Origin of the sequence: Xanthomonas sp. D-109, from assembly GCF_017746095.1 — a bacterium.
Lineage (GTDB): Bacteria > Pseudomonadota > Gammaproteobacteria > Xanthomonadales > Xanthomonadaceae > Xanthomonas_A > Xanthomonas_A sacchari.
The window spans coordinates 1-57,208 of the sequence record NZ_JAGHWV010000007.1; the positions used below are offsets into that span (position 1 = coordinate 1).

At 68.1% G+C, this 57,208-nt stretch carries 47 protein-coding genes and 5 tRNA genes (1 of these 52 cut by a window edge); 17 read left to right on the plus strand and 35 right to left on the minus strand.

The genetic code is table 11. The features are described from left to right. From J7357_RS07660 to J7357_RS07710, 11 genes are all read right to left on the minus strand, one after another. Positions 1-1,526, minus strand: a 1,526-nt coding sequence (locus J7357_RS07660) for a condensation domain-containing protein (protein WP_244667362.1), incomplete at its 3' end; no start/stop codon positions are given. A 59-nt stretch (positions 1,527-1,585) separates the two neighbouring features. After that, positions 1,586-2,434, minus strand: a complete 849-nt coding sequence (locus tag J7357_RS07665; RefSeq protein WP_209245673.1) for a cupin-like domain-containing protein — start codon at positions 2,432-2,434, stop codon at positions 1,586-1,588. 29 nt (positions 2,435-2,463) lie between these two features. Beyond that, a complete protein-coding gene (locus J7357_RS07670; RefSeq protein WP_209245674.1) occupies positions 2,464-3,723 on the minus strand; it encodes an aminotransferase class I/II-fold pyridoxal phosphate-dependent enzyme in 1,260 nt (419 codons plus the stop codon). A 582-nt stretch (positions 3,724-4,305) separates the two neighbouring features. Then, the gene (locus J7357_RS07675; protein WP_209245675.1) at positions 4,306-5,487 is read right to left on the minus strand and encodes a VWA domain-containing protein; all 1,182 of its coding nucleotides are present in this window, start codon (positions 5,485-5,487) and stop codon (positions 4,306-4,308) included. Continuing rightward, complete coding sequence (locus J7357_RS07680; RefSeq protein ID WP_209245676.1) at positions 5,484-7,799, minus strand: DUF5682 family protein; 2,316 nt, start codon at positions 7,797-7,799, stop codon at positions 5,484-5,486. The genes J7357_RS07675 and J7357_RS07680 overlap by 4 nt, the downstream gene beginning before the upstream one ends. 14 nt (positions 7,800-7,813) lie before the next feature. After that, positions 7,814-8,896 (minus strand): AAA family ATPase, encoded by a 1,083-nt coding sequence (locus J7357_RS07685; protein WP_209245677.1) that lies wholly within the window; start codon positions 8,894-8,896, stop codon positions 7,814-7,816. Positions 8,897-8,922: 26 nt separating this feature from the next. Beyond that, a complete protein-coding gene (locus J7357_RS07690) occupies positions 8,923-10,449 on the minus strand; it encodes a DUF5691 domain-containing protein (RefSeq protein WP_209245678.1) in 1,527 nt (508 codons plus the stop codon). Beyond that, on the minus strand, positions 10,446-11,774 hold the full coding sequence (locus J7357_RS07695) for an SWIM zinc finger family protein (RefSeq protein ID WP_209245679.1): 1,329 nt from the start codon (positions 11,772-11,774) through the stop codon (positions 10,446-10,448). The genes J7357_RS07690 and J7357_RS07695 overlap by 4 nt, the downstream gene beginning before the upstream one ends. A 136-nt stretch (positions 11,775-11,910) precedes the next feature. Beyond that, positions 11,911-12,111 (minus strand): hypothetical protein, encoded by a 201-nt coding sequence (locus J7357_RS07700; protein ID WP_209245680.1) that lies wholly within the window; start codon positions 12,109-12,111, stop codon positions 11,911-11,913. Positions 12,112-12,254: 143 nt separating this feature from the next. Further along, complete coding sequence (locus tag J7357_RS07705) at positions 12,255-13,505, minus strand: ATP-binding protein (RefSeq protein WP_209245681.1); 1,251 nt, start codon at positions 13,503-13,505, stop codon at positions 12,255-12,257. Then, a complete protein-coding gene (locus J7357_RS07710) occupies positions 13,502-14,191 on the minus strand; it encodes a response regulator (RefSeq protein WP_209245682.1) in 690 nt (229 codons plus the stop codon). Before J7357_RS07710 ends, J7357_RS07705 begins: the two co-directional genes overlap by 4 nt. 108 nt (positions 14,192-14,299) lie before the next feature. On the opposite strand from J7357_RS07710, the gene J7357_RS07715 reads away from it, so the two are divergent. Genes J7357_RS07715 through J7357_RS07735 form a run of 5 tightly spaced genes read left to right on the plus strand, consistent with a single transcriptional unit; the run spans position 14,300 to position 22,687 of the window. Then, complete coding sequence (locus J7357_RS07715) at positions 14,300-15,760, plus strand: efflux transporter outer membrane subunit (protein ID WP_244667363.1); 1,461 nt, start codon at positions 14,300-14,302, stop codon at positions 15,758-15,760. Between the two features lie 28 nt (positions 15,761-15,788). Further along, entirely contained in the window at positions 15,789-16,607 is an 819-nt protein-coding gene (locus J7357_RS07720; protein ID WP_209245684.1) for a MipA/OmpV family protein, read from the plus strand. Positions 16,608-16,629: 22 nt separating this feature from the next. Next, positions 16,630-17,748 carry an efflux RND transporter periplasmic adaptor subunit gene (locus J7357_RS07725; protein ID WP_209245685.1) on the plus strand — a complete coding sequence of 373 codons (1,119 nt, stop codon included), beginning with the start codon at positions 16,630-16,632 and terminating at the stop codon, positions 17,746-17,748. After that, entirely contained in the window at positions 17,745-20,819 is a 3,075-nt protein-coding gene (locus J7357_RS07730) for an efflux RND transporter permease subunit (protein ID WP_209245686.1), read from the plus strand. Before J7357_RS07725 ends, J7357_RS07730 begins: the two co-directional genes overlap by 4 nt. Continuing rightward, positions 20,816-22,687: an alpha/beta hydrolase gene (locus J7357_RS07735; protein ID WP_209245687.1), complete on the plus strand. Its 1,872-nt coding sequence runs from the start codon at positions 20,816-20,818 to the stop codon at positions 22,685-22,687. The genes J7357_RS07730 and J7357_RS07735 overlap by 4 nt, the downstream gene beginning before the upstream one ends. Positions 22,688-23,139: 452 nt before the next feature. Here the strand turns inward: J7357_RS07735 and J7357_RS07740 are convergent. From J7357_RS07740 to J7357_RS07755, 4 genes are all read right to left on the minus strand, one after another. Continuing rightward, positions 23,140-23,215 (minus strand) — tRNA-Glu (locus J7357_RS07740). A 44-nt stretch (positions 23,216-23,259) separates the two neighbouring features. Beyond that, a tRNA-Ala gene (locus J7357_RS07745) sits at positions 23,260-23,335 on the minus strand. A 115-nt stretch (positions 23,336-23,450) separates the two neighbouring features. After that, a tRNA-Glu gene (locus J7357_RS07750) sits at positions 23,451-23,526 on the minus strand. A 45-nt stretch (positions 23,527-23,571) separates the two neighbouring features. Further along, a tRNA-Ala gene (locus J7357_RS07755) sits at positions 23,572-23,647 on the minus strand. 418 nt (positions 23,648-24,065) lie between these two features. Between J7357_RS07755 and J7357_RS07760 the strand changes: the two genes are divergently transcribed. The 3 genes from J7357_RS07760 (at position 24,066) to J7357_RS07770 (ending at position 28,652) form a co-directional block, all read left to right on the plus strand. Then, a tRNA-Leu gene (locus J7357_RS07760) sits at positions 24,066-24,152 on the plus strand. A gap of 156 nt (positions 24,153-24,308) precedes the next feature. Then, on the plus strand, positions 24,309-24,689 hold the full coding sequence (locus J7357_RS07765) for a response regulator (protein ID WP_209245688.1): 381 nt from the start codon (positions 24,309-24,311) through the stop codon (positions 24,687-24,689). A gap of 159 nt (positions 24,690-24,848) precedes the next feature. Beyond that, entirely contained in the window at positions 24,849-28,652 is a 3,804-nt protein-coding gene (locus tag J7357_RS07770; protein WP_244667364.1) for a PAS domain-containing protein, read from the plus strand. Between the two features lie 83 nt (positions 28,653-28,735). On the opposite strand, the gene J7357_RS07775 is transcribed toward J7357_RS07770, so the two are convergent. The 3 genes from J7357_RS07775 to J7357_RS07785 all read right to left on the minus strand — a co-directional run bounded on the left by J7357_RS07775 (position 28,736) and on the right by J7357_RS07785 (position 33,126). Further along, positions 28,736-31,105 carry a Tex family protein gene (locus J7357_RS07775; RefSeq protein ID WP_209245690.1) on the minus strand — a complete coding sequence of 790 codons (2,370 nt, stop codon included), beginning with the start codon at positions 31,103-31,105 and terminating at the stop codon, positions 28,736-28,738. Between the two features lie 95 nt (positions 31,106-31,200). After that, positions 31,201-32,766, minus strand: a complete 1,566-nt coding sequence (locus J7357_RS07780; RefSeq protein WP_244667371.1) for a hybrid sensor histidine kinase/response regulator — start codon at positions 32,764-32,766, stop codon at positions 31,201-31,203. A gap of 144 nt (positions 32,767-32,910) precedes the next feature. Then, the gene (locus J7357_RS07785; RefSeq protein WP_017907884.1) at positions 32,911-33,126 is read right to left on the minus strand and encodes a hypothetical protein; all 216 of its coding nucleotides are present in this window, start codon (positions 33,124-33,126) and stop codon (positions 32,911-32,913) included. Positions 33,127-33,303: 177 nt separating this feature from the next. Between J7357_RS07785 and J7357_RS07790 the strand changes: the two genes are divergently transcribed. Beyond that, positions 33,304-34,515, plus strand: coding sequence for an FAD-dependent oxidoreductase (locus J7357_RS07790; protein WP_209245692.1), 1,212 nt, complete (start codon positions 33,304-33,306; stop codon positions 34,513-34,515). A gap of 127 nt (positions 34,516-34,642) precedes the next feature. On the opposite strand, the gene J7357_RS07795 is transcribed toward J7357_RS07790, so the two are convergent. The 5 genes from J7357_RS07795 to J7357_RS07815 form a co-directional block, all read right to left on the minus strand. Beyond that, positions 34,643-35,098 (minus strand): hypothetical protein, encoded by a 456-nt coding sequence (locus tag J7357_RS07795; protein WP_209245742.1) that lies wholly within the window; start codon positions 35,096-35,098, stop codon positions 34,643-34,645. Next, positions 35,095-35,295: a PspC domain-containing protein gene (locus J7357_RS07800; protein WP_010342965.1), complete on the minus strand. Its 201-nt coding sequence runs from the start codon at positions 35,293-35,295 to the stop codon at positions 35,095-35,097. Before J7357_RS07800 ends, J7357_RS07795 begins: the two co-directional genes overlap by 4 nt. Before the next feature lie 82 nt (positions 35,296-35,377). Next, a complete protein-coding gene (locus J7357_RS07805; RefSeq protein WP_209245693.1) occupies positions 35,378-36,454 on the minus strand; it encodes a class III poly(R)-hydroxyalkanoic acid synthase subunit PhaC in 1,077 nt (358 codons plus the stop codon). Then, complete coding sequence (gene phaE, locus J7357_RS07810; protein WP_209245694.1) at positions 36,451-37,557, minus strand: class III poly(R)-hydroxyalkanoic acid synthase subunit PhaE; 1,107 nt, start codon at positions 37,555-37,557, stop codon at positions 36,451-36,453. The genes J7357_RS07805 and phaE overlap by 4 nt, the downstream gene beginning before the upstream one ends. A gap of 45 nt (positions 37,558-37,602) precedes the next feature. Next, positions 37,603-38,217 carry a CDP-alcohol phosphatidyltransferase family protein gene (locus J7357_RS07815; RefSeq protein ID WP_010342962.1) on the minus strand — a complete coding sequence of 205 codons (615 nt, stop codon included), beginning with the start codon at positions 38,215-38,217 and terminating at the stop codon, positions 37,603-37,605. Positions 38,218-38,360: 143 nt separating this feature from the next. Between J7357_RS07815 and J7357_RS07820 the strand changes: the two genes are divergently transcribed. Next, positions 38,361-39,119, plus strand: a complete 759-nt coding sequence (locus J7357_RS07820) for a 3-hydroxybutyrate dehydrogenase (RefSeq protein WP_209245695.1) — start codon at positions 38,361-38,363, stop codon at positions 39,117-39,119. A gap of 476 nt (positions 39,120-39,595) precedes the next feature. Here J7357_RS07820 and J7357_RS07825 read toward each other — a convergent pair whose 3' ends face one another. The 3 genes from J7357_RS07825 to J7357_RS07835 all read right to left on the minus strand — a co-directional run bounded on the left by J7357_RS07825 (position 39,596) and on the right by J7357_RS07835 (position 41,638). After that, complete coding sequence (locus tag J7357_RS07825) at positions 39,596-40,084, minus strand: 8-oxo-dGTP diphosphatase (RefSeq protein WP_209245696.1); 489 nt, start codon at positions 40,082-40,084, stop codon at positions 39,596-39,598. Between the two features lie 69 nt (positions 40,085-40,153). Continuing rightward, the gene (locus J7357_RS07830) at positions 40,154-40,660 is read right to left on the minus strand and encodes a DUF1249 domain-containing protein (RefSeq protein ID WP_209245697.1); all 507 of its coding nucleotides are present in this window, start codon (positions 40,658-40,660) and stop codon (positions 40,154-40,156) included. A gap of 156 nt (positions 40,661-40,816) precedes the next feature. After that, on the minus strand, positions 40,817-41,638 hold the full coding sequence (locus J7357_RS07835) for a pyruvate, water dikinase regulatory protein (protein ID WP_160947275.1): 822 nt from the start codon (positions 41,636-41,638) through the stop codon (positions 40,817-40,819). Between the two features lie 145 nt (positions 41,639-41,783). Between J7357_RS07835 and ppsA the strand changes: the two genes are divergently transcribed. Then, positions 41,784-44,159 carry a phosphoenolpyruvate synthase gene (gene ppsA / locus J7357_RS07840; protein WP_209245698.1) on the plus strand — a complete coding sequence of 792 codons (2,376 nt, stop codon included), beginning with the start codon at positions 41,784-41,786 and terminating at the stop codon, positions 44,157-44,159. Between the two features lie 5 nt (positions 44,160-44,164). Further along, the gene (locus J7357_RS07845) at positions 44,165-45,115 is read left to right on the plus strand and encodes a mechanosensitive ion channel family protein (RefSeq protein WP_209031472.1); all 951 of its coding nucleotides are present in this window, start codon (positions 44,165-44,167) and stop codon (positions 45,113-45,115) included. A gap of 94 nt (positions 45,116-45,209) precedes the next feature. On the opposite strand, the gene orn is transcribed toward J7357_RS07845, so the two are convergent. The 3 genes from orn to mntR form a co-directional block, all read right to left on the minus strand. Beyond that, positions 45,210-45,782, minus strand: a complete 573-nt coding sequence (orn, locus tag J7357_RS07850; RefSeq protein WP_209245699.1) for an oligoribonuclease — start codon at positions 45,780-45,782, stop codon at positions 45,210-45,212. Between the two features lie 100 nt (positions 45,783-45,882). Then, a complete protein-coding gene (gene tadA, locus J7357_RS07855) occupies positions 45,883-46,383 on the minus strand; it encodes a tRNA adenosine(34) deaminase TadA (protein ID WP_209245700.1) in 501 nt (166 codons plus the stop codon). Beyond that, positions 46,380-46,841 (minus strand): manganese-binding transcriptional regulator MntR, encoded by a 462-nt coding sequence (gene mntR / locus J7357_RS07860; protein WP_209245701.1) that lies wholly within the window; start codon positions 46,839-46,841, stop codon positions 46,380-46,382. The genes tadA and mntR overlap by 4 nt, the downstream gene beginning before the upstream one ends. Before the next feature lie 148 nt (positions 46,842-46,989). On the opposite strand from mntR, the gene J7357_RS07865 reads away from it, so the two are divergent. Further along, the gene (locus tag J7357_RS07865; protein ID WP_209245702.1) at positions 46,990-48,339 is read left to right on the plus strand and encodes an Nramp family divalent metal transporter; all 1,350 of its coding nucleotides are present in this window, start codon (positions 46,990-46,992) and stop codon (positions 48,337-48,339) included. A 26-nt stretch (positions 48,340-48,365) separates the two neighbouring features. On the opposite strand, the gene J7357_RS07870 is transcribed toward J7357_RS07865, so the two are convergent. The 3 genes from J7357_RS07870 to J7357_RS07880 form a co-directional block, all read right to left on the minus strand. Then, a complete protein-coding gene (locus J7357_RS07870) occupies positions 48,366-48,509 on the minus strand; it encodes a hypothetical protein (RefSeq protein ID WP_244667365.1) in 144 nt (47 codons plus the stop codon). An 81-nt stretch (positions 48,510-48,590) separates the two neighbouring features. Further along, on the minus strand, positions 48,591-49,043 hold the full coding sequence (locus J7357_RS07875) for a VOC family protein (protein ID WP_209245703.1): 453 nt from the start codon (positions 49,041-49,043) through the stop codon (positions 48,591-48,593). 82 nt (positions 49,044-49,125) lie between these two features. Next, on the minus strand, positions 49,126-49,956 hold the full coding sequence (locus J7357_RS07880; protein ID WP_343237400.1) for an AraC family transcriptional regulator: 831 nt from the start codon (positions 49,954-49,956) through the stop codon (positions 49,126-49,128). A 390-nt stretch (positions 49,957-50,346) separates the two neighbouring features. On the opposite strand from J7357_RS07880, the gene J7357_RS07885 reads away from it, so the two are divergent. Next, the gene (locus J7357_RS07885; RefSeq protein ID WP_209245705.1) at positions 50,347-51,861 is read left to right on the plus strand and encodes an MASE1 domain-containing protein; all 1,515 of its coding nucleotides are present in this window, start codon (positions 50,347-50,349) and stop codon (positions 51,859-51,861) included. Here J7357_RS07885 and J7357_RS07890 read toward each other — a convergent pair. Next, the gene (locus J7357_RS07890; RefSeq protein ID WP_209245706.1) at positions 51,845-52,264 is read right to left on the minus strand and encodes a hypothetical protein; all 420 of its coding nucleotides are present in this window, start codon (positions 52,262-52,264) and stop codon (positions 51,845-51,847) included. The two genes, J7357_RS07885 and J7357_RS07890, sit on opposite strands and share 17 nt — an antisense overlap. Continuing rightward, positions 52,261-52,542 carry a hypothetical protein gene (locus J7357_RS07895; RefSeq protein WP_209245707.1) on the minus strand — a complete coding sequence of 94 codons (282 nt, stop codon included), beginning with the start codon at positions 52,540-52,542 and terminating at the stop codon, positions 52,261-52,263. Before J7357_RS07895 ends, J7357_RS07890 begins: the two co-directional genes overlap by 4 nt. Before the next feature lie 180 nt (positions 52,543-52,722). Between J7357_RS07895 and J7357_RS07900 the strand changes: the two genes are divergently transcribed. Continuing rightward, positions 52,723-53,574: a helix-turn-helix transcriptional regulator gene (locus tag J7357_RS07900; RefSeq protein WP_209245708.1), complete on the plus strand. Its 852-nt coding sequence runs from the start codon at positions 52,723-52,725 to the stop codon at positions 53,572-53,574. Positions 53,575-53,579: 5 nt separating this feature from the next. Here J7357_RS07900 and J7357_RS07905 read toward each other — a convergent pair whose 3' ends face one another. Beyond that, positions 53,580-54,203, minus strand: coding sequence for a transcriptional repressor (locus J7357_RS07905; protein ID WP_209245709.1), 624 nt, complete (start codon positions 54,201-54,203; stop codon positions 53,580-53,582). Positions 54,204-54,509: 306 nt separating this feature from the next. On the opposite strand from J7357_RS07905, the gene J7357_RS07910 reads away from it, so the two are divergent. Continuing rightward, entirely contained in the window at positions 54,510-56,801 is a 2,292-nt protein-coding gene (locus tag J7357_RS07910) for a TonB-dependent siderophore receptor (protein WP_244667366.1), read from the plus strand. A gap of 119 nt (positions 56,802-56,920) precedes the next feature. Beyond that, on the plus strand, positions 56,921-57,208 hold the 5' portion of the coding sequence (locus J7357_RS07915) for a hypothetical protein (protein ID WP_209245710.1). The gene runs 126 nt beyond the window's last position; the window shows 288 of its 414 coding nt (coding positions 1-288); its start codon is at positions 56,921-56,923; its stop codon lies beyond the right edge, outside the window.

Consider the following 57,208-nt stretch of genomic DNA (forward strand, 5'->3'; position numbering starts at 1 on the left):
TCGAACGGCTCGTGCAGGCACAGATGCTCGGAGTAGGGGGCCGCCGTGTCGTTCCAGTCCACCACCATCCGCCGGCGCTCGTCGGGCGGCAGCATCGGCAAAAGCTCGACGTTCGTATCCCGAGCTGCCGCCATTTCGGTCAGCACGCAGTGTAGATAGCTCGCCCAGCGCTCGACGCTATCGCGCTTGAAAAGCGCTGTCGCATAATTGATGCCGCCGATGAGGCGACCTTCCGATTCGCTGAGATCGAGCGCGGCATCGAATTTTGCGAAGGCTTGGGTGTCCCGCATCGGCGCGATGGTGATGTCTTCGAGTGCGAGCGATGACGATTCCTCGCTTTGCAACAGGAACATCACCTGGAAGATCGGCGCGTAGGCCAAGCTGCGTTCCGGATTAACGATCTCGACGATCTGCTCGAATGGAAGGTCGTGATGTTTCTGAGCATCCAGTACGATCTTGCGGATATGAGCGAGCAGAGTTTCAACCGTCGGGTTTCCGGACAGGTCGATGCGCAAGGCTAGCGTGTTGACGAAGAAGCCGATCAAGCCCTCGAGTTCCAGGCGCGACCTATTTGCCTCTGGCGTGCCGATCACCAAGTCTTGCTGGCCCGACAATCGCGCCAGCACGATGGCCCAGGCCGCCAGCACGGTCATGTACAGCGTAGTGCCGCAGCGCCGGCTCAGCGACTTCAGTTCGGCCGTGGTCTGCGCATCGATCTCAAGGGCCACCGTATCGCCCGCGAATGCCTGCACTGCCGGACGCTGGCGATCCGTGGGAAGCTCCAGCAATGCCGGCGCGCCTGCCAGTTGCTCCCGCCAGTAAGCGGCCTGTTCGGAAAGCGCCTCGTTCGATAGCCAACGCCGCTGCCAAACGGCGTAGTCCACATAGCGGATCGGCAGGGCGGGCAATGAGGCAGGCGTCCCCCGTGCGAATCCTGCATAGAGCGCGCTCAGTTCTCGGATCAGGATCGTATTGGACCAGCCGTCGGAGACGATATGGTGGACCACGATCGACAACACCCAACGCTCGTCGCCGCAGCGAATCAGGCGGCCACGCACCAGCGGGGCACGGCTCAGGTTGAACGGGGCGCTCGCTTCGCCATCGAGCAACGCAGCGATGGCGTCCGCCTGATCGTGCACTTCACGCAAGTCATCGAATGCGAGCGGGAAGGGCGTATCGGGTGATGCGATCCGCTGGATGGGATCGCCATCGATAGTCATGAAGCAGGTGCGCAGTGACTCGTGGCGCACGACCAGTGCATCCAGCGCACGTTGCAACGCCAGGGGGTCGAGGCGGCCGCGCAGTTCCATCGCTGCAGGAATGTTGTAGGCCGCGCTGAGCCCCTCCATCTGCGCCAAAAACCACAGGCGCTGCTGCGCAAACGAGAGCGGAAAATCCCGCTCCGCCTCCAGCCGTACGATCGGTTGCGAGGTGACTTTCTTCTCCGATCGTTCTGATGCCAGTGCGCGTAAAGCAGCCAGTTCGGGCAATGAAAGCTTTCTCAACTTTTCGGTGATCGACGACATCCTGATATCCGATTCCTTGATATGAGTGAGCGGCCGCGTCGGCCTGGTCGAAGCAAGCTTCAGGCAATGCCGCCGAGATAAGCGAGCACGTCTCGATCGAAATCATTTCTCGGATCCTGAACCGCGTTCCGGAAGCGCTCCGCGCTGACCTCATGAACGAAGTTCCAAGTGATCGAGATTGAATCCGAAAGCGTGCGCACGTCATGGAACCATCCGCTCGGAATGAACAGGATCTCACCGGGGCGGAGTATGTCGTCGTACGCGGGTCTAGCTTCGTCGAACCGTGGGAACAATGTGCGATCCACCGCGTCCGGGTCGACGAAGGTGCCGTCGCGCATCAATACACCTGCATGCTGGGGAGCATAGAAAACGACGTGTTTCTCACCATGAAACTGGCAAAGCATCGCTTCGGTGAGAAAGGGGTCGCGATGGAGACGGGTGCGTGCTCCACGGCCACTGATGAACAAACCCTTGTACGGAAATAGATCGGTCACTGGCGAGATCGGGGCGGTTTCCGATTTCGGCAAGACAAATCCCGAGCGGGGGAAGAAGTACGGATGGCCCCATTCCGCAGCCAACGCATCGAACAGACGGTCCGCCCAAGTGAAATCGACATCCTTGAACCGTACGTAGGCGCGGACGTACTCGGTGGCTACAGCATCATCCGGCTGGTCGAAATTACGATCGAGATAGTCGGTCAGATCCTCCAGATCGACGAGAGTGAACAAATCGTCATATACCTGTACCTCCATGCCACCGACCTTGCGACGCAGATGATCAGGCGTCCACCTGCCGGGCTGTCGCCAATCGTCCATCGCATCGGTGACGATCACTGGCACGTTTGCACGGACGTACTCGGAGAGGAAGGTCGCTTCCGTGACTCCTGAGATCCTTGGGATCAACTGCATTGGTGGCCTCGGGAGGTGATGGTCGCAAATCAGTAAGTCACAATCCGACGAGCCTTAGAGCCAAGCGGAGTGTGGATTGAGGGCACGCGCGCATCGGCGACCGCCTGCCCGAGATCTTCGAAGTAGGCGTCGACCGACGTCTCGTGGACCAGGTTGACGGTCCTCTGAATGGCTGCCGGGCGGGCAACCAGGCTCATGTACCAGCCCCGGTCTCGCATACGGTCGGCGATGGAGAAGATGTCCAGATCCAGAGATTCGACCGAAATGACAGTCAGATCGGGCTGTCCCACCACGCTAAGACCGCACTGGGCGCGATAGCCATCGAGATGGCGGTCGCGCAATCGCATCAGCGCACGGGTGACATCGAGATAGCCATTACGGCCGAGATAATGCATGACCGCCCACGCCGCAGCGATGGGTCCGCCGGACCGCGTTCCCGAGAGTGTAGGGGTGAAGTAATCACCCTTGGGCCAATTCGAAAAGCGACTGAACTGGAACTGGTGATCGCTGGCACTTCGATACAGGATCAGTGACGCTCCTTTCGCCGCATAGCCAAACTTATGCAAATCAGCGGAGATCGAGCGGACCCCAGGCACGGCGAAGTCGAAGAGGGGAATCGGATGTCCCAAGGCGCGAACGAAGGGCGCCAGCAGCCCACCGATGCAGCCATCGACGTGCAGCCAGACCCCATGACGCTGCGCCAGAGTGCCCAGGTCGGCAATCGGATCGATCAACCCGAACGGCAATGACGGCGCAGACCCGACGATGAGAATGGTATTGACGTCCATCGCCGCTTCCATGGCCTCGACATCGCAACGTAGGTCAGAACCCGTTGCAACACGGGTCACATCCAACCCAAGAAGATGTGCACCCTTGTCAAAAGCCGGATGCGCCGAATCAGGGATGACGATGTTGTGGCGAGAACTCGCGTTGGCCGTGGACGCAGCGGCGTCCCGCGCTGCCTTCAATGCCAGAAGGATGCTTTCCGTTCCACCTGAGGTGACGCTTCCGGCCGCGGAAGCTCCACCATTAAGAAGCTCCAGCGCCATCGACACCAGTTCGGCTTCCATCTGCAGGCAGCTGGGAAAGGCTTCCGGTGCCAGCGCATTGGCTCTTGAGAACCGCTGATGCGCCTCGTCGCTGACCCTGTCGACTTCGTCATTGGCGTAATAGCAATGAAGTGGAAGACGACCGCTGCGAACGTTCCAATCGTCTTTTTCAAGAACATCGAATCGTTCGCGAAGCGCATGCAGATCAAGCCCACAATCGGGTAAACGGTAGCGCTCCATTCCCTTTGGATCCTGTAGACATTCCAGCTGATGACGCGTGTCACAACTCAGGATAGCGCACCTTGTTGCGGCTAATAGTGTCGACGATCTCTCAGACCAAGGCCGCTGTGCACTTGTCTACAGAACGAGGCAGCGAGATCGACTGTACCTGTTTTCCCGCTATCCAATCGCGCTCATTGCGTGGCGCTAGATGCGTCATCTTTCGCAGTTCGAATGCGGGAGAATGCTGAGTAGGCGGCTTGAGATCGTAACGGGATTTCGCCGATGTAGCTCCATTCCTTGCGCGCTCCACTTCGCCACATGTGCTGCCATCCGCCGCTGCTCCTTTTTGATGTTGCAGGTCAGCGACCATGCGTCATGTCTGCGGGGTAGAGGCTGTAACGCTCTTGGTTCACGTGGCCGAGCTGGAAACCAAAAACCGGCCAAGGGCCGGTCAGTTCGATGCGTTCGAAGGGATCAACTGGTATCATGCAGCGTTCTGGTTCTCCGACAGCCACGCAGTCAATTTCGCATAATGTATCTTATGTAAAATCAACCGGCCGAGGCGGCCCGCAACCCAAGACACTATCAGGCCCACCAACCTCACCGCACCGTCACCAACCCCTGCGCCCCGGCCCACTGCTGGATGTCGTCCCGGCGGATCGCTGCGGCCATCAGGCCCGGGAAGGCATCCGGCGTGCAGGCGAACGACGGTACGCCCAGCGCCGCCAGCTTGGCGGCCAGGGCGCGGTCGTAGGACGGCGTGCCTTCGTCGCTGAGGGCGAGCAGCACGATGAACTGCACGCCGGATTCGATCAGTTCGCGGGCGCGCGCCAGCAGCCGGTCCTCGACGCCGCCTTCGTACAGGTCCGAGATCAGCACCAGGATGGCGTTGTGTGGTTCGCGGATGATCCCCTGGCAGTAGCTCACCGCGCGGTGGATGTCGGTGCCGCCGCCCAGTTGCACGCCGAACAGCAGGTCCACCGGATCGTCCAGTTGCTCGCTCATGTCGACCACTTCGGTGTCGAACACGACCAAACGCGTGGACACTGCCGGCAGCGAGGCCATCACCGCGCCGAAAATGCTGGAATACACCACCGAGGCGGCCATCGAGCCGCTCTGGTCGATGCACAGCAACACTTCGCGTTGCGGCTTCCTGGCCTTGCGGCCGTAACCGACCAGGTCCTGCGGCACCACGGTACGCAACTCCGGCTGCCAGTGCCGCAGGTTGCTGCGGATGGTGCGATGCCAGTCGATCTCGGCCAGGCGTGGGCGGCGGTTGCGGCTGGCCCGATCCAGGGCGCCGGTCACCGCCGAGCGCATCGGTTCCTCCAACTGGCGCAGCAGGCGCTCCACCACCTGGCGCACCACCATGCGCGCGGTGTCCTTGGTCTGCGCCGGAATCACCCGGCTCAGGCCGATCAGGTTGGCGACCAGGTGCACGTCGGGCTGCACCTGCTCGAGCATTTCCTTTTCCAGCAGCATCTGGGTGAGGTCCAGGCGCTGCAGGGCGTCGCGCTGCATCACCTGCACCACCGACGACGGAAAGTAGCGGCGGATGTCGCCCAGCCAGCGGGCCACGTTGGGCGAGGAGGCCCCTCGCCCGCCGCGGCGCCCCAGGCCGCCTGGGCCATCGGGTTCGTACAGCGCGGCCAGCGCCTGGTCGATGCCCTGCAGCGGCTTGGGCAAGGCGCCGCAACTGGATTCGGCCTCCTGCCCCAGGATCAGGCGCCAACGCTGCGCGCGCGAGGTGGCCGTGTCGGGTGTGGGTGTCATGTCGGTCATGCGGTCAATCCCAGCAGTTCGCGCAGCGTCGGCAGGGCCCGCTCAACGCGGGCCAGATTCCAGTCCGGGGCGACAGCGGCCACGGTGGTTTCCACCGGCGCCTGGCGCACGCGCGTTCCCAGGTCGCGGCGGTCGGCCGGCTGGAAGGCGGCGAAGGTGCGTCGCACCAACGGCAGCACGCGCACCAGTTGCGCCTCATCCAGCGCCACGACCCAGGCGTCGATCATCTGCCACACGGCGTCGTCGTGCAGCAGCACGGTGGCGTTGCGGTTGAGGAATCCGTCCAGCCACTGCGCGGCCTGCAGCGGTTCGGCACCGGGCGACAGTTGCTGCTGCAGTTGCAGGTGCACGGTGTCGGCCTGCACCGCCTGCGTGTCGAACAGCAGCCGCAGCGCCACGCCCCGCAGCAGCGCGTTGCATGCCGGCGACAGCGCGACGCGTCGCAAGGCCTGCTGCCAGTCGGCGCTGCCGTCCGCGTCGCCACGCAGGCCGATGGCGCGGTCGGCGTCCAGGACGATGCTGCGTGCCTGCTCGGAGCGGGCCTCGTCGAGGCTGGACAGCGCCAGGGTCAGGCCGACGACTGCACGCGCCAGCATGCTGTCGAACAGGTGCGCGACCTGATGGCCCTCTGTCTGGCGGACATTGCCGTAGCGGTACACGTTGGCCAGCGGCGGTAGTGCGCCGAGCAGCGCCAGCGGGTCGGCATCGGTGGCGGCACGAGCCTCGAGTTCGGCCGCGATCGCGCTGACCGCCTGCGGCAGGTCGGCCAGCAGCACCTGGTCCACCAGCGCGGACAGCGCAGGCAACGCCTCGGCCTTGCGTGCCTGCGCGATGGCCATGCTGGACGCGGCATCGGCCAGGGTCTGCCCGTGGCGGCTGGCTTGCACCAGGTCCACCAGGAACTGCGGCTGCCAGGCCAGTTGCCAGATTTCGTGGAAGGTGCCGCGTGCGGACTGCCCGGTGCGCGCCAGCCGGCCCCACTCGATGCCGATCAGGCGCAGCCGATGCAGCAGATGGCTGCGTGCCAGATCGGTGTCCTTGCGCAGGTCCAGATCCAGGGTCTTTTCCAGCGCTTCGGGTTTCAGGCGCAGGCGCTTCTGCTGCGCCTCCAGGTCGCGCTGCAGCGGCACCGCCGGCACGCTGTCGGGCACCTGTCCCAGGGCATCGCCGATCATCAGGCGCTCGCGGATGAGCCGCATCGGCGCATCGTCGCCGCTGCAGATGACCGCGCGGCTGGCTTCGGCGATGTCGTCGAGGCCCGGGGCCGGATGACCACGCAAGGCAGCCAGGGTGTCGGCCAGGCGCGTGGCCTCGATCAGGTGCGCCGACGAGCAATCGAGTCCGTGCTCGCGCAACAGGCGCCCCACCCGCGCATACCAGCCGACGGCGCGCTGGTCGTGGACGCCGCTGCTGCGCCACAGGTGGTCGTACCAGCCCGGCGCGTCCACGCCGGCGCCGTAGCCGCTGTCCATGCTCAGGTGACGATAGGTCCACGGCACCCAGGTGCTCTGCGTCTTGCGCTTGGGCATGGCCTTGAGCAGGCGGCTGTCCGCGGTGGCGCTGTTGGCGCGCAACGCGTCCGGCTTCAGCGCCGGCACATGCCAGGCGCCGCAGACCACCGCGACGCGCGCGAAGGCCTTGCCAGCACTGCGCAGCGCGCTGCGCATGTGGGCCTCGCGCACGGCCTCGTGTTCGCCGCGCGGGCCGGGATGATCCGGCGTGTGTGCGCGCACGGCGGTCATGGCCTCGGCGATGGCATCGAACAGGCCTTGCCCATCGCCACGCTCTTCCACCATGTGGTTCCACCAGGTCTCGCCGTCGGCATGGCCGGCGGCGCGCGCCAGCCAGTCCAGCGGATCGGGCGGACGCACCTCGGCGCTCCCCTCGCCGGCTGGGTCGGCAGCGTCCGGCGCCGGTAGCGGCGTGTCCGCCTGCTCCGGCATGTCGTGGATCTGCGCGGGCGCACGCTCGGCACGTGCCTGCGCCTGCCATTCCAGGGTCAAGGCCGGCGGCACATCCATGAAGCGCACCGGCACGCCGTTGCGCAGCGCCCAGTAAATGGCCTGCCACTCCGGGGAGTACGCCGCATACGGATGGAACACCGCCAGTTGCGGGTCGTCGACGCAGTAGGACAGCAGGGCCACCGGCGGCTGCATGCCCTCCTCCAGCACGTGCGGCAGCAACGCCTCGGTGCCGGCCGGCCCTTCGATCAGCACGCAGTCCGGCTGCAGCGCCGTCAATGCGGCGACCAGGCTGCGCGCGCAGCCGGGGCCGTGGTGGCGAATGCCGAACAGGGAGATCGCGTCGCTCATCGGCGCCGGCCCGCTCAGACCTGCTCGCGGAAGGCGCGGTACAGGTCCTTCCAGTCCTCGCGCTCCTTCACCACGGTTTCCAGGTATTCCTTCCACACCAGCGCGTCTTGCACCGGATCCTTGACGATCGCGCCGATCATGCCGGCCGCCATGTCCCCCGGGCGCAGCACGCCGTCGCCAAAATGGCCGGCCAGGGCCATGCCGTTGTTGATCACCGAAATGGCCTCGGCCGTGGACAGCGTGGCGGTCGGGCTCTTCAGCTTGGCCTTGCCGTCCTCGGTGACGCCATTGCGCAGCTCGCGGAAGATGCGCACCACGCGCGCCACTTCCTGCAGCGCCGGCGGTTCGGCCGGCAGGTCCAGCGCCGCGCCCATTTCGGCCACGCGCTTGCGCACGATCGCCACTTCGTCCTCCTCGCTGGACGGCACCGGCAGGATCACGGTGTTGAAGCGGCGCTTCAGCGCGCTGGACAGTTCGTTGACGCCCTTGTCGCGGTTGTTGGCCGTGGCGATCACGCTGAAGCCGCGCACCGCCTGCACTTCGCTGCCCAGTTCCGGAATCGGCAGGGTCTTTTCCGACAACACGGTGATCAGCGCGTCCTGCACGTCGGCCGGAATGCGGGTGAGTTCCTCGATGCGGGCGATCTTGCCCAGGCGCATGGCCTGCATCAGCGGGCTCGGCACCAGCGCCTTCTCGCTGGGGCCGTTGGCCAGCAGCTGCGCGTAGTTCCAGCCGTAGCGGATCTGCTCTTCGCTGGTGCCGGCGGTGCCCTGCACCAGCAGCGTGGAATCGCCGCTGATCGCCGCGGTCATGTGCTCGGAGACCCACGACTTGGCGGTGCCCGGCACGCCGAACAGCAGCAGGGCGCGATCGGTGGCGATGGTGGCCACGGCCACTTCCATCAGGCGGCGGTCGCCGATGTACTTGGGGCTGACCACGAAGCCGTTCTCCAGCGTGCCGCCAAGCAGATAGGTGACCACGGCCCAGGGCGAAAGCAGCCAGTTGGCGGGCCGTTGGCGGCTGTCTTGGCGGCGCAGTTCCTCCAGTTCCTCGGCGTATTGGTGTTCGGCGTGCTGGCGCAGGACGGCAGTGCTCATGAGGTCTCCAATGAAAGGCGTGAGGATCAGGATGCGGCGTGCAGGGTCTGGCGCAGGGCCAGCAGCTGGCGTGCCTGCTGCACGCAATCGAGCATGGCGGCGGTGGCGTCCGCGGGCGGGTCGGTCACCTGCAGCTGCGACAGCGCGGACGAATGCAGGACGGCGAGCAGTTCCAGCAGCGCATCGCGCAGGGTGTAGTCGTGGCGCAGCGTGGCCTCGCCGAACAGGGCCCCCAGCCCTGACGCCAACCGCTGCGAATACGCGGCGCTCAGGGTCTGGCCATGCGCGGTGCTGGCCAGCACGTCGCCGAGCAGGCGTTGTTGCTGCAGGTCGGCGGCACTGGCCGGCCAGTGCCGTTCGCGCTGCGCCGGCGGCAACAGGGCGAGCAGGTCGCCCAAACTCAGCAACCGCTGCTCCACGCCGATCAGCGCTTCCACCCAGGCCGGTTCGCTGGCATCCACGCGTTCCAGCCAGGCCCGCAGCAAGGCGTCGTACCACTCGGTGTCGCGCGCCCAGGCCAACACCTCTTCCGGAGTCTTCTCCAGGGTGTCGCACCACCAGGTAAGCGGTAGCTGTCGCGCCAGTTGGTACAGCCACCAGGCGCGTTCACCGAGGGCGTCGTGATCCGGCCGCTTGCCGTCGATGGCCGCGTCGGTCCAACCGGGATCGGCGGCGGACGGCGCATCCAGCGTCCAGCTCACCCGGCGCAGCAAGCCGCTGCGCTGTTGCCGCAGCATGCCAAGCATCTGCGTTTGCAGGTATTGCGCATGCGTCGTGTTCGCCAGCCGCGCCAGCATCGGCCCGGCGAGCAGCCGCACTTCGCGGCTGCGATCCTTCAACAGCTGCTGCAGCAGGGGCGCGTCGGCATCGCCCAGTTGCGCCTGCAAGGCCTCGACGCAGGCCGCGCGTTCGCGCGCAGACAGATCCTTGAGTGCGGCTTCCAGGCGCGAGCGTGCGCCAGAGGCGTCCTGCGTGCGCAACTGCCGCAAGGCCAGCAACCGGGTGTCGAACGCGCCGTCGTTCCACATGCGCTCCAGGTCTGCAGGCGTCTGCGCCGCCTCAACCGCATCGGCGGCGTAGGCCCACTCCGCACTGCGCGCCGCCAGCCATCGCCCACGCGCACCGAGTACCGGGCGCAATGCGGACCGCAGCGCGCTCAGCCGCGCGCCTGCATCCAAGGCCTGCGGCAGTACCGCGACCGGCAGATGCTGACCGCGCGCGGCCAACTGCAGGCAGGCCTCATGGCGCAGGCGCTTCAGCCACGCGGGCGGCTGCTGGCCGGCGAACAGCTCCCGCAACACCGGCAACCAGGGATGATCGGCGGGCAGCACCTGCGGATCCGGCGGTGCAGGCGGCACCAACGGCATTGGCGCGCCCAGACGCAGCGCCGCACGCCGGCAGGCCGCCAACGCGCCCACCTGCAGGCTGTAGCCTAGTGCCGCGTCCTCCTGCGTGGCGATGGCAGCGAGCACCTCGCCGAGCGCGCCGTCGAGCGGGATCCGTTGCGGGCGATCGATGCCCAACAGGACCGGCTTCAACCAGGCCTCGTTCATGCCGCGCTCCTTTCCCAACGCTCGCCTTGCGCATTCCAGGCGCTGAGCGGCAACAGCGTATCGCCATCCCACTCGCCCATCAGACACAGCGGATGGCCGCCCGCGAACGCGAGCAGCGCCCAGCCCTGCAACGCGGACACCTGCAGGGGCAGGCTGCCGTCGGCGTGCTGCGACCAGGCGCCGCGGCCATCGTGCGCGATGTGTACGTCCTGCAGATACATGGGTACCTGCGGCAGCCAGGGATTGAGTGCCTGCGCGCGGGCGGCGGCGTCGAGGGTGTCGGTGCATGGCGGCGCGGCGGCTGCCTGCACCCCGGCATCCACCTCGCCCGGGACGGCACGCAACGGCACCGTACCCGGATGAAAATGCAGGCGGCCGACATGCACGTCGCCGTTGCGCCAGTGCTGCTCCCAGCCGCGCCCACCGTGGCTGTAGTCCTGCAGCAACGCCGAACGACCGCTATCCATGCCGTGCAGCCACACGCGGCGCTCCAGCAGATTGCCCGGCTGCTCGATCAGGAGCTGGCCCAGGACATGCCAGCGATCGTGCACCGCCTCGCCGTCGCGCAGCACCGTCTCGCGCTCCAGCGGCCAGCCCAGCACCGCGCGCAGATCGGCCTGCCGCGTGGCGCTGAAATCCTCCGCGCGCAGCACCGCCTGGGCCAACAACTGCAGCAGGCCGAGGCGCTCGCCGAGATCGGCCAGTTGCGCGAGATCGCGACCGCCCTCGCCCACGGCGCGCTCCAACTGCGTGGCCAGCCCCGGTGCCTGTGCATCCACCATGCGCGCCATCATGCGCCGCGCGTCGTGGGCGAATTCCGCGCCCAGGTTGGCCAGGCCCTGGCGGAACTGGTCGGCGATCCAGCGTTGCAGTTCCATCGCGCCAGCCTGGATGCGCGCCCAGCGCGCCTGTTCGCGTTTGGCCGCCGCCGCGGCCTGGGCCTGCGGATCGGGCGGCGGCGTACTGGCGGCGACCTCCTTGCGCGCCGCGCGCTCGCGTCGTCCCTGCATCCATTCGTCGACCCAGGCCGGGCGGGTGCCCGGCACGCAGCGCGGATTGCCGGCGGCATACAACAACAGCATGGCCAGGCCATGCTTGCACGGGAACTTGCGGCTGGGACACGAGCAACGGCTGACCATCGCCGCCAGATCCACCTGGGTCTGGTAGGGCTTGGCGCCACTGCCCTGGCATTCTCCCCACAGCACCTCGGCATCGGCCCCGAGCAGGCCCCATTTCGCGTCCGTGGCCAGGCCTGCGGCCGCCTTGGCCGATGCCGCATCGGGCGCAAGCGCGAGGACCTGCTCGCGTGTGAGTCGCACTTCCATATCCGTACTCATCTCAGCGTCGCGCCGATGATAGCCGAGCTTGTGTGGCAATCAGCGACACCGTCGGGGCCGAACACGTGGCTCAGGACTATCGGTCCGCGGCCGTTGCACGACCGCCGCACCATGCGGCCGTGGCTCAGCCGCCCCGCCCCAACCGCCGCAGGATCTGGGCACGCTGTTTCGCGCTGAACGCGGTGGCGTGCGCCTGCAGCAGCGCGATCACCGCGGTATGCGCCCCGTGGGTGCGACGTTGCAGTTCCCGGGCGGCGGCCTGTTCGATGGCGCGCCATTCGGCGACGGTGGTTCCGGTCGGGATGGGGGGGCTGGCTGCACGCATTGCGAGGTCCGGTTGCGACACTGGGAGCAGGCCGATGCTCGCTCGGCCTTGCCCTACTCTATCGCCAAGTGGTCGGCCTTGGCGCGTGTCGCATGGACGGCCGGATGCAGAACAGCATCTACGCTCCGCAGCCGTTGCGGATCTCAGGCGTGGCGCTTGCGCGGCGTCGCCGCCGACGCACTGGTCGCCGGCGTATCGGCATCGCCCGCAGGCGCATGCGGCAAGCGCACCCGCGCGCACAGGCCACCGCCCTCGCGGTTGGCGAATTCCAGCGCGCCGCCGTGCGCCTGGCAGATCGCAGCGGCGATCGACAGGCCCAGGCCGCTGCCGCCGGAATGGCGTGCACGCGAGTCGTCGGCACGCCAGAAGCGGTCGCCCATCCGCGCCAGCGCCTCCTCGTCGACGCCCGGACCGCGATCGGCGACGTGGATCAGCACACCCTCGGCATCGGCCTGCGCCTCCAGGGTCAGTTCGCCACCGGCCGCGGCATAGCGCAGCGCATTGTCGATCAGCACCGACAACACCTGGCCCAGGCGGTCGCGGTCGGCGCTGATGTGCAGGTGGTCGGGAATGCGGACCTGCACCTGCATGCTGGCCTCCTGCAGCGGCTGCGCGGCCCAGGTCAGGCGTTCGCGGACCAGCGCGCCCAACGCGAACCGTTGCGGTTCCAGCATCAGCTGGTTGGCACGGGCCATCGACAGCAGGTGCAGGTCACCGACCAGGCGATTGATCTGCTCCAGCTGGCGCTGGACCATGCGCAACTGCTCCTCGCTGCTCGGGAACACCTGGTCGAGCATACCCTGGACCCGTCCCATCGCCGCGTTGAGCGGCGTGCGCAACTCGTGCGCCAGCATCGCGCTGGACTCGCGCACCTCGCGTTCGTACTGCTGCAACTGCGCACTCATGCCATTGAAGTCGATCGCTAGCCCTGCCAACTCGTCCGGCGCACCGGGCACCACCCGCGCGCGCGCGGCGAAATCGCCATCGCTGATCCGCCGCGCCGCCGCGGCCACGTTGGAGAACTGCCGCGACAGCGGCCGCGAGGCGAGCAGGCCGCAGACCACGATGACCGGGATCGACGCCAGCACCATGCCCGCCAGCAGCCACCAGTCGCGGCTGGCCAGCCCGGGCAGGAAGTCGGCCACGTCGTAATAGGTCTCGAACAGCTCCCACAGGCGCCGCGCATTGCTGTGCGGATCCTCGCGCAGCTGCAGCATCTCCTGCCGCGCCTGCGGCGGCAGGCGGCTCAGGGTGGACACGTCCCAGATCGCGAAGCGCAGCACCATGCCCAGTGCGATCGCGATGATGGTCAGCACCGCCAGCGCGCTCATGCGCAGGCCCACCCACTGCCACAGCGGCGCGTGGCGCTTGCGGCGGAACCAGGACCAGTTCATCGGAAGCGGTAACCGATCGCGCGCACCGTCACCAGCAGCCCGGTGACCTGCTCGTGTTCCAGCTTCTTGCGCAGGTTGTGCACGTGCGCATCCACCACCCGCTCCAGCGCATCGCTGTCGGGCAGGCAGATCTCCAGCAGTTCGCTGCGGGTGAAGGCCTTGAACGGCGTCTTCATCAGCGTCGCCAGGATGTTGAATTCGGTCGGGGTCAGTTCCAGCGCCACCTCCTGCCCGTTGGCATCGCGCACGCTGGCACGCACCGCGGCGGTGTCCACGGTGAGGCGCTCGTGGCGCAGCGGCTCCTCGCTGGCGCGTGCTGGCCCGGCGCGGCGCAGCACCGCAAACACCCGCGCCACCACTTCCTTGGGGCTGTACGGCTTGACCACGTAATCGTCGGCGCCGTAACGCAGCGCGCCGAGCTTCTCTGGTTCGTCGCCCATCGCGGTGACCATGATCACCGGCGTGTCGCTGCTGCGGCGGATCGTGGACAGCACCTCGGTGCCACTGAGCCGCGGCAGCATCACGTCCAGCAGCACCAGGTCCGGCTTCCACTGCGCATGCACCGCCACCGCCTTCTGTCCATCCTCGGCGATGGTGACCTCGAAGCCGTCGCGGCGCAGGTAGGCCTCGAGGATGCTGGCGCTGTCGGCATCGTCTTCGACCAGCAGGATCTTCTTCGCGTGCATGCCCGGTGCCCGTGTTTGGCGTCTTGATGGAATCTTGAAGATTCCTAGAAGGCGGCTTGAACATGCCCGCCGATGCTGGCAGTCGAGTTCGATCACCCGACCGCCGTCATGATTCTACCGTCCCCGCTGCTCCGCCTGCGTCGCACCCACGCCCTGTTCGGGCTTCTCGCACTTGCCCTGGGTGGCTGCTCTCTGGCGCCGGTCTACCAGCGCCCGCAAACCGCACTGCCATCCACCCTGGGCGCGACCACCGCAACCGTGGCCGCGGCCCCTGGCCGAAGCGACAGTGCACTCACCGAGCAGGAGCAGCAATTCGTGCGCGCGTTCTCGCCGCAGCACGACCTGACCCCACTCGTCACCCTGGCGCTGGCCCACGACCCGGACTTCCGCAATGCCGTGCTGACCGTGCAACAGGCCCGCGCCCAGTACCGCATCGAACGCGCGCAGCAGTTGCCGCAGCTCGGCCTCGATGCCCAGGGCACGCGCCGCGACTACGGCGACGCGGCCACGCAGGCACGCTATGGCCAGAAGCTGAGTACCGTCGCAGTGGGCGTGGACGGCTTCGAACTGGACCTGTTCGGCAAGCTGGCCTCGCTGTCGGCGGCGGCGCAGCAGCGCTACCTGGCCTCCGAAGAAGGCCACCAGGCGGCGCGCGGCGCGCTGATCGCCGAAGTCCTGCGAGCCTACACACTGGAACGCGCCGCCCTGCAGAGCCAGCAGCAGGCGCAGACCATCGCCGAGCGCAGTGCCGCGCTGCTGGCGATCGCCGCGCGCCAGCAGGCGGTCGGACTGATCGCCCGCGATGCGCTGGACCGCCAGCGCCACGACGACGACCAGGCGCAGGCGCGCGCGCAACAGGCCGCCAGCGACCGCGCCGCCTCCCGCCGCGCCGTGCAATTGCTCGCCGGCTACGCCGCGCCCGATGGCGCCGGCACCCTGCAGGAGCTATTGCCCGGCGCCGAGCAGGACGACGGCCGCGCCTGGCGCGATCTCGACTCGCAGCTGCTGCTGCAACGCCCGGACGTCCGCCAGGCCGAAGCAGAGCTGCGCGCGCGCAATGCCGACATCGGCGCCGCGCGCGCCGCATTCTTCCCGTCGATCCGGCTGAGCACCTCGCTGGGCACCGCCAGCGAGGCATTGAACGGCCTGTTCATGCCCGGCAGCCGCACCTGGAGCTTCATGCCGCAACTGGTGCTGCCGCTGTTCGACGGCGGCCGCAACCGCGCCAACCTGGACATCGCACAGCTGCGCAAGGACGGCGCGGTGGCCGACTACGAGAAGACCGTGGAAGCGGCGTTCCGCGAGGTCGCCGATGCGCTGGATGCGTTGCCGGCGCTGCAGCAGCGCGAACGCGGCGAACGCACCAATCTCGAACGCGAACGCCAGCGCGTGGCGCGCCTGCAGCAGCGCGTCGCGCAAGGCCTGCAGGACCGCCCCGAGCTGCTGGCCGGCGACATCCAGGCCGCGCAGGCCGAACTGGCGCATGTGCAGGCGCGTCAGGACCTGCTGCTCGATCGCATCGCGCTGTTCCGCGCGTTCTACGGCGTGCCGCTGCCGCACGCGCCCTGAAAACTTCCCCCCGCACGAGGTTGCCCCGATGAAGCACGTTCTCTCCCTTCTGTCGCCGACACTGACCGCCGCCGTGCTGGCGCTGCCATCGGCGGCGCACGCCGCAGACCCCGACCCGGCATCCAACGCCGGCCTGCTCGGCGATCGCACCCAAGTGAGCGTGGGCGCCGGCGCCATGCTGACCCCGCGCTATCCCGGCTCCGCCGACGACCGCGTGCAGGCGGTGCCGGTGTTTTCGATACAGCGCGGCATCCTGTTCGCGGACACGCTGCGCGGTGCCGGCGTGCAGTTCCAGAACGCGCACGGCTTCTCCGCCAGCCAGTCGTTCGGCTACGACCTGGGCCGCCTGCAACGCAACAGCAGTTGGCGCCCAGGCTCCAAACGCCTGGCGGGCATGGGCGACGTACCCGGCGCGATCACCGCACGCAGCCTGGTCATGCAGCAACTCACTCCATACCTGGCACTGGACGCCGAAGCCGAGTTCGCACTGAAGGACGGCGCGCGCCGCAACCGCTACCGCGCCGGCGCGCGCTTCACCCTGCTGCAGGCCGCGGCCGACAACGTGACCCTGGACCTGGACGCGCACATCGGCGACCGCCGCTTCAACCAGGCGTACTTCGGCGTCACCGATGCGCAGAGCGCGACCAGCGGCTTGCAACCGCACCGCGCCGATGCGGGCGTGTACGCCTATTCGGTCGGCGCCGAATGGGATCACACCCTGTCGCCGCACTGGACCGCCTCGCTGCTGCTCGATGCCACCCGCTACGTCGGCCCCGCCGACGGCAGCCCGGTGGTGCGTCGCCGCGCCGCTGCCGGCGGCGGCGCCACCGTCACCTACACCTTCTGATCGCTTTCGGACATCGCCGACCATGACGCTGCGCCCCACCCTGCTTCTCTCGCTGTGCCTGCCGCTGGCCGCGCTGGTGCTGTCCGGCTGCGGCCGCGAGGCCGCACCGCCCCCCGACGCGCCACGCGCGGTCAAGCTGGAAACCGTCGGCAACGACGCCGCGCACGACAGCACGCGCTACCTGGCCCAGGCGCGCCAGCAACAACGCGCCGATCTCGGCTTCGAAGGCAGCGGCCGCATCGCCGCCATCGCCGTGGATGTCGGCGACCGCGTGCACGCCGGCCAGGTGCTCGCGCACCTGGACCCGGAACCGAACGGCCTGCGCCTGCAGCAGGCCGAGGCCGGCGTCGGCATCGCCGCGGCCGAGCTGCAGCAGCAACAGACCCAGCTCGCCCAGCAGCAGGCCATGTTCGACGACGGCGCCGCGTCTGCGGCCACCCTGACCGCAGCCAAGAGCGCCTTCGCCGCGGCACAGGCGCGGGTGCGCAGCGCGCAGTCGGACCTGGCGCTGGCGCGCCGCGCGGTGCGCCAGTCGGAACTGCGTGCGCCGTTCGACGGCAGCGTGGTGGCGCGGCTGCAGCAGCCCGACACCCTGGTGAGCGCCGGCCAGCCGGTGCTGCAGCTGGACGGTGCGGATCGCGCGCAGGTGCTGGCGACCTTGCCGGCCGATCGTGCGGCGGCGCTGCAACCCGGCCAGCGCGTCCTCGCCTACCGCAGCAACGCGCCGCAGCAGAGCTTGCCGTTGCGCCTGCGCAGCGTCTCCGATCGCGTGGACGGCGGTGCCACCGTACAGGCGCTGTTCGACAGCGACAGTGCCGATGCCGCGCAGCCGCGCAGCGGCGAATCGCTGCTGCTGGCCCTGCCCGACAGCGCCGCCGATCAGGCGCCGAGCGTACCGCTGAGCGCGCTGCTCCCGAGCATGGCCGATGGCCACACCATGGTGTTCGTGTACCGCCAGGACAGCGGCAGTGTGCGTCGTCGCCGGGTCGTCACCGGGCACAGCGACGGCGACCGTGTGCAGATCCTGCGCGGCCTGGCGCCGGGCGAGCGCGTCGTCGCCGCCGGTGCCGCCTTCCTCCACGACGGTCAGCACGTCGTGCCGTTCCGTCCTACCACCCGCCTCGGCACCGTCTCGCCATGAACCTGACCCGCGCCACCTTGCAATCCAGCCGCCTGGCGCTGTTCAGCGCCGCCCTGATCCTGATCGGCGGCATCGTCACCTTCCTCGGCTTCCCGTCGCAGGAGGAACCGAGCGTGACCGTGCGCGACGCGATCGTGCAGGTCGGTTTCCCCGGCATGCCCAGCGAGCGCGTGGAGAACCTGCTCGCGCGCCCGCTGGAGGAACGTCTGCGCGAAGTCAGCGGGCTGAAGAAGATCGTCACCACCATCCATCCCGGCAGCGCCATCGTGCAGGTCACCGCGCAGGACAGCGTCAAGGACCTGCCGGCGCTGTGGCAGCGCGTACGCAGCAAGGCCGCCGAAGCCGGTGCCGAACTCCCGGCGGGCACCCAGGGCCCGCTGGTGGACGACGACTTCGGCCGTGTCGCCATCGCCTCGATCGCCGTCACCGCGCCCGGCTTCAACACCGCCGAGATGCTCGGACCGCTGCGGCAGATGCGCGCACAGCTCTACGCCGTGCCGGGCGTCGAGCGGGTCACCTTCCACGGCCTGCAGGACGAGCGCGTCTACGTCGCCTTCGACCGCACCAGGCTGGGCGAAGCCGGCCTCACTCCTGCCGCCATCGCGCAGCAACTGCGCGCGCAGAACGTGGTCGCCGGCGGTGGCCTGGTCGCCGCGTCGGGCATGGCGATGACCGTGACCACCTCCGGCGAAGTGCGCGACCTGGACGCGCTGCGCAATACCCCCATCGCAACACAGGGCGCCGACGGCCCGCGGCAGATCCCGCTGGCGCAATTGGCGCGCATCGAACTGATGCCGGTGGATCCGCCGGAGGCCGGCGCGATCTACCAGGGCCAGCCGGCGGTGGTGGTGGCGGTGTCGATGGCGCCCGGCAACAACGTCGCCGAGGTCGGCAAGGCGCTGCGCCGCACCCTGGGCGAAACCGCCAAGGCGCTGCCGGTGGGCTTCGCGCAGCACGTGGTCACCTTCCAGGCCGACGTGGTCGAGCGCGAGATGGGCAAGATGCACCACGTCATGGGCGAGACCATCGTCATCGTGATGGCGGTGGTGATGCTGTTCCTGGGCTGGCGCACCGGCCTGATCGTCGGCGCGATCGTACCGTTGACCATCCTCGGCGCACTGATCGTGATGCGGGTGCTGGGCGTGGAACTGCAGACCGTGTCCATCGCCGCGATCATCCTGGCGCTGGGCCTGCTGGTGGACAACGGCATCGTCATTGCCGAGGACATCGAACGGCGCCTGGCCGCCGGCGAGGAACGCCGCGCCGCCTGCGAGGCCGCCGGCCGCAGCCTGGCGATCCCGCTGCTGACCTCCTCGCTGGTGATCGTGCTGGCCTTCTCGCCGTTCTTCTTCGGCCAGACCAGCACCAACGAGTACATGCGCTCGCTGGCGATCGTGCTGGCGGTCACCCTGCTCGGCTCCTGGCTGCTCAGCATCACCATCACCCCGTTGCTGTGCATGTACTTCGCCCGCGCGCATGCCGCGCCGGCCGACGGCCATGGCGACAGCTACACCTCCAAGCCGTACCGCCTGTACCGGCGCGCGATCGAGGCGCTGCTGGCGCACAAGGCGCTGTTCCTGGGCAGCATGCTCGCCTTGCTCGCCCTGGCGGTAACCGTGCTGGTCTCGGTGCCGTACAGCTTCCTGCCCAAGTCCGACCGTTTGCAGTTCCAGATGCCGGTGACCCTGCAACCGGGCAGCGATGCGCGCGAGACCCTGCACACCGTGCAGTCGATCAGCCAGTGGCTGGCCGACCGCCGGCAGAACCCGCAGATCGTCGACAGCATCGGCTACGTCGCCGATGGAGGCCCGCGCATCGTGCTCGGGCTGAACCCGCCGTTGCCGGCGGCCAATATCGCCTACTTCACCGTCAGCGTGCAGCCGGGCAGCGACATCGACGCGCTGATCGCCAAGGTGCGCACGCACCTGCGCCAGGCCTATCCGGCGGTGCGCGCCGAGCCCAAGCGCTTTTCGCTGGGCTCGACCGAATCCGGCGTGGCGATCTACCGCGTGATCGGCCCGGACGAGGCACAACTGCGCCGCCTCGCCGCCGGCATCGCCGACGCCTTGCGCGCCCTGCCCGGCACGCTGGACGTCAGCGACGACTGGGACAGCCGCATTCCGCGCTACGTGGTACAGGTGGACCAGGCCAAGGCGCGGCGCGCCGGCATCGCCAGCGAGGACATCGCCCAGGCGCTGCAACTGCGCTACGGCGGCGTGGACGCCTCGGTGATCCACGACGACGGCAGCAGCGTGCCGATCGTGCTGCGCGGCGACAGCGGCCCGGGTGCGCGCGGCGGCAATCCCGGCGACACGCCGATCTATCCGTCCTCCGGCGCCGCACCGCTACCGCTGTCGGCGCTCGCCGACATCCAGCTGGGTTCGGAGCCCTCGACGATCCAGCGCCGCAACCTCAGCCGCGCCATCACCATCACCGGCCGCAATCCGGACCTGACCACCGACCAGGTGGTGGCCGCGCTGGCCGACAAGGTCGCGGCACTGCGCCTGCCGCCCGGCTATCGTATCGAGATGGGCGGCGAGCTGGAGGACGCCGCCGAAGCCAACCAGGCGCTGCTGCAGTACATGCCGCATGCGCTGGGCGCGATCCTGCTGCTGTTCGTGTGGCAGTTCAATTCGTTCCGCAAACTGTTCATCGTGGTCGCCAGCATCCCGTTCGTGCTGATCGGCGCCACCCTCGCCCTGCTGGTCACCGGCTATCCGTTCGGCTTCATGGCCACCTTCGGCCTGCTCGCGCTGGCCGGCATCATCGTCAACAACGCGGTGCTGCTGCTCGAACGGATCGAGGCCGAACTGGCCGATGGCCTGAGCCGGCACGAGGCGGTGATCGCCGCGGCGGTCAAGCGCCTGCGCCCGATCGTGATGACCAAGCTGACCTGCATCGTCGGCCTGATCCCGCTGATGCTGTTCGCCGGTCCGCTGTGGACCGGCATGGCCATCACCATGATCGGCGGCCTGGCCCTGGGCACGCTGGTGACGCTGGGGGTGATCCCGGTGCTGTACGACCTGCTGTTCGCACGCCGCGCCGGCAGGCCGGCGAAGGTCGCGGCGTGAGGCGGCAGCGCTGGCACCGCGCGATCCTGGCCTGCGCCGTGCTGTGCATGGCGCTGTGCGCCGGCGGCTGCGCCAGCGTCACCCTGCAGCGGGTGGATGCGGCGCGCTACATCCAGGCCAAGCGCGGCGACGCGCTGAGCGCCGCGCGCCCCAGCGATGCCGCGCTGCAGACGCTCAACGTCGCGGGCCTGGACGCGGCAAGCTGCACGGCGAAGGCGCCGCCGTGCATCGACCGGTTGCTCGGCAACGCCGAAATGGACCAGGAGCGTACCCTGGCGACGGCGGCGGAAATGTCGCTCCTGGCCGCGCAACGCGCCGCCAGGCAACTTCCGGACAGCGATGCCACGCTGGCCGCCTGGCTGCAGACCGCGCGTTACGCCTACGCCTATCTGTTCTTCAGCGCACGCACGCCCAGCGAACGCGCCTTCGAGGAACGCCAGACCCAGGTGCGCGACTACTACAACTACGCCGTGCAGCAGGCAGTGACCGCGCTGTTCGCGCGCTACCGGCGGCATCCCCCCGCCACGCACGACGCCGGCGCGCAGATCGCCGCCCTGCCCGACTGGACGGTGACACTGGATGCCAGCGGCGTGGGCAGCCCGCAGGACATGCCGATGCCCGAGGCGATGCTGGCGGCCGGCGACCTGCGCTTCGACGGGCTGCGCAGCGTGTATCGGCGCGATGGCTTCGGCGCGGAAATGGTCGCGGTCCTGCCGCAGCCGGCGGCGGACGCCATGGCCGATGCCGACGCTGCTCCCGCCTACAGCGACATGCCCACGCCCAATCTCACGGTGCTGCTGCGCTTCGACGGCCGCACCCTCACGGACGTCTTGTCCGGCCACGGCGCGCACGTGGAGGTCCACGACCCCTCGCTCGGCGAGCGGGTGGCGATGGGCGGTATCGACGTGCCGCTGGCCGCCAACTTCAGCGCCGGCTACGGCGTGTGGATGGCGCGCGCCGGCTTCGCCGCGCAGTCGCTGCTCACCCTGCTCGGCCTCGGGCACGGCATCGACCGGCCGCACGTGTTCCTGACCCAGCCCTACGACCCGCACCGGCGCGTGCTGGTGCTGCTGCACGGGCTGGCCAGCAGCCCGGAGGCCTGGGTCAACCTGGCCAACGACCTGCTCGGCGATCCGCAGGTCCGCGCGCGCTACCAGATCTGGCTGGTGTACTACCCGACCAACCTGCCGATTCCCTACACCCATCTGCAGGTTCGCACGGCGCTGCAGCAGACGCTGGACCGGCTCGATCCACAACGCCGCAGCGTGTCCGCGCATGACATGGTACTGATCGGGCACAGCATGGGCGGCGTGCTGGCACGACTGATGGTGTCCTCCAGCGAAGGCGACCGCCTGTGGCGCACCCTGTTCGACGATGCAACCCTGGATCCACAGGCGCGCCAGGCGCTGCAGGCCAGGCTCGGACCGATGCTGCATTTCGCGCCGATGCCGGAAGTGTCCGAGGCGATCTTCCTGGCCACCCCGCACCGCGGCACCCCGGAGGCCGCCGGCACGCTCGGCGAGCTGGCACGCGCCGTGATCGGCCTGCCCCGGCGCGTGCTGGATCAATTCAAGGACATCGCCGGCAAGGACATGCTCGGCGCCCTGCCCAACAGCATCGACAGCCTCAGCGACCACGATCCCTTCATCCTCGCCGCGGCGCAGTTGCCGATCTCGCCGCAGGTGACCTATCACTCCATCATCGGGCAGGAGGATCCGCGCGTGCCGCTGGCGCAATCCAGCGACGGCATCGTGCCGTACTGGAGCGCCCACCTGCCCGGCGCCGCCTCGGAAACCGTCATCGTCTCCGGACACAGCGTGCAACGTACGCCGCAGGCGATCCTGCAGATCCGCCGGCTGCTGCATTGAGTGGGCACAGCGATAGCCCTCTCTCAAGGAGAAGGACAAGAGCCCTTCTCCCTCCGGGAGAGGGGTTGGGGTGAGGGTACGGGCGCAGCCACGTGCGGTCGAAATGCCATGGCGCACGTCTGCACGGTCAAATGCCATGAGCGGCCGGACCCTCATCCGCCCCTTCGGGGCACCTTCTCCCGCAGGGAGAAGGAAGAAGCAAAAGCCCCTCTCCCTCCGGGAGAGGGGTTGGGGTAAGGGTACGGCCAGCCACGCACAGCTCACGCATCGCGCACGAACTGTCATGTCTGCCGAAGCCGCCATCTCCCGGCAAACAGAACAAGCCGCTCCGCCCGAAGCAAAAGCAATCGATCCACCCGCGTCCAGCGCCCTGCCCACAGCACTGCAGGACACCGCACACGACCGCCGCACGCATAAAAAAACACCCGGCAATGCCGGGTGTTTTCGAAAAGTGGCGTCCCCACGGGGATTCGAACCCCGGTCGCCACCGTGAAAGGGTGATGTCCTAGGCCTCTAGACGATGGGGACGCTGTTAACGATGTTGCTTTGCGGACGGCCTATGTCCGAAAAGTTGGTGGAGCCAGCCGGGATCGAACCGGCGACCTCTTGCATGCCATGCAAGCGCTCTCCCAGCTGAGCTATGGCCCCACGTGTACTGGCAGAAGCGGAATCTTACCCGACTTTCTTCCGATGTACAAACCCCGCACTCATTGCGTTCGGCAGAGCCGAACCCGGATGCGCGCGAGGAATTCCTGCTGAAAAATGGCGTCCCCACGGGGATTCGAACCCCGGTCGCCACCGTGAAAGGGTGATGTCCTAGGCCTCTAGACGATGGGGACGCTGTTAACGATGTCGCTTTTGCGGACGGCCTATGTCCGAAAAGTTGGTGGAGCCAGCCGGGATCGAACCGGCGACCTCTTGCATGCCATGCAAGCGCTCTCCCAGCTGAGCTATGGCCCCACGTGCTGCGAGGAGCGGAATATTAACGATCGTGATCGGCACACGCAAGCGTTTTTTTGCGGAACGTTCGCGACGTCGCAATGGCGCTCGCCGCGATCCGCAAAATCCACTGCGTCCCTGCGTTCTGCGGCGTACGCACTTCGCACCGAGCGCTGGATGCAACCCGCGGGCAGCGCCAAAGCGCCTGGCAGAGGCTCCGGCCACCGATCGCCTGCAATTGCCGATATCCGCACAACGCCATATACGTGCGAAGCATGCACGCAGGTGCCGAACGCGGCGCCGACCCATCAATACATCTATATAGAGAAACGCTCGGCAGCCACCACGGCCGCTCATCGCCCCGCCTGCCCTGCCCAAGGACGGCGAGCACAAATGCGCTGGCGGCCGAGCCGAAGTGTCGGCTATACTCCGCGGCCGCGCCGAAGTGGCGGAATCGGTAGACGCAGCGGACTCAAAATCCGCCGCCCTTAAAAGCGTGTGGGTTCGAGTCCCACCTTCGGCACCAGGACTGACGGCAGCTTCGGCTGCCGTTTGTTTTTGCACGACCACCACATGTGAAGGCAGGCACAGGTAAACGCTTCATCTTCCTGTGTCGGTTGTCTAGGCGGCGGCTGTGACGGTCCCGCTATACTTTCTGTTCCCAAACCTTAACGAGCAAGCGATGTCGGCATTGCGGGGCCTGCGTATCCTGGTGGTCGAGAACGACGAGATGAACGCCACGCTGCTGGAGTTGCAGCTTGCCCAGGCCGGTGCCGAGGTGGTCGGCGTCGCCGCATCCGTGCAGCAGGCGCTTGCGCTGATCGACAGCGAACGCCCGGACCGGGCCGTGCTCGACTTCCGCCTCACCGCCGGCGAAACCAGCGAACCGGTGGCGCGGGCATTGACCGACCGCGGCACGCCCTTCGTGCTCGCCACCGGCGTCGCCGCCGACACCCTGCCCCCCGGCTTCGCCGCCGGCGTGGTGCTGACCAAACCCTATCTGTCCGAGCAGCTGATCAAGGCGCTGCAGGACGCTCACGCCAAGACGACCGCACGCCCCTGAGAATCCTCGATCGTAAGCCCGCCGCCTGGCGGGGACGATTCGAGGGATTCAGCCATCAACGCCAAGGACTGTTCGCCGCCTCCTGTCCGGTTTCCCGCCGGCAGCGCCACGGGCGCCTTGCTGCGCGCCATCGATTGGCGTGAGCACGAACTGGGTCCGATGGAGCACTGGCCGCGGAGCCTGCTCACCGCGCTGTCGATCTGCCTGAACTCGCGATTCCCGATGGCGGTGCGCTGGGGCGAGCGCCAGTTCAACCTGTACAACGACGCCTACGTGCCGATCCTCGGATTGCGGCACCCGCAAGGGTTTGCGCGGCCGATGGAAGAGGTGTGGCCGGACGTGTGGCCCGAGGTCCGGGCGCAGGCCGACCAGGTGATGGCCAGCGGCGAATCGACCTGGAACGAACACATCCCGCTGACCATGCTGCGCAACGGCTACAGCGAGCAGGTGTACTTCACCTTCTCCTACAGCCCGCTGTTCGACGACGACGGCGACATCGCCGGCGTGCTGTGCGTGTGCACCGAGGACACCGCGCGGATCACCCTGGCGCGCGAGCGCGATGCGCTGCTGAAGGCACTGGAAGCGCAACGCGCGCAGATGGCCGATGCCTTCGAGCAATCGCCGGCGGCGCTGGCGATCCTGCGTGGCCCGGACTACGTGATCGAAACCGTCAACCAGCGCTACCAGCAACTGGTCGGGCCGCGCGAGGTGGTCGGCCGGCCGCTCATCGAGGCCATTCCCGAAATCCAGGAACAAGGCATCATCCGCCTGCTCGACAATGTCCGCACCAGCGGCGTGCCGTTCATCGACGAGTCGATGACCTTCCAGCTGTGCCGCAGTCCGCACGAAGCGACCTCGGACACCACGCTGGAATGCGTGTACCAGCCGATGCACGACGCCGAGGGCAAGGTCAGCGGGATCCTGGTGCATGGCATCGACCGCACCGAGCAGGCGCGCGCACAGGCGCACGACAGCTTCCTGCTGATGCTCGAGGACACCCTGCAGAACCTGCACAGCGCCGAAGCGATCTGCGAGACCGGCGCCGCCCTGCTCGGCCAGCACCTGGGCGCCAACCGCTGCGCCTACGCGATCGTCGAGGCCGACGAGGACGCGTTCGACGTGCGTGCGGACTACGTCGACGGCGCCACCCACCTGACCGGGCGCTCGCGCTTCAGCGACTTCGGCGGCGATCTGTTGGAGTGCATGCGCGAGAACCGGCCGTGGGTGGTGCACGACACCGAGACCCACCAGCCGCCGATGCGCGTGGACGATCCCAACTACCTACGCCTGGGCCTGCGCGCGGTGCTCACCGCGCCGCTGCACAAAGCCGGTCGCCTGGTCGCTGCGATCGGCGTGCACCAGGCCCAGCCGCGGGTCTGGACTTCGGCCGAGATCGAGCTGGTGCGGTTGGTGGCGGCACGCTGCTGGGAATCGATGGAACGCGCCGGCGCGCAGAGAGAACTGGCCAACAGCGCCGCGCGCTTGCGCGAACTGGCCGACGCGATGCCGCAGATCGTGTTCACCGCCATGCCGGACGGCCACGTCGACTACTTCAATCGGCGCTGGTACGAGTACACCGGGTTGCCGGTTGGCGAAGCCGGATACGACAGCTGGCGCCATGTGCACACCGAGGAAGGCCTGGCGCGGGTGATGGAGGTGTGGCCGGAGGCGCTGCGCAGCGGCAGGCCGTACGAGATCGAATATCCGCTGCGCCGCCACGACGGCGAGTACCGCTGGCACCTCGGCCGCGCCCTGCCGATCTGCGACGACAGCGGCCGCATCGTGCGCTGGATCGGCACCAATACCGACATCCACGACCGCCGCTTGACGGAACAGCGCCTGCAGGAAAGCGAACTGCGTTTCCGCCAGTTGTGCGACAACGCGCCGGTCATGATCTGGATGTCCAATGCCGACGGCGACTGCGAGTACATCAGCCGCCAGTGGTATCTGTTCACCGGGCAGAGCGAGCAGGAAGCGCTGGGCAGCGGTTGGCAGGAACAGGTCCATGCCGACGACCTGGCCGCGGTTGGCCGCACCCTGGCGCGCGCCTGCGCCGACCGCCGCGCCTACACGCTGGAATACCGCCTGCGCCGCCACGATGGCGAGTATCGCTGGTGCCTGGCGAGCGCCACGCCGCGCTTCAGTTCGTCCGGCCAGTTCCTCGGTTTCATCGGCTCCCTGCTGGACATCGCCGAGCGCAAGCGCATCGAGAACGCCACCGCGGCCGAGCGCGCCGCGCTGGAGATGATCACCACCGGCAAGCCGCTGAACGCGGTGCTGGAGGCGATCGCGCGCGGCATCGAGTCGCAGAGCGATGTCGGCCTGCGCTGCACCATCATGCTGGTCGACGAGCACCGCCAGTGCCTGCTGGAAGGCGCCGCGCCGAGCATGCCGCAGAGCTTCCGCAAGGCCGTGCAGCGCCTGCCGATCGATCCCAACACCGGCTGCTGCGGACGCGCCGCCTACCTGCGCCGGCAGGTGTTGTGCAGCGACGTGCGCGTCAACCCGCATTGGCAGGACTATCTCGCCACCGCCCTGGAGGCGGACATCGTCGCCTGCTGCTCCACCCCCATCCTGGCCAGTGACGGCGAGGTCCTGGGTGTGGTCGCGATGTACTACCCATTCGTGCACTACCCCAACCCGCACGAACAGGACCTGGCGCGCTCGGCCTCGCACCTGGCCGGCATCATCATCGAGCGCCGCGGCACCGATCTGCGCCTGCAGCAGCTGCTCGCCGCCGAGCAGAGCGCGCGCGGCGACGCCGAACGCGCCAGCCGCATGAAGGACGAATTCCTGGCCACGCTCAGCCACGAACTGCGCACGCCGCTCAACGCGATCCTGGGCTGGTCGCGGCTGATGCAGGACGCCTCGGTACGCGAGAAGGATCTGGGCAAGGGGCTGGAGGTGATCGAACGCAGCGCCCACGCGCAGGCGCAGATCATCGACGACCTGCTGGACATGAGCGCCATCCTGTCCGGCAAGGTGCGCCTGGATACGGACGAGCTGGATCTGCGCACGCTGCTCGGCGACACCATCGACGCGGCCCGCCCCGGCGCGCAGAACAAGGGCATCGACATCGTGCTGGTCGCCGACGACACGACCGCCCTGCCCTATCTGGGCGATCCGGTGCGGCTGCAGCAGGTGCTGACCAATCTGATCGGCAACGCGATCAAGTTCACCCCGAGCGCCGGCAAGGTCACGGTGACCCTGGACAGCACCAGCACCCATGTGCGCATCGCCGTCAGCGATACCGGCATCGGCATCGACCCGGTGTTCCTGCCGCACGTATTCGACCGTTTCCGTCAGGCCGATGCGAGCAGCACGCGCAGTGCCGGCGGCCTCGGCCTGGGTCTGGCCATCGCCAAGCAGCTGGCCGAACTGCACCAGGGCCAACTTTCTGTCAGCAGCGACGGCGTCGGTCTCGGCGCCACGTTCACCCTGCTGCTGCCGCGCAACGATCTGCAGCCCCTGGACCCGATCCACCGCGACAATGACGCGGCGCTGTCCAGCGCCGTGCGGCGGCGTGGCGGCATCCGCCTGGACGGCGTGCGCGTGCTGGTGGTGGACGACGACATGGATTCGCGCGGCGTCACCCAGCGCTTCCTGCAGGAAGCCGGTGCCGTGGTCGAGGCCGCGGTCTGCGCCGACGATGCCGAAGCGCTGCTGCGCGAGCGCCCTTATGCGCTGCTGGTCAGCGACGTCGGCATGCCGCGCCGCGATGGCCACAGCCTGATCCGCAGCGTTCGCGCCCGCGGCGCCGGTGCGGCCAGCCGCATCCCGGCCATCGCCCTCACCGCCTACGTGCGCAGCGAAGACCGCGCGCTGGCCCTGGAGGCCGGCTTCGATGCGCACCTGGGCAAGCCGGTGGATCCGGTCAAGCTGCTCGGGCTGGCCGCGTCGCTGGTGGAGCCGGCAGCTGTCGCGCTGACCGCCGACCCGAGCCCGAGCGCCGAATCGGCCTGATCCGGCGCGCCACGCGGCCGCACCGTGCGGCCGTCATCGGATCGACCGGCGCAGGCGCGCCGGCTCTCCTTTTTCCTTGAACCTCAGCCGCGCTTGGCGCGGGCGAATGCATCGGCCAGCGCGCTGTTGACCGGCGCAGCCGCGGCGGCCGGACGCGGCTTGGCGTTGCCGCCGCCCGGGGTGCCGCGCCCGTCGCGCTCGCGCCGTGGCGGGCCGCCGGCACCTCGCGCGGCGCCGCTGTCGCGGTCGGCGGGACGCGCCGGCGCCGGCGTATCGTCCAGGCGCCGGGTCAGCGCGATGCGCTTGCGCGCCACGTCCACTTCCAGCACCTTGACCTTGACGATGTCGCCGGCCTTGACCACGTCGCGCGGATCCTTGACGTAGCTGTCCGAGAGCGCGGAGATGTGGACCAGGCCGTCCTGGTGCACGCCGATGTCGACGAACGCACCGAAGGCGGCGACGTTGCTGACCACGCCCTCCAGCACCATGCCCGGCTTGAGGTCCTTGATGTCCTCCACGCCGTCGGCGAAACGCGCCGCCTTGAACTCCGGGCGCGGGTCGCGGCCCGGCTTCTCCAGTTCCTTGAGGATGTCGCGCACCGTCGGCAGGCCGAACTTCTCGTCGGTGAACTGGTCCGGCTTGAGCCCGCGCAGGAAACCGCCATCGCCGATCAGCGCCTTGATCGGCTTGCCGGTGGTGCCGACGATGCGCTCCACCACCGGGTAGGCTTCCGGGTGCACCGCCGAGGCGTCCAGCGGCTCCTCGCCGTCGGCGATGCGCAGGAAGCCGGCGCACTGCTCGAAGGTCTTCTCGCCCAACCGCGGTACCTTGAGCAGATCCTTGCGGCGCTTGAACGGGCCGTTGTCGTCGCGATGGCGCACGATGTTCTCGGCCACGCTCGACGACAGCCCGGACACGCGCGACAGCAGCGCCGCCGAGGCGGTGTTGACGTACACGCCGACCGCGTTCACGCAGTCCTCCACCCGCGCGTCCAGCGCCCGCGCCAGGCGGTACTGGTCGACGTCGTGCTGGTACTGGCCCACGCCGATCGCCTTGGGCTCGATCTTGACCAGTTCCGCCAGCGGGTCCTGCAGGCGCCGCGCGATCGACACCGCGCCGCGCAGCGACACGTCGAGCTGCGGAAATTCCTTGGCGGCGAATTCGGAGGCCGAATACACCGAGGCGCCGGCCTCGCTGACCACGATCTTCTCCAGCTTCAACTGCGGATTCTGCTTGATCAGGTCCGCGGCCAGCTTGTCGGTCTCGCGGCTTGCGGTGCCGTTGCCGATCGCGATCAGTTCCACGCCGTGCTGCGTGCACAGCTGCCGCAGCGTGTGCAGCGACTGATCCCACTGCCGGCGCGGCTCGTGCGGATAGATGGTATCGGTGGCCAGCAGCTTGCCGGTGGCGTCGACCACCGCGACCTTGCAGCCGGTACGGATGCCCGGGTCCAGGCCCAGGGTCACGCGCGGACCCGCGGGTGCCGCCAGCATCAGGTCCTGCAGGTTGTCGCCGAACACCGCGATCGCCTCGGCCTCGGCCTTTTCGCGCGCCTGGTTGAACAGGTCCAGCAGCAGGTGCATGTGCAGCTTGGCGCGCCAGGTCAGGCGGCACGCATCCAGCAACCAGCGGTCGCCGGGGCGGCCCTGGTTGGCGATGCCGGCGCGCAGCGCCACGCGGCCCTCGGCGTACTGGTGGCCGGCCTCGGCCTCGCTGCCGGGATCCAGTTCCAGGTACACGATCTCCTCGCGGCGCGCGCGGAACAGCGCCAGCAACCGGTGCGAGGGAATCTTGGCCAGCGCCTCGGCGTGATCGAAGTAGTCGCGGTACTTGGCGCCTTCTTGCTCCTTGCCCTCGGCCACACGGGCGCGGATCACCCCGACTTCGCCCAGCCAGCTGCGCAGCTCGCCGACCAGCGCGGCATCCTCGCCCCAGCGCTCCATCAGGATCGCGCGCGCGCCTTCCAGCGCGGCCTTGACGTCGGCCACGCCCTTGTCGGCATCGACGAAGCCGGCGGCGAAGGTCTCCGGCACCAGCGCCGGATCGGCCAGCAGGCCGTCGGCCAGCGGCTCCAGCCCGGCCTCGCGGGCGATCTGCGCGCGGGTACGGCGCTTGGGCTTGTAGGGCAGGTACAGGTCTTCCAGACGCGACTTGGTGTCGGCGGCGACGATCTCCGCGCGCAACGCGTCGCTGAGCTTGCCCTGTTCGGCGATGCTGGCCAGCACCGCGGCGCGGCGCTCCTCCAGCTCGCGCAGGTAGGTCAGGCGGACTTCGAGATTGCGCAACTGGGTGTCGTCGAGACCGCCGGTGACTTCCTTGCGGTAGCGCGCGATGAACGGGACGCTGGCGCCCTCGTCGAGCAGGGCGATGGCGGCACGCGCCTGCGCCGGCTGCGCGCCGATCTCGGCGGCGATGGTGTTGGCGATCTGCTGGGCGAGCTGAGTGTCGTGCATTGCGTCCGGCCGAAGCCGCCTTGCGGAAAACCCGCATTTTCGCAGTGCGCGCGCCGTCGGGGAACCCGTTGACAGGCGCGCGCCGACCTGTCGCGTCAGCTCACCCCGTTAGGGCCGTCCAGCACCATGCGCACCTTGCGGGTGAGCTCCTGGCGGTTGTAGGGCTTGGCCAGCACGTCGAACTCGTTGCCCCCGGCATCGGTGCGTTCGATCGAGGACTCGGCGTAGCCGGTGGTCAGCAGCACCTTGATCTTGGGCCGGCGCCGCCGCGCCTCGCGCGCCAGCATCACCCCGTTGAGGCCGCCCGGCATGATCAGGTCCGAATACAGCAGGTCCACGTGCACGCCGGTGTCTAGCAGTTCCAGCGCCTCGCGGGCGTTGTAGACCACGTGCGTGGCATAGCCCTGGTCCTCCAGGAACAACCGCGCCAATTCGGCGATGTCGGGCCGGTCCTCGACGATCAGGATGGTCTCGTCGCCCTGGCGGTCGAACGGACGGCGCGTGCGCGAATCGCGCGGCGCCATGTTCTCGACGTTGTCGTCGATCGGGAAGTACAGGCGCACGGTGGTGCCGTGGCCCTCCTCCGAATACAGCCGCACCGCGCCGCCGGACTGCTTGGCGAAGCCGTAGACCATGGACAGGCCCAGGCCGGTGCCCTTGCCCTCTTCCTTGGTGGTGAAGAAAGGGTCCAGCACCCGCGCCAGCACCTCCGGCGGCATACCGCTGCCGTTGTCGGTGATCGACACGCACACGTAGTGGCCGGGCAGCAGGTTGTCGTAGGTGGTGGGTTCGTCGGCGCGCACCGAGACGTTGCGGGTCTGGATCACCAGGCGCGGCGCGGCCTGGTCGGCCATGGCGTCGCGCGCGTTGATCAGGATGTTCAGCAGTGCGACCTCGGCCTGGGTCGGGTCGATCCGGCAATTACGCAGGTCCGGCGACAGTTCCAGCGAGAACGCGATGCCGTCGCCGAGCGTGCGCTCGGCCACGTCGCTCATGCCGGCGACCAGGGCATTGAGGTTGAGGACGCGCCCTTCCAGCTTCTGCTTGCGCGCGAACGCCAGCAACTGCTGGGTCAGGCGCGCCGCCTGGCCAGCGGCGTCACGCGCGCGGTCCACGCTCTTGCGCAGCAGCGATGGATTCAGCGGATCGCTCTCGACCGCATGCTCGATCAATTCCAAATACCCGGACATGACCTGCAGCAGGTTGTTGAAGTCGTGGGCGATGCCGCCGGTGAGCTGGCCGAGCGCTTCCATCTTCTGCGCCTGGCGCAGGGCGTCCTCGGCGTCGCGACGGCGGCTGACGTCCAACTGCGAACCGAAGAAGTACACCAGTTCGCCGCGGTCGTCGTAGACCGGGGAGATGTACAGCGCGTTCCAGAAGCTGGACCCGTCCTTGCGGTAGTTGAGGATTTCCACCGCCACCTCGTCGTGCATGGCGATCGCCTCACGGACGTTGCGTACGGTCTCGCGGTCGGTGTCCGGCCCCTGCAGGAAGCGGCAGTTGTTGCCGATCAGTTCCTCGTGGCTGTAGCCGGTCATCTCCAGAAACGCGCGGTTGACGAAGATGATCGGATTGTCCGGCTGCCGCGGGTCGGTGACGATCATCGGCATGCGCGTGGTCTGCACCGCAGCGAAGAAGATATCGCTGCGCTGGTTGGACATGTCGGTGGGGGCGTTCGAGTCGACGGTCGTGGGCGGCGCCGAGGTGTTGCTGGTTTCTGGTGCGGGCATGGTCGATGGCAGGTCGATGCGAACCGTCGCTGGCCCGTCTAGGCGGGCGACCACACCGGGGTTCGCACGCCGGCGTCAACGCGAATAATACCTATGCAAGCGTTCTACCACGATATCGTCCTGCAGCGATTCCAGCGCCATGATCCGCACCTGCCGGTCGCTCAGCGCCAGCACGCGCTCGACATAGATCTCCGGGCCTGCCTCGGTTTCCTTCATGGACTTGCGGAAACCGTAGGGCACCACGCCCTTCTCTCCGTCCTTGCTGCCACCGATGTACAGAACGACCGACATGACGCTTCCTCTACAGGGAATTCGTGGAACTGGCGCGCACCATACACAGCGCCATGTGAGGGACTTCTGCACCGAGGTTAATCGTGGCTGTTTGCCCCGACATGACGCCCGCGCCGCCTCACGCGGACTTAACCGGGCCTGCGTGTAAGTCGCACATCCTTTCTGCGCAGGGGCACCATGGATCTCAAGAGCGGTTATCCCTTCTGGTCGGTCCGCAACGGCCTGATGCAGAGTTTTCCGCAGCTGCGCGACGACGTGCGCTGCGATGTGGCCGTCGTCGGCGGCGGCATCACCGGCGCCCTGATCGCCGAGGAACTGAGCACGCACGGGCACGCGGTGACGATCCTGGAACAGCGCGACATCGGCTGGGGCAGCACCGCGGCCAGCACCGCCCTGCTGCAGTACGAGATCGACACCCACCTGATCGACCTGGCCAAACGCTATGGCGAACCTGCCGCCGCGCTGGCCTACGGCGCCTGCGCACAGGCCTTGGAGCAATTGCGCGACCTGGTGCGGCCGCTGCGCGATGTCGACTTCGGTTGGAACGATAGCCTGTACTACGCCAGCAAGCGCCGCCACGTACGGGTGCTGCAGGAAGAGCTGGAGATGCGCGCGCGGCACGGCCTGGAGGTGGAATGGCTGGATGCGCAGGCACTGGACGCGGACTACGGCATCCAGGCGCATGGCGCGATCCTCAGCCACCAGGCGGCGCGGGTGGATCCGTACCGCCTCACCTACCGCCTGCTCGGCCGTGCCTTCCGGCGCGGGGTGGGCGTCTACGATCGCACCCGCATCGCACGGATCGCGGTCAACAGCCGCGGCGTGATCCTGCACACCGACCAGGGCGTGCAGGTCCGCGCCGGCCACGTGGTGATGGCTGCCGGCTACGCCAACCAGCAGTGGCTGGACCAGCGCGTGGCGCGTAACCGCAGCAGCTATGCCTTCGTCAGCGACCCGCTGGAACCCTCCGTCCTCGGCCCGCTGCGCGACACCATGATCTGGGAAAGCGCGCGGCCGTATCTGTACCTGCGCAGCACCGGCAATGGCCGCATCGTCGCCGGCGGCGAGGACGACAGCGTCGACGTGCCGGCACGCCGCGACGCGCGCGTGGACAGCAAGGCGCGCACGCTCTCGCGCAAGATCGCCAAGGTGATGCCCGGGCTGGAACTGCAGCCGACCTTCGCCTGGGCCGGCACCTTCGCCGAGACCGAGGACGGGCTGCCGTTCTTCGGCCCGCATCCGCAGCACGGCCCGCGCGTGCAGTTCGCCATGGCCTACGGCGGCAACGGCATCACCTACAGCATGATCGGCGCCAGCCTGCTGCGCGCGCAGATCGAGCGGCACGCGCATCCGCTCAAGCGCCTGTTCGGTTTTTCACGGCTGGATTGACGGCAGCCTCTCGCAAGGACGTGGGGCACTCGTAGGAGCGGCTTCAGCCGCGACCAGGCCGCCCGTCGCGGCTGGAGCCGCTCCTACGTGGCACCTGATGCATCGCGAAGTGGCAAACGCTATGCACTCAGCCAGTGCCTGGCCACCAGCCGCGGCCGTGCATTGCGTAGCGATCGGCGGCACGCTCCAGCGGGTTGCGCACGCTGACCCCGCCGCAGGCCAGGTACACCGGCAGGAACAGCGGACCCAGCAGCATGTACTGCAGCACGTGCGCGCGTTCGTGATCGCCGAGCCGCACCGCCGGATGCCGGCAGCGACCGGCGGCGTGTTCGTAGGTGGCGCAGGCCACGTCCAGATCGTCGGCGCTGAGCAGGATCACGTTGCCCAGGGTCATCGCCCCACGCGGCCGCAACGGCACGCGTTCGAACACCAGCGCCAGCTCGCGGCGGCTGAAACGCAGGCGCGCACCGAATGCCAGCGCGATGGTCCCGGCGAGCACTCCGAGCGCCGTGTTGGGCGAGGTCCACAGAACGCCGAAGACGATGCCGGCACGGCGAAACGCCAGCGGCAGCGGCCGCCTCAGTCGGCTTCGTTGGGAATCAGCAGCCACAGGATCAGGTAGACCAGGATGCCGGGGAACGCGGCCGAGACGATCGAGCCGACCACGTACAGCACCCGCAACAAGGTTGCATTCCAGCCGAAGCGGTGGGCGATGCCGCCCATCACGCCCGCGATCATGCGGTCGTTCAACGAGCGCGACAGCGAACGGGCTTGCGACATGGCACGGTCTCCAGCGAAAACGGCGGAACGACTCTATGCCCGCAGGCGCAGTCGCGGCGTGAGGGCGCGCCGCAGCGGGCGCTCAGTGCCCGCCATCGCGCTCGGCCAGCCAGCGGTGCAGCGCCGCCGGGACCTCGCGCTGGGCGCGGCCGGAAACATAGATGCCGATATGGCCGCCGCGGAAACTCAGCTCGGCGTAGTCGCGGCTGCCGACCACGCCGCGCAGCGCCCGCGACGCGTCCGGCGGCACAAGGTGGTCCTGCTCGGCATAGACGTTGAGCACCGGCATGGTGACCCGGCCCAGGTCCACGGTGTGGGCACCGATGCGCGCACGGCCATGCATCAGCGCGTTGTCCTGGTAGAACTGCTTGACGAACTCGCGGAAGGTCTCGCCGGCCAGATCCGGCGAATCGAAGATCCATTTCTCCATGCGCAGGAAGTCCTCCAGCGCCCGCGGATCGTCGAGGATGTCGAGCAGGCCCACATACTTCTGCAGGTTCAGCCGGAACGGCTTGAGCATCAGGTAGCTGACGTTCATCAGGTCCGCCGGCACGTTGCCGAGGGTGTCCACGAACAGGTCGACATCGACCTGGCGCGCCCAGTTGGACAGCATGTTGTCCGGGGTGTGGAAATCCACCGGCGTGACCATGGTGACCAGGTTGCGCACCTTCTCCGGCTGCAACGCGGCATAGCAAAGCGAGAACGTGCCGCCCTGGCAGATGCCGAGCATGTTGACCGGCGCGCCGTCGCCGGCCGCGCGCAGGTGGTCCACCGCGCCGTCGATATAGCGCAGCAGGTAGTCCTCCAGCGTCAGGTAGCGCTCGGAGCGATCCGGGTAGCCCCAGTCGAGCACGTAGACGTCCTCGCCCAGCGCCAGCAGGCCCTGTACCAGCGAACGGTCGGCCTGCAGGTCGACCATGTACGGACGGTTGACCAGGGCATAGACGATCAGCAGCGGCACCTTGGCGGTGGGCGGGCGTTCGCCGACGAAGCGATACAGCACCACCTTGCCGTCGCGCCACACCTCCTGCCGCGCGGTGGCACCGTAGTCCACCGTGTCCAGGCCGGGCAGCACGCGCAGTCCCTCGAGCAGCTTGCGCTGCAGCTCCAGGGTTTCCTGGACCAGATCGTCGCTGCTGAAGCTCAGCGGTCCCTTCATGCGCGGCTCCTGCGGGCAGCGGCGGATGTGGTCCCGGCACGGCGCGGCTTGGCGGCAGGCACCGCCTTCGCGGCCCGTGCGGACTTGGATTTGGATGTGGGCGCGGCCGTGGCCGCTTTCCTTGCGGCGGCGGGCTTGGCCGCCGTCTTCCTGACGCGTTTCTGCGGTGCGGCCGGGGCAGCAGCAGGCGCAGGCGCGCCCTGCCCTTCGCTGCGCTCCAGCCGCCGCAGCCGTCGCTCCAGGTCGGCGATACGCCGATGCGCGGCGTCCAGTTCGGTGCGCGTGGGCAGGCCCACCTGCTCGCAGACCTGCTCGGTCTCGCGCTGCAGCAGGGCGCGCAGACGCATCTGCGCATTGGCGACGTCGGCGTAGACCTGGCGGAACTCCGGCGACAGCGCGGCCGCCGCATAGGCCTCCTCGGCCGCGTCGATCCACAGATCGAACATCGCCCGCGCGTTGGTCAGTTGCCGGCCAGGCTCCTCGTGCGCGCGCAGCTTCTCCTCGAACAGGCCGAAGGCACGGTCGATGGCGCCCTGCAGCAGCCCCAGATAGGCCTGCAGCTGCGCCTGGTAGTCCTGCTGCGCCTTGGCCAACGCGCGCCAGCGCGCCTGGTGGTTGCGCGCCGGGCCGAACCCGGGCATCTGCAGCCACGGCCCGCTGTCGCGCTGCAGGCCCTGCAGCCACTGCGCCGCCTGCTGCAACCAGGGGTCGATCCCGGCCTGGCCGGTGCCGCGCACGGCGCCCAGCAGCCACTGCAGCAATTGTTCGCGCTGGCCCTGCACCTGGCGCTTCCACGCGTCGGCGACGTCGGCACTGCTGGCGTCGCGGCCGGCGAACTGCGCCGCCACCTGCTGCATCGCGCCGAGCCAGTCGCCAGCCTGCTGCTGGAACTGCGCCACCGCGTCCTCGGCCTGCGGTGCGCTACCGCGCGGCAACCACTGGCTCCAGGCCGCGATCGCCTCGCGCCAGGCGCCGGCGCCGTCGCCTGGCCCGGCGGACGCGGGGCCCGACGCACCCTGGCGCAACGCGGCGCTCCAGGCCTCCCAGTACTGCCGCGTCATCGCCTCGAAATCGCCGGCGTCACCGCCGCCGCTAGCCTTCATCGCCACTCTCCCGAACTGGCCCGCGATGATAGCAACCCACCGCGATCAGGGTTTGGGGATGCGCAGCGTCTTGCTGATCATCAGCGAGCCGGACAGCGCGAACAGCAGCGCCAGCGGATGCAGCAGCCACGGCCCCAGCCGCCACTCGCCCCACCACAGGGCATCGCCGATGTGGCCCAGGTGCGCTGCGATCGCCAGCACGATGACCAGGCCCAGGCTGCTCGGGATCGGCGTGCCTTCGAAGTACGGCACCTTGTCGCCGTCACCGGCCAACTGCTCGGCGGTGACGTTGTAGCGGGCCAGGCGGCTGACCCCGCAGCAGACGAAGAAACTCAGCACCAGCCAGTCCCAACCGCCCTGCATGCCGCAGGCGTAGGCCAGCGCGGCGGGGGCCACGCCGAAGGAAATCACGTCGGCCAGCGAGTCCAGCTCGCGGCCCAGGGTCGAGGACGACTTGCGCCAGCGCGCCACCCGGCCGTCCAGCGCGTCGAACACGAACGCCAGCGGAATCAGCGCCATGCCGAACAGCAGGTCGCTGCGGCGGCCGTCCTGCAGGAAGCGCATCGCCGCGAACACCGCGCCGGTGCCGCAGAAGGCGTTGGCCAGGGTGAACCAGTCGGCCAGCTGGAACTCGCGCAGCATGGAGAAGTGGCGTTTCATCGGCATAACGTGGCGGATCCGGCGTGAGCGGCAAGCGACGGCACAGGGTAGCGTGGCGCCGCCGCACTGGCGAGCGGGCGCTGCCGGGCGTCGCGGCGCGCTGCTACGCTGACCGCCCCCCATTTCCGCGAAGGTATTGCCTTATGCAGACTGTCCTGATCACCGGTGCCGCCAGCGGCATCGGCGCCGGCATCGCCAAAGAACTGGCCGCTGGCGGCCGCCACATCGTCGTCAGCGACCTGGACCTGAAGGCCGCCGACGCGGTCGCCGCGCAGTTGCGCCAGGCCGGCGGCTCGGCCGAGGCGGTGGCGCTGGACGTGGCCAGTGCGGACAGCATCGCCGCGGCGCTGGCGGCCGTCAGCCGGCCGGTGGACGTGCTGGTCAACAACGCCGGACTGCAGCACGTGGCGCCGTTGCAGGAGTTCCCGATGGAGAAATGGGGGCTGCTGGTGGAGGTGATGCTGACCGGCGTGGCGCGGCTGACCCAGGCGGTGCTGCCGGGAATGCGCGAACGCGGGTTCGGCCGCATCGTCAACATCGGCAGCATCCACTCGCTGGTCGCCAGCCCGTACAAGAGCGCCTATGTCGCCGCCAAGCACGGCCTGGTCGGCTTCTCCAAGGTGATCGCACTGGAGACCGCCGATACCGACATCACCATCAACACGCTCTGCCCCAGCTACGTGAAGACGCCGCTGGTGGACAAGCAGATCGCCGACCAGGCGCGTACCCGTGGCATTTCCGAGGCCGACGTGATCGCCCAGGTGATGCTCAAGCCCATGCCCAAGGGCGTGTTCATCGCCTACGACGAACTGGCCGGCTGCGTGGCGTTCCTGGCCTCGCCGGCGGCGCGCAACATCACCGCGCAGACCATCGCCATCGATGGCGGCTGGACCGCGCAGTAGCGCTGCGACAGGCACGCACGTCGGGCTGCGTGCTCGCGCGATCGACGCTGGCGAATTTTTCGCCAGCGCGACGGTGACCGTTGCGGCACAACGCCACCGGCCTCTTATCCACAGCGTTCGTGCGCTTTCATCCACACCGGCTGTGGAGAAGCGCGGCCGGGACTGCTGAAATTTTCGCCACCCGGCAAAATCGGGCAGCCATTTCAGCGACTTGCCACGCTTGCCCACAGGCTTGTGCAGGATCGATCCACAGCCGCTGTGGACAAGCCGGGCGCGAGAAGGATGAGGCTGTTCCTTCTCCCGTCGGGAGAAGGTGGCCCGAAGGGCCGGATGAGGGTACGGGCGAAGCCTGGCACAGCCAAACTCCGCGGGTCGCTTCGCGCCGTACCCTTGTCCCACCCCACCAAACTCCGCGGGTCGCTTCGCGCCGTACCCTCACCCCAACCCCTCTCCCGGAGGGAGAGGGGCTTTAGGTGTCAGACTCGCGAATAGCGCCAGGACTGCATGCGGCCGTCGCGGTACGGCATGACCCCATGGAACGGGCGCGGGTCGCCATCGAACACCAGCGGCAGGAAGTGGCGATCGCCCTCCCACATCGGCAGCGTGTCCATCTGCGCGATCGGCACCCAGGCCAGCGCGCCCTCGGCGTTATCGGCGAACGGCTCGCCCGCGTAGGCCTCGATCAGGAACACGAAGCCCAGCCAGTCCTCGCCATGCTTGCCGAATCCCGGCCAGCTGATGGTGCCGCGCAACTGCAGCGCCTCGCAGGTGATGCCGGCCTCCTCCAGGATCTCGCGGCGCATGCCGGCCAGCACGTCTTCGTCCGCCTCGACCTTGCCGCCCAGGCCGTTGTACTTGCCCAGGTGATGGTCGCCGGGCCGGGCATTGCGATGGACCATCAGCACCTGGCTGCGGTCGGGCGAGAGCACGTAGCCCAAGGTGGCGACGATGGGGGTGTAAGGCATGCGGAGAAGGCGGATGGCGACGGGCGCGCAGTATGCCGCAACCACGCCTCCGCTTCGTCTAGCCGGTGGCTAGACGGCGGGCGTCGCCGCGTCCTGCGCCGCGCGCGGCAGCGGCGGCGCCGGCCGCAGCGTGGCCACGCCGTGGCCGCGCTCGGCCAGGTATTCCAGCCATTTGCCGAGGAAGGTGTTCATGCGCATGCGGTGGCTGATCAGTTCCGCCGGCGGCGGGTACAGCCCCATCACGTCCTGCCAGCGGCGGCCGACATAGCAATGCGTGGTCTCTGCCTGACGCGCATCCAGGTACAGGCGCACGTAGGCCGACGGGTCCGGCTCGCCGGTCAGCGGATCGCACAGGTCGTAGGTCAGGCGCAGCTCGACGGTGTAGCGGTGGCGCTCGATCACGTCCAGGCGCAGGTCCAGGCCGTCGCCGATGCTGGACACGTAGCTGCCGGCGGCCAGGTCGGCCGGCACGAACAGGCGGTTCAGGTGCAGATAGTTCTCGGCGTACAGCCCCATCAGCCAGCCGAAACGGCTGAGCCGGGGGATGCGTTCGCTGCGGGTCAGGGCGTGCTGCATGGGCCGATCCTACACGCTGCATCGCGCCGGCGGCAGCATTGACGGATCGGCGCCAGCGGCCTACCTTGGAGATCCAGGCGGTGAAGTGCGGAAATTCCATCGCTGCCAGGAGCGGCCCCGCCCCGACCGGCGCAGACCCGCCCGCAACCACCCTGATCAGAACATCTCGCGCTGCAGTCCCAGCGTCGCCAGCACCTTGCTGGAAATCTCCTCGATCGAGGTATGCGTGGTGCTCAAAGTGGGAATGCGCTCCATGCGGAACATGGTTTCGGCCGCCGCCACTTCGCGCCGGCATGTCTCGGCATTGGAGTAGCGCGAATTCGGCCGCCGCTCCTGGCGGATCTGCTGCAGCCGCTCCGGATCGATGGTCAGCCCGAACAGCTTGTTGCGGTAGGGGCGCAGCCGCGGCGGCAGCCGATCGCTCTCCAGGTCCTCGTCGGTCAGCGGATAGTTGGCCGCACGCACGCCGTAGTGCAGCGCCAGGTAGATGCAGGTCGGGGTCTTGCCCGCGCGCGACACCGCCACCAGGATCACGTCGGCTTCGTCGTAGGTGAGCGCGATGCCGTCGTCGTGCGCCAGCGCGAAGTTCATCGCGTTGATGCGGCGGTGGTAGGTCTCGAAATCGACCAGACCGTGCGCCTGTCCCACGCGCGAGTGCCGCGGCGCGTTCAACTCGCGCTCCAGCGGCTCGATGAAGGGCGCGAACACGTCGAGCATCAGCGCCCCGCTCTCGGCCAGCAGCATGCTCAGTTGCGGATCGACGCAGGAGTTGACCACGATCGGCCGGACCTGATAGCGCTCGCCCGCGGCGTGGATGCGCTGCGCGGCATCGCGGGCTTTTTCCGGATCGTCGACGAACGACATGCGGTCGGTGACGAAGCTGAAACCGCTGAACTGGGTGAGCAGGCTATGCCCAATGGTTTCAGCGGTGATACCGGTTCCATCGGACACGTAGAACACGGGTCTGATCGTCGACATTGCCTGCATTCTCCTGGCTGAAACCCAACGGATGCGCCCGCTTCGCTTGTGCCGGCTCGGGTGCGCACTGCATCATATCGGCTTCTTCCCTCACGGACGCGGCCATTCAGCCCGCCTCGGGCGATGGCCTAACGGAGCATCGCGCTTGAACGAGAACATCCTGTGGTTGCATGAGCTGCGCCTGGCCGACCTGGCTCGCGTCGGTGGCAAGAATTCCTCCCTCGGCGAAATGATCGGCAATCTGGCGGGGCTCGGCGTGTCCGTGCCGGGCGGCTTCGCCACCACCGCCGAAGCGTTCAAGGCCTTCGTCGCCCACAACGATCTGTACCAGCGCATCTTCGACAAGCTGGCCACGCTGGACGTGGAAGACGTGGGCGCGCTGACCGCCGCCGGCAAGGAAATCCGCGGCTGGGTGATCGACGCGCCGCTGCAGCCGGAGCTGGACCAGGCGATTCGCGACGCCTACGCGCAGCTGTGCAGCGAGAACGGTGGCGGCGACGTCGCTGTGGCGGTGCGCTCCTCGGCCACCGCCGAAGACCTGCCCGACGCCAGCTTCGCCGGCCAGCAGGAGACCTTCCTCAACGTGACCGGCGCCGACGACGTGGTGCACAAGGTCAAGGAAGTCTTCGCCAGCCTCTACAACGACCGCGCCATCGCCTACCGCGTGCACCACGGCTTCAAGCACGAGGACGTGTTCCTGTCGGCCGGCGTGCAGCTGATGGTGCGTTCGGGCGTCGGCGCCTCCGGCGTGCTGTTCACCCTGGACACCGAGTCCGGTTTCCGCGACGTGGTGTTCGTTACCTCGAGCTTCGGCCTCGGCGAAATGGTCGTGCAGGGCGCGGTCAATCCCGACGAGTTCTACGTCTACAAGCCCACCCTGAAGGCCGGCAAGCCGGCGATCCTGCGCCGCTCGCTGGGCAGCAAGCTGATCCGCATGGTGTATTCGGACGTGCCGGGCGAGCGCGTGCGCATCGAGGACACACCGGCGCAACTGCGCAACACCTTCTCGATCAACGACGAGGACGTGCAGGAACTGGCCAAGCAGGCGCTGGTGATCGAGCAGCACTACCAGCGGCCGATGGACATCGAGTGGGCGAAGGACGGCGTCAGCGGCAAGCTGTTCATCGTGCAGGCGCGCCCGGAGACGGTGAAATCGCGCGGCCACGCCACCCAGATCGAACGCTTCGCGCTGCAGCAGCGCGGCGAGGTGATCGCCGAAGGCCGCGCCATCGGCCAGAAGATCGGCGCCGGCGTCGCCCGCGTGGTGCGCAGCCTGGAGGACATGAACCGGGTGCAGCCCGGCGACGTGCTGGTCGCGGACATGACCGATCCCGATTGGGAGCCGGTGATGAAGCGCGCCTCGGCGATCGTCACCAACCGCGGCGGCCGCACCTGCCACGCGGCGATCATCGCCCGCGAGCTGGGCGTGCCGGCGGTGGTCGGCACCGGCAACGCGATGGAACTGGTCGAGGACGGCAAGGAAGTCACCGTCAGCTGCGCCGAGGGCGACACCGGCTACATCTATGGCGGGCGCCTGCCGTTCGAGCGCACCACCACGGACCTGGGCAACATGCCGCCGGCGCCGCTGAAGATCATGATGAACGTGGCCAACCCGGAGCGCGCGTTCGACTTCGGCCAGTTGCCCAACGCCGGCATCGGCCTGGCGCGCCTGGAGATGATCATCGCCGCGCACATCGGCATCCATCCCAACGCGCTGCTGGAGTACGCCAAGCAGGACGCGGCGACCAAGAAGAAGATCGACGAGAAGATCGCCGGCTACGCCGACCCGGTGAGCTTCTACGTCAACCGCCTGGCCGAAGGCATCGCCACGCTGACCGCGTCGGTGGCGCCGCACCCGGTGATCGTGCGCCTGTCGGACTTCAAGTCCAACGAGTACGCCAACCTGATCGGCGGCAGCAACTACGAGCCGCACGAAGAGAATCCGATGATCGGCTTCCGCGGCGCCAGCCGCTACGTCGATCCGAGCTTCGCCGCCGCGTTCGCGCTGGAATGCAAGGCCGTGCTCAAGGTCCGCAACGAGATGGGCCTGGACAACATGTGGGTCATGATCCCGTTCGTGCGCACCCTCGAGGAAGGCCGCAAGGTCGTCGAGGTGCTGGCCAGCAACGGCCTGCGCCAGGGCGAGAACGGCCTGAAGATCATCATGATGTGCGAGGTGCCGTCGAACGCGCTGCTGGCCGAGGAATTCCTGGAGATCTTCGACGGCTTTTCGATCGGCTCCAACGATCTCACCCAGCTCACCCTGGGCCTGGACCGCGACTCCTCGATCGTGGCGCACCTGTTCGACGAGCGCAATCCGGCGGTCAAGAAGATGCTGTCGATGGCGATCAAGGCCGCGCGCGCCAAGGGCAAGTACGTGGGCATCTGCGGCCAGGGTCCGTCGGATCACCCGGACCTGGCGGAGTGGCTGATGCAGGAAGGCATCGAGTCGGTATCGCTGAACCCGGACACCGTGGTCGACACCTGGCTGCGCCTGGCCAAGCTCAAGAGCAAGGGGTGATGCCGATGCAGTCGTGGCTGACGGCACTGACGGCGGCCACGACCGCTGCGCCGGCGACGCGCGCGGCGCGTCCGTTCGACTGGCGGACCCTGGACTGGGCGCAGTACGCGCTCAACTGGGGCGTGGCGATCCTGATCGTGGTGGTCGGGATGTGGATCGCCAAGCGCCTGAGCGAATGGCTGCGCAGCGCGCTGCTGCGTGCGCGGGTGGAAACCACGCTCAGCAACTTCCTGCGCAACGTCGCCTATGCGTTGATGCTGGTGCTGGTGCTGGTCACCGCGCTGCAGAAGATCGGCGTGCCGCCGACCTCGCTGTTCGCCGTGCTCGGCGCCGCCGGCCTGGCGGTGGGCCTGGCGCTGAAGGACTCGCTGTCCAACATCGCCTCCGGGGTCATGCTGATCGTGCTGCGGCCGATGCGCGACGGCGACCACGTGGTGGTGGCCGGCCAGGAAGGCGTGGTCGACGAGATCCGGATCTTCCAGACCCGCATCCGCACCTTCGACGAGCGCATGGTGACCCTGCCCAACAGCACCATCACCACCGCGCCGATCGTCAACTACAGCACCCTGCCCAACCGGCGCCTGGAGATCACCGTCGGCGTCGGCTACGGCGACGACCTGAAGAAGGCGCAGGAGCTGTTGCTGAAGATCGCCCAGGACAATCCGAACATCCTGAAGACGCCCGCCCCGTTCGTGCAGGTCACCAACCTGGGCGAGAGCACGGTGGACCTGATGCTGTTCGGCTACGCCAAGAACGGCGATTTCGGCGCGGCCAAGAGCAGCACGCTGGAGCAGATCCGCAACCAGTTGCTGGAGAACGGGCTCAGCATTCCGTATCCGCAGCGCGACCTGCACGTGTACCACCACGATGCCGACGGCCGCCCGATCGCCGAGCTGCTGACCAAGGGCGTGACCGACGACGGCGAGACCAAGCCGGGACCGCCGCTGGCGCGCTGAGCGGCGGCGTCAACACCTGCCTTTATGGCACGCGCCCGACGATCGTCGGGCGCCAGCTCGCATTCGCGCCTGACAAAGCGCCGCGGACGACGGATCAGTCCTCGCCCTGCCCGCCCAGCCTGCCCATGAACGGGCGGTAGTAGCGCAGTTCGTCGATGGAATCGTGCACGTCGCTGAGCGCAGTGTGCGAGGAGGTCTTGGTCAGGCCGGCCGACACCGCCGGCGCCCAGCGCCGCGCCAGTTCCTTCAGCGTCGACACGTCCAGGTTGCGGTAGTGGAAGAAGCGCTCCAGCCGCGGCATCTGCCGGTGCAGGAAACGCCGGTCCTGGCAGATCGAGTTACCGCACATCGGCGAGGTGCCGGGCTTGCACCACTGGGTCAGGAACGCCATGGTCTCGGCCTCGGCCCCGGCCAGCGTGACCTGGCTGTCGAGCACGCGCTGCCACAGGCCGGAATGGCGGTGCTGGTTACGGTTCCACTCGTCCATCGCCTCCAGCGTCTGCAGCGGATGGGCGATGGCGAACTCCGGGCCCTCGGCCAGCACGTTGAGTTGCGCGTCGGTCACCACCGTGGCGATTTCGATGATCGAATCGCGATCGGTATCCAAGCCGGTCATTTCCAGATCGATCCAGATCAGCCGATCGTTCGCCACGTGCGCTTGCGCCATATCACCGTCCTGTCGTTCGCGGCGGCGGGGCCGGCGCGGAAGTGTCGTATCAGACTTCAATGATACCGCGCGGCCTGCGCGACCGGCAGGGGCTTGCCGCTCACGCGCCCAGCGGCGGCTTGCCGCGCTTGGCGCGGAAGTAATTGGTCAGGCGCGTGCTGGCCTCCGCCGCCAGCACCCCGCCGCGGACCTGCACGCGGTGGTTATGGCGCGGATCGACGAGCAGGTCGAACACACTGCCGCAGGCACCGGTCTTGGGATCGGTCGCGGCGTAGACCAGTTCCGCCACCCGCGCGTGCACCACCGCCATCGCGCACATCGCGCACGGCTCCAGGGTCACGTACAGGCGGCTGCCGACCAGGCGATGATTGCCGAGCCGGCGGCCGGCCTGGCGCAGCGCGACGATCTCCGCATGCGCGCTGGGATCGTGTTCGGCGATGTTGAGGTTCCAGCCCTCGCCCAATACCGCATCGTCGGCGGAGACCAGCACCGCACCGACCGGGATCTCGTCGAATTCGCGTTCGGCGCGCTCGGCCAGGGCCAGCGCGTGACGCATCCAATGCACGTCGCGCGCCAGTTGCGCGTCGTCACCGACGCTCATCGCGACGCGCCGTGCTTGCGCACGAACTCGGCAAACACCGCCAGCGTCGCTTCGCTGACGTGGTGCTCGATGCCCTCGGCATCGCGGCGCGCGGTGTCGGCGTCGATGCCCAGGGCCAGCAGGAACTGCTCCACGGTCTGGTGGCGCTGCCGGCTGGCCGCGGCCAGCGCCTCGCCCTCGGCGGTCAGGAACACGCCGCGATACGGACGCTGTACCACCCAGCCGCCCTTGACCAGGCGCTTGAGCATCTTGGCCACGGTCGGCTGGGCCACGCCCAGGCGCGCGGCGATATCCACCTGCCGCGCTTCGCCACCGTCGGCGAGCAGGTCGGAAATCAACTCCACATAGTCCTCGATCAGCTCCAGGCGGTGCGCCTCGCGCACCTGGCGGAAGCTTTCGACCTGCACTTCGGCGTCGAGCAGCACCGGCGGCGCCATCGACTTCCCGCTTTTCTGCATCGCAACGCCCTTGTCCTGTGCCGGCACCCGCCGGCCACCCGCCTATTCTGGCCGAAATCCGGGCTATCGCAGCGATTTGAATTGCCAATGCTAATTCATATAGCACCTGCTATATACTCGTTCGCACCCCGCCCACCCCGTCGCCGCCATGGCCGTTCCCCTGCCCCTTCCCCAGTCCGCCGACGCCCAGGCCAGCCGTGGCCAGGCCCGGCCCAGCCTGGGCGCCATGCATGCCAGCGTCGCAGTGCCGCGCGGCGGCCTGGGTTGGCGCCGCTTCCTGGCCTTCCTCGGGCCGGGCTACATGGTCTCGGTCGGCTACATGGACCCCGGCAACTGGGCGACCGACATCGCCGGCGGCTCGCACTTCGGCTACCTGCTGCTGTCGGTGATCCTGCTCTCCAACCTGATGGCGATCGTGCTGCAGGGCCTGGCCGCGCGCCTGGGCATCGCCACCGGCCTGGATCTCGCGCAGGCCTGTCGCGCGCACTATTCCAAGCCGGTGAACTTCCTGCTGTGGCTGGCCTGCGAGGCGGCCATCGTCGCCTGCGACCTGGCCGAGGTGATCGGCACCGCGATCGCGCTGAAGCTGCTGTTCGGCATCCCGCTCACCGCCGGCGCGATCATCACCTCGATCGACGCGCTGCTGGTCCTGTTCCTGATGCGCCGCGGCTTCCGCGCCCTGGAAGCGTTCGTGATCGCCCTGCTGATGGTGATCTTCGCCTGCTTCCTGGTGCAGATCGTGCTGGCTGCGCCGCCGCTGCGCGAGGTGCTGGCCGGCTTCATCCCGCGCGCGCAGGTGGTGACCGACCCGACCGCGCTGTACCTGGCGATCGGCATCATCGGCGCGACGGTAATGCCGCACAACCTGTACCTGCATTCCTCGATCGTGCAGACCCGCGCCTACGAGCGCACCGACCAGGGCCGCCGTTCGGCGCTGCGCTGGGCACTGGCCGACAGCACGATCGCGCTGAGTTTGGCGCTGTTCGTCAACGCCGCGATCCTGATCCTGGCCGCCGCGGTGTTCCATGCGCACGGCCGCACCGACGTGCAGGAGATCGAACAGGCCCACGAACTGCTGGCGCCGATGCTCGGTGTCGGCCTGGCCTCGACCCTGTTCGCGGTGGCGCTGCTGGCTTCCGGCATCAACTCCACCGTCACCGCCACCCTGGCCGGGCAGATCGTGATGGAGGGCTTCCTGCACCTGCGCCTGCCGCCGTGGGCGCGACGCCTGCTGACCCGCGGCCTGGCGATCGTGCCGGTGGTCGCCGTGACCTCGCTGTACGGCGAACAGGGCACCGCCAAGCTGCTGGTACTGAGCCAGGTGGTGCTGTCGATGCAGTTGCCGTTCGCGGTGATCCCGCTGGTGCGCTTCGTCACCGACAAGCAGCGGATGGGGCCACTGGTGGTGCGGCGCGGCCTGGCCTGGCTGGCCTGGGCGATCGCCGCGCTGATCGTGGTGCTGAACCTGAAGCTGCTGGCGGATACCGTGTTGCACTGAGCGATAGGCCGGGCGCGCGCCCGAGGTTAATGGTCCTGCGCAGCCGGCAGCGGCACCACGTACGCCTCCAGTTCCGCCATCCGCCCATCGCGAAATCGCCAGACGTCGCAATAGGAAAACAGCGACGTCCCGGCGTCGCCGGCAGCGAGCGCGATCTGGCCGATGGCCACGACGTGGTCCTCGCGACGATGAACTTGCTGACGTCGAACTGCGACGGCTGCTGGCAGGCCTCGCCGCCATCAGCTCCCTGCTCAGGGTGTCGGTGCCTTAGAGAACAGCGCCGTATAGCGCCGCTGCATCTCCTCCGGCGTCACCGACTCGATCGCGTGGCCGATCAGCCACCGGTGGCCGAAGGGATCGCGCACGGTGCCGGAGCGTTCGCCATAGAAATGATCCTGCATGCCGCGCTCGAGCGTGGCGCCCGCGGCGACCGCGCGGGCGACCAGGGCGTCGGCATCGTCCACATGCAGGTGCAGCGTGACCGGCGTGGCACCGAGGTGTTCCGGGCTGCGCACGCCCATGTCCGGATACTCCTCCGACAACATCAGCGTGTGGCCGTCGAGATCCACCTCGGCATGGCCGATGCGCCCATCCGGCTCGGTGAGGCGGAACAGTTCGCGTGCGCCAAACGCTTGGGCGTAGAACACCATCGCGGCGGCTGCGTCGCGCACGCACAGGTAGGCATAGAGCTCGCGGATCGCCATGTCGAATCCTTGTGTGGTGACAGGCCATTAGTGTGCCGCGGCGCATGCACAGCGTCTTGCAAGGATTTGACCTGCACCGCGCTCAGCGCGGCACGTGCCGCGGTGCGGCGGGGTCGGCCATCCGCCGCCAGGCAGACGGCGTCACCCCGGCCACGCTGCGAAAGGTCTTGGCCAGATGCGCCTGATCGGCGAAGCCGCTGGCGGCGGCGATCCCGGCCCAGTCCCGCGATCGGTCGCAGGCCAGTTCCAGCGCATGCGAGAACCGTTGCAGCCGTAGCCAGGCGTTCGGTGCGAGACCGGTGGCCTGCCGGAACATGGCGATGCAATGCCGATGGCTCAGCCCGCTGGCGCGCACCATGGTCTCCACACGCAACTCCGGATGCCAGGCGCACGCAAGCATCCTCCCCAGCGCGGGATGCAGCATCGGTGGCCGGCCACACGCACGCGCGATCAACCAATGCTCGAATGCCGCCAGCCGCGCTGGCGCATCGATGCACACCTGCAGCCGTTCCAGCAGCGCATCGACCTCGCCAGCGGACAGCAACAGCTCCAGCGGCGTGTGATGCCCGGCCAACGCGGATTCGGGCACGCCAAGCAGCACGCCGGTGGTGCCAGGACGCAACATCGCACCGACCGAGACGGCGGGCTGTGCGACATCGCGCACGTGATACGCCGTGCGCACCCCGCCCACCACCGCATGGCCCAGGCAATGGCCATGCAGGTCGGCGGCGTGGTCGAACACCTGCAACGGAGCGCCGCCGATCCGAACGGCGAGATGCGTGGCGCCAGTCGGCAGCACATGCTCGCGCACGGGCGCCCGTTCGGCTGCCGACATCGGTGCTGGATCGTATGCCCACACCGATGTCACCAGGCCGCGCAATGCCGGAACGGGAGGCCGATGCACGGAAGCCATGGCGCGATGCTACCCCTTCCCCGCTTGCAGACGTAGACCATCCAACGACGTGCCGGCCGCCCTGAACACGATGCGGGCGCGGCCGCACACGCCAGGCCGTTTTCCTCGCCGATCGAAACGATGTCGCGCCGCCTGGAGGTATCGACAGCACGCTTCGCTGCAAGGTTTCGCGCGGGCCTTGCGGTCACGGGATCGAATGCCGGGTGTCGGAGCGAAACGGCAGCGTTGTTACCGCTAACGCGAATGCACAGCCAGGAAAAACCAACAGGCCTGCGTCTGCATCCGTCGATCACTGCGATGCGTCTCACACTGTCGCGTCCGCCGCCAACTGTCTACCTTCGACAGCGAGCCGGCTTATACAGTAGCGGCGACACACCACGGATGGCGGGGATGGCCGCGGGACGAGATATCGCCAAAGGCGCTCTACTGAGCGCGGCCTACTGCAGCGCCTTCCTGCTGGCTTGGCGCTGCTCCGTGGACCAGTGGTATCTGCCGGCAGGCGTGCGCGTCGCCAGCCTGCTGTTCCTGCCCGCACGGCGCTGGCCGTGGTTGCTGGCCGGCGAAGCCGCCGCGTTGCTGACGCTGCGCATTCCGATGAGCGAGGCCTGGGGCGCGAGTGCCACCTGGGCATATCTGAGTCCGTTCCTGCTGATGCCGGCGGTGTCGCTGCTGCCGGTCGTCGCGCGTCAACGCATTCCGGATCTGGCACGCAACGATCACTGGCTGCTGCCGCTGACGCTGGCGACCGCGTTGTGGAGCACGCTGTGCAACATCGCAATCAACACCGCACTTGGGGGGCCGGCAGGGCCCGCGCCACTGGACGTGCTGCTGCGCTACTGGCTTGGCGATTACCTCGGCACCCTGATGTTCGTGCTGCCGGCGTTGCTGTGGTTGCGCCGCGACGAGCCCGCGCAGATGCAGGCCTCGCTGCTGCGCGAGGGCCTGGCGTCGATCGGCGTGGTCGTGGCGCTGTCGGCGTCGATCGCCCTGGCCGGCGACGCGCTGCTGCGGCAACTGCTGATGGTCCTGCTGGTGATCCCGGCGATCGTGCTGACGCTGCGCCATGGGTGGCGGGGCGCGGCGCTCGGCGTGGTCCTGGCGAACGTCGCCGTGGCGCTGTCCATGCCCAGGGTCGTGGCACCCGGCATGCACGACGCCGATGCGTTCGTGGTGCAGATCCTGCTTGCCGCCACGGCCACGGTGATGTTCGCGTTCGGATCTCGCATCTCCGCGGCGTATCGGCACATGCGCGACGACGGACGCCTGCGCGAGCAGGCGCTGGCCTTCGCGCAGGCCGGCTATCTGTCGGCCGAACGCACGCTGCGCCGGCGCGTGGTCGACTACACCGACCTCAGCACCCAGATCAACAAGCTGCGTCGCGACGTGGTGGAGGACCTGCGCGCGCGCGGCCATTACGCCGCCGCCATGCAGATGACCCGCACCGGCGTGATCCAGGCGCAGTTGCTGGACGAGTACGTCACTGCGCTGTATCCGCTCGGCATCGAGACACATGGGCTGTACCCCACCCTGCACTCGCCGACCTTCGCCAATCTGTGCGGGACGGAGTTCCGCTGTCGCCTGCATGGCGATCCGCGGCGGCTGTCGCTGGGCCTGCAACTGGTGGCCTATCGCTGCATCCTCGATGCGATCGAGACGCTGCCCGTGGCCCACACCCATCTGCTGCAGGCGCGCGTGTGGCGTGCCAGAGGGCGGCAGGGCATCGCCATCCGCATCACCGCCGATGCCGCGATGCTGAGCGCCTTGCGGCGCCGCCCGGAGGCGCCGGAGCGCGAACTGGCGGTCCGCCTGCAGGCGCATGGCGGCACCTGCAGGCGCCGCCATGCGTTGAGCTTCAGCTTCCTGGTGTCCGAAAGCCAGGACGCCGGCCTCACTCCACCGCGGTGATCTCCCACGCGTCGCCGCTAGCATCCTCGCGCAGCCGCACCACCACATCCGCTGTCCGGTAGATCACACGACCCGGCATCGCCGGCGATGCCGTCAGCGAGACCCGCGCGACGTCGCTGCCCATCGGCAGCACCCACAGGGTCTTGCCGATGCGGCCGACCGCGGCACGCACCGCACCGCTGGCGTCGTTGATCTGCAGGTAGTTCACGCCATCGCGCGAGAACGCGTAGACGCGCCAGGCCGAATCCGTGGCCAGATTCAGCGCCTGGGGCACGCTTTCGCCGAGCCCCTTGCCCACCACCCCATGCCCGCCAGAGGGACAGCAGGACTGTGCCTGCGCCTGAAAGGACAGCGCCAGTCCCGCCGCGACCACGATTGCCACGCCCTTCGCCTTCGTCTTCATTCCATGTTCCTTTCCCATCCGGGGAATTCCGCCTGCATCTCAGGCTGGATCAAGTTACGTGGTCCGGGGCGCGAAGCGGTCGACAAACGCTTTTGCGGAGAACGGCCGCGATGAGCGCCCTCCACCGGATCCACCCGACCGCACGAGACAAGGTCATCCAGCCCCGACTCCGCGTCGTTGCCCAGGCAAGGAGTGCGAAACGCCAGGGTCGCCTCGACGGGTAACCTGCGCATCAGGCCGTGACGCGCGACCGGCATCGGCTCGTCGGTGCCGCCCATCCGCCAGCGGATCCTGCAGTTGCCTGATGGCGTCTTTCTCATGCAGGAGCCACGGCTTCCACGATGGAACCGCGACCCACTTGTCGTGCGCGTCACCACGGCGGAGTGCAATCGGAAATTTTTTTAGGAGTATTATCCAAAACGGACAGCAACCACCGGCAGCACGAGGCCTAGCGCACCATGTCGAGCGTTGCCATCACCGCACACACTGAGCCTCTGGACGTCGACAACGTTCCTCGCCCCGTCGTCGCCCTGCGTGCTACTTCGGTGACAAAGGACTGGGAGAATGCGCGGCATCGGCACCACAAGGCGCAGCTGATCTACTCCGTTCGCGGCGTCCTGAATTGCGAAATCGAAGACGGCGTCTGGATCGTGCCGCCGCAGTGCGCGATCTGGATCCCCGGTGACTTGCCCCACGCGGCGCGCGGGTCGGGCGAAACCGAATGTCATTGCCTGTTCGTCGATCCCGATGCCGCCGCCGATCTTCCGACAACCTGTTGCACCATTGCGGTATCGCCCCTGCTGCGCGAGCTGCTGCTGAAGGTGGCCGGTTTTCCCGCGCTGTACCCGCAGGGGGGCCGGGAAGATCGGCTGATTGCCGCATTGCTCGACGAGTTGGTGGAAGCGCCGGTCGAGGATCTGCATCTGCCCATGCCGCGCGACGCCCGATTGCGCCGCCTCGCGGAACTGCTGCTGGCCGACCCCACCGACAAGACCTCGAAGGCCGTCTGGGCGACCCGCATCGGCATGAGCGAGCGCAGCATGAGCCGCCTGCTGCTGCACGAAATCGGCATGAGTTTCGGGCGCTGGCGCCGGCAACTGCACGTCATCCTGGCACTGCAACGCATGACCAAAGGAGACAGCGTGCAGACGGTGGCATTGGAACTGGGCTACGAAAACGCCAGCGGGTTCGTCACCATGTTCCGCAAGGCCGTCGGCAAGCCGCCAGCGCGCTATCTGTCCGACCGCAGGAACGGCGCCGAGCTTGCTCCCGTGCCCGGCATCGTGCTCCCCAACGACATCTCGCCTTGACCGGATCAGGCCCGCCTGGTGCGTGACCTTCGATCTTCCTCTGCCACCCCATGTGCCGCAGTGCGGGGTTGCCCGCATCGCGCGCACGTCGTGGTGATGGTGAAGACGGTCTCCGCGTCGAGCACGAAGCCCTCCTCGCAGGCCAGCGATCGCAGGTGCGCACGCAACACCGGGTCTTCGATGAACACCAGTCGCGCGCCACAGCGACAGCGCAGCGTGTCGTGGCGGGCGGTCAGCAGGTCGGGCTTGATCGCATAGAACGCACGCCCGCGCGTGCCTTCCGTGCGAACCAGCAAGCCGGCGACCCACAGATCGTGCAGTGCCCGATACACCGATCCCGGCGTAAGGCGATCGCGCCGACCGCTCAGGAGGCGGTACACCCGGCTGGCATCGAGACAGCTCGGCGCCGCCTGCTCCAAGGCGCGCAAGACATCGGCACGCGCGGCCGTCGGTCGCAGCTTGTGCGCGATCAGGCGCCGTTCCTGCGCCGACACCACGCATCCGCTCACGAGGCTGGCTGCAGCTTTACGCATCGTCCTGTGTTTGTGTTTGCCTGACAGCCGTTTCGCGCGCCGCTCGGAGGATGCGGCCAGGTCCACGATCGCAAGCGCGTCATCGCGTGGTTCCATTCCTCCCCCTTCGCTATGCCAGATGGAAACCGCGGAACGGCGTGGCCTCCCGGCTGTCACGGACGACGCGCGCCAAGTGCCGTCGCGCTGCTGCGCACCAGTGCGACGTCAGCGCCGCCTGCACAGACTAGTCGTGGATGCGCAGCGCGCATTGCGCCATCAGGCCAGAACATGTCGCGTTCCGGCCACCGTGTGCCCCCAGTGACTGGCTGACCGAATTGAAAAACACTCTGGCCTGAATTCGCCATCGAGCCAGCGCAACCCCGGTGTTAAATAGCGCATCCAAACGCAAATGAGTATCGTTTGATGTGCAAATTCACCGACGTCGGCGCGCTCCAGCGGCAAATCGGTCAGCGTGCCCCGCGTCCGCCGGCGCATCAGCACACGCCCTCACCCCGCAGCCTGTTGGGCTCGGCACTCGCAGCGGCAATCGCCGTCAGCACGCACGGCGCATGCGCCGCCGAGCCAGCGCCGCGACCGAACGAGGCTGGTGAAAACGCGTCCAACGAAGCGCAGACCTTGCCGGCGGTCAACGTCATGCGCCGCAAGGATGCGGCGGCGACCGAAGGGACCGGCTCCTACACCACGGGCGAGACGGCGGCGGCCACGCGCTTGCCGCTGTCGCTGCGGGACACGCCGCAGTCGGTCACGGTGATCACGCGCCAACGCATGGACGACCAGCAACTGACGTCGGTGCAGGGCGTGCTGGAGAACGCCACCGGGATCGCGTCGTATCAGTCCGACAGCGAACGCACGAGTTTCTACTCGCGCGGATTTCTGATCAACAACCTGCAGTACGACGGCATTCCCACGGTGGTCGGCAACATCGTCAACGGCAGCGGCATCGGTTCGCTCGATACCGCGTTCTACGACCGTGTCGAGGTCGTGCGCGGCGCCTCCGGACTGCTGACCGGCACCGGCAATCCCTCGGCCGCCATCAATCTTGTGCGCAAACGTCCGACCCCGGAATTCTCCGCGTCCGCCTCGCTGGGCGCGGGGAGCTGGGACACCTACCGGGGAATGGCCGACGTCTCCACGCCGTTGACCCAGGACGGTCGCATCCGCGCGCGCGTGGTGGGCACGTACCAGGACGGCCATTCATACCTCGACCGCTACACACCGCAGAGGAAATCGTTCTACGGCATCATCGAGGCGGATCTGACCGCGGACACGACGCTGAGTCTGGGCGTCGACTATCAGGACATCACGCCGAAAGGCGCCACCTGGGGCGGCATGCCGCTGTGGTTCAGCGATGGCACGCAGGCGCACTACCCGCGCTCCAGCAGCTATGCGCAGGACTGGAGCCGTTGGGACAACACGCTCAAAACCGGGTTTGCCGAGCTCGAGCATCGCTTCGGCAACGGCTGGACGCTCCGCGCCGTCGCGAACCAGTACCGCACCGACGACGATGCCGAGCTCCTCGGCCTGGTCGGCCGCCCCGATCGCGCCACGGGACTGGGCGTCTACCCCAACGGGGCGTATCCGGTCGCGCTGGCGTCCGACGGGCGGAGCCGGCAGAACACCGTCGATGCGATGGCCAGCGGCCCGTTCGAACTGCTGGGCCGCCAGCACGAGCTGGTGCTGGGGGCGATGAGCTCGCGTCGTACGGCCAGCCAGCGGGACATCGCACCCTTCTATGCGGGCTTCATGCCGGTCGATGTGTATGACCTGGGACAACCCTATCCGCGGCCCGACTTCGCCGCCATGACGTGGATACCCACCGGCACCCGGATCAAGCAGAGCGGTGTCTATGGCGCGGCGCGCTTTTCCCCGGCCGATCCACTGAAATTCATCGTCGGCGGCCGCGTCAGCAACTACGACATCGACGACACCGCCGGCAGCAACAGGTTGCACTACAAGAAAACGGGCGAGTTCACCCCGTATGCGGGCTTGATCTACGACCTCGACACGACCTACTCGGCCTACGTCAGCTACACCGGCATCTTCAACCCGCAAACGGATTACCGGGACAGCAAGGGCAACGTGCTCACGCCGTCCAAGGGAAACACCAAGGAACTCGGCCTGAAGGGCAACTACCTCGACGGACGCCTGAATGCGTCGATCGCCGTGTTCGAGACCAGGCTGGACAACGCGGCGCAGAGCGTCGCCGGGACCTATACGCCAGGCGGCGCGCAAGCCTACAAAGGCGCCGACGGGACAAAGTCGCGCGGCATCGAGCTGGACCTGCAGGGCGAGTTGGCGCATGGCTGGAACATCGCTGCAGGCATCGCGCACTTCACCGCCGAAGACGGCGATGGCGTCCGCCTGAATTCGCAACTCCCGCGCACCACGGCTCAGCTCTTCACCACCTACCGGTTGCCGGGGGCGTGGAGCAAGTTGACGCTGGGCGGCGGCGCCAAATGGCAAAGCCGCATCTACGAGGCGCCCAATACCGGCACCAGCTCACTGGGCGGGGAACAGCGTTCCTATGCCCTCGTCTCCCTGCTGGCACGTTACGCCCTCAGCAAGAACAGCAGCCTGGCCGTGAACGTCAACAACGTCTTCGACAGGAAATACGCGCTGCAGAAGGGCGACTTCGACACCGTGAGTTACGGCGCACCGCGCAACGTGATGGTGACGCTGGACTACCGGTATTGAGGCGCTCGCAGGCGAATACGTCACTGCGTGAGAACCGACCATTCCCGCCATCGATTTCAGAGAACCCACCCATGCCACTTCAGCCATCCACCCCACTACGCCCTACCCAAGACGCGACCATGCACGCCCCGAACAGGGTCGCCTTGTTCTGGTTGACGACCGCGACGGGGGTCGTGCTTTTCGTGACCTTCCAGTTGTTCTTCTACGTCAATACTTTCGTGAGAGCGCGCGGAGCGACAGCGGCCATCACCTTCGATCCCGGCATCCTGTGGATGTTTTCCGCCTTCTACGGCTGCTGGATCGTCACGGTGCTGCTCGCCCTGATCGGAACCCGCCGGACGCAAGGAATCGCCCTGGTCCTCGGCGGGGTGCTCGTCGTCCTGAACACCCTCGGAGGAATCGCCGAC

What these genes read in the sequence shown, in the direction of transcription:
- J7357_RS07820 (WP_209245695.1), top strand. Translation starts at nt 38,361, where the DNA reads ATGCAGACTGTCCTGATCACCGGTGCCGCCAGCGGCATCGGCGCCGGC.
- J7357_RS07720 (WP_209245684.1), top strand. Translation starts at nt 15,789, where the DNA reads ATGAAGCACGTTCTCTCCCTTCTGTCGCCGACACTGACCGCCGCCGTG.
- J7357_RS07670 (WP_209245674.1), bottom strand. Translation starts at nt 3,723, where the DNA reads ATGGAGCGCTACCGTTTACCCGATTGTGGGCTTGATCTGCATGCGCTT.
- orn (WP_209245699.1), bottom strand. Translation starts at nt 45,782, where the DNA reads ATGGCGCAAGCGCACGTGGCGAACGATCGGCTGATCTGGATCGATCTG.
- phaE (WP_209245694.1), bottom strand. Translation starts at nt 37,557, where the DNA reads ATGAAGGCTAGCGGCGGCGGTGACGCCGGCGATTTCGAGGCGATGACG.
- J7357_RS07725 (WP_209245685.1), top strand. Translation starts at nt 16,630, where the DNA reads ATGACGCTGCGCCCCACCCTGCTTCTCTCGCTGTGCCTGCCGCTGGCC.
- J7357_RS07905 (WP_209245709.1), bottom strand. Translation starts at nt 54,203, where the DNA reads ATGGAACCACGCGATGACGCGCTTGCGATCGTGGACCTGGCCGCATCC.
- J7357_RS07700 (WP_209245680.1), bottom strand. Translation starts at nt 12,111, where the DNA reads ATGCGTGCAGCCAGCCCCCCCATCCCGACCGGAACCACCGTCGCCGAA.
- J7357_RS07710 (WP_209245682.1), bottom strand. Translation starts at nt 14,191, where the DNA reads ATGCACGCGAAGAAGATCCTGCTGGTCGAAGACGATGCCGACAGCGCC.
- J7357_RS07825 (WP_209245696.1), bottom strand. Translation starts at nt 40,084, where the DNA reads ATGCCTTACACCCCCATCGTCGCCACCTTGGGCTACGTGCTCTCGCCC.
- J7357_RS07805 (WP_209245693.1), bottom strand. Translation starts at nt 36,454, where the DNA reads ATGAAGGGACCGCTGAGCTTCAGCAGCGACGATCTGGTCCAGGAAACC.
- J7357_RS07685 (WP_209245677.1), bottom strand. Translation starts at nt 8,896, where the DNA reads ATGAGCACTGCCGTCCTGCGCCAGCACGCCGAACACCAATACGCCGAG.
- J7357_RS07730 (WP_209245686.1), top strand. Translation starts at nt 17,745, where the DNA reads ATGAACCTGACCCGCGCCACCTTGCAATCCAGCCGCCTGGCGCTGTTC.
- J7357_RS07680 (WP_209245676.1), bottom strand. Translation starts at nt 7,799, where the DNA reads ATGAGCGACGCGATCTCCCTGTTCGGCATTCGCCACCACGGCCCCGGC.
- tadA (WP_209245700.1), bottom strand. Translation starts at nt 46,383, where the DNA reads ATGAGCGTCGGTGACGACGCGCAACTGGCGCGCGACGTGCATTGGATG.
- J7357_RS07815 (WP_010342962.1), bottom strand. Translation starts at nt 38,217, where the DNA reads ATGAAACGCCACTTCTCCATGCTGCGCGAGTTCCAGCTGGCCGACTGG.
- J7357_RS07900 (WP_209245708.1), top strand. Translation starts at nt 52,723, where the DNA reads ATGTCGAGCGTTGCCATCACCGCACACACTGAGCCTCTGGACGTCGAC.
- J7357_RS07715 (WP_244667363.1), top strand. Translation starts at nt 14,300, where the DNA reads ATGATTCTACCGTCCCCGCTGCTCCGCCTGCGTCGCACCCACGCCCTG.
- J7357_RS07865 (WP_209245702.1), top strand. Translation starts at nt 46,990, where the DNA reads ATGGCCGTTCCCCTGCCCCTTCCCCAGTCCGCCGACGCCCAGGCCAGC.
- J7357_RS07830 (WP_209245697.1), bottom strand. Translation starts at nt 40,660, where the DNA reads ATGCAGCACGCCCTGACCCGCAGCGAACGCATCCCCCGGCTCAGCCGT.
- J7357_RS07665 (WP_209245673.1), bottom strand. Translation starts at nt 2,434, where the DNA reads ATGCAGTTGATCCCAAGGATCTCAGGAGTCACGGAAGCGACCTTCCTC.
- J7357_RS07880 (WP_343237400.1), bottom strand. Translation starts at nt 49,956, where the DNA reads ATGGCTTCCGTGCATCGGCCTCCCGTTCCGGCATTGCGCGGCCTGGTG.
- J7357_RS07780 (WP_244667371.1), bottom strand. Translation starts at nt 32,766, where the DNA reads ATGTCCAACCAGCGCAGCGATATCTTCTTCGCTGCGGTGCAGACCACG.
- J7357_RS07705 (WP_209245681.1), bottom strand. Translation starts at nt 13,505, where the DNA reads ATGAACTGGTCCTGGTTCCGCCGCAAGCGCCACGCGCCGCTGTGGCAG.
- J7357_RS07770 (WP_244667364.1), top strand. Translation starts at nt 24,849, where the DNA reads ATGGAGCACTGGCCGCGGAGCCTGCTCACCGCGCTGTCGATCTGCCTG.
- J7357_RS07895 (WP_209245707.1), bottom strand. Translation starts at nt 52,542, where the DNA reads ATGGGCGGCACCGACGAGCCGATGCCGGTCGCGCGTCACGGCCTGATG.
- J7357_RS07785 (WP_017907884.1), bottom strand. Translation starts at nt 33,126, where the DNA reads ATGTCGGTCGTTCTGTACATCGGTGGCAGCAAGGACGGAGAGAAGGGC.
- J7357_RS07875 (WP_209245703.1), bottom strand. Translation starts at nt 49,043, where the DNA reads ATGGCGATCCGCGAGCTCTATGCCTACCTGTGCGTGCGCGACGCAGCC.
- J7357_RS07690 (WP_209245678.1), bottom strand. Translation starts at nt 10,449, where the DNA reads ATGAACGAGGCCTGGTTGAAGCCGGTCCTGTTGGGCATCGATCGCCCG.
- J7357_RS07845 (WP_209031472.1), top strand. Translation starts at nt 44,165, where the DNA reads ATGCAGTCGTGGCTGACGGCACTGACGGCGGCCACGACCGCTGCGCCG.
- J7357_RS07790 (WP_209245692.1), top strand. Translation starts at nt 33,304, where the DNA reads ATGGATCTCAAGAGCGGTTATCCCTTCTGGTCGGTCCGCAACGGCCTG.
- J7357_RS07885 (WP_209245705.1), top strand. Translation starts at nt 50,347, where the DNA reads ATGGCCGCGGGACGAGATATCGCCAAAGGCGCTCTACTGAGCGCGGCC.
- J7357_RS07775 (WP_209245690.1), bottom strand. Translation starts at nt 31,105, where the DNA reads ATGCACGACACTCAGCTCGCCCAGCAGATCGCCAACACCATCGCCGCC.
- J7357_RS07675 (WP_209245675.1), bottom strand. Translation starts at nt 5,487, where the DNA reads ATGACCGACATGACACCCACACCCGACACGGCCACCTCGCGCGCGCAG.
- J7357_RS07910 (WP_244667366.1), top strand. Translation starts at nt 54,510, where the DNA reads ATGTGCAAATTCACCGACGTCGGCGCGCTCCAGCGGCAAATCGGTCAG.
- J7357_RS07800 (WP_010342965.1), bottom strand. Translation starts at nt 35,295, where the DNA reads ATGTCGCAAGCCCGTTCGCTGTCGCGCTCGTTGAACGACCGCATGATC.
- J7357_RS07695 (WP_209245679.1), bottom strand. Translation starts at nt 11,774, where the DNA reads ATGGAAGTGCGACTCACACGCGAGCAGGTCCTCGCGCTTGCGCCCGAT.
- J7357_RS07835 (WP_160947275.1), bottom strand. Translation starts at nt 41,638, where the DNA reads ATGTCGACGATCAGACCCGTGTTCTACGTGTCCGATGGAACCGGTATC.
- J7357_RS07765 (WP_209245688.1), top strand. Translation starts at nt 24,309, where the DNA reads ATGTCGGCATTGCGGGGCCTGCGTATCCTGGTGGTCGAGAACGACGAG.
- J7357_RS07890 (WP_209245706.1), bottom strand. Translation starts at nt 52,264, where the DNA reads ATGAAGACGAAGGCGAAGGGCGTGGCAATCGTGGTCGCGGCGGGACTG.
- mntR (WP_209245701.1), bottom strand. Translation starts at nt 46,841, where the DNA reads ATGCAGAAAAGCGGGAAGTCGATGGCGCCGCCGGTGCTGCTCGACGCC.